The organism is Candidatus Binatia bacterium (assembly GCA_023150935.1).
Lineage (GTDB): Bacteria > Desulfobacterota > Binatia > HRBIN30 > HRBIN30 > JAKLJW01.
Genome location: JAKLJW010000018.1, coordinates 56,298 through 97,637, shown reverse-complemented (window position 1 = coordinate 97,637; position 41,340 = coordinate 56,298). Strand labels below are relative to the sequence as shown.

The 41,340-nt window shown below is 66.8% G+C and carries 29 protein-coding genes (1 of these 29 cut by a window edge); 9 read left to right on the top strand and 20 right to left on the bottom strand.

All coding sequences use genetic code 11. From position 1 onward, the window contains the following. The 13 genes from L6Q96_12460 to L6Q96_12400 form a co-directional block, all read right to left on the bottom strand. A partial coding sequence (locus L6Q96_12460) for a PAS domain S-box protein (GenBank protein ID MCK6555372.1) occupies positions 1-777 on the bottom strand: 777 nt, incomplete at its 3' end. A 216-nt stretch (positions 778-993) separates the two neighbouring features. After that, positions 994-2,889: a hypothetical protein gene (locus L6Q96_12455; protein MCK6555371.1), complete on the bottom strand. Its 1,896-nt coding sequence runs from the start codon at positions 2,887-2,889 to the stop codon at positions 994-996. A gap of 220 nt (positions 2,890-3,109) precedes the next feature. Then, on the bottom strand, positions 3,110-4,201 hold the full coding sequence (gene hpnH, locus L6Q96_12450) for an adenosyl-hopene transferase HpnH (protein ID MCK6555370.1): 1,092 nt from the start codon (positions 4,199-4,201) through the stop codon (positions 3,110-3,112). A gap of 29 nt (positions 4,202-4,230) precedes the next feature. Continuing rightward, positions 4,231-4,977 carry a hypothetical protein gene (locus L6Q96_12445; protein ID MCK6555369.1) on the bottom strand — a complete coding sequence of 249 codons (747 nt, stop codon included), beginning with the start codon at positions 4,975-4,977 and terminating at the stop codon, positions 4,231-4,233. Then, positions 4,974-6,326, bottom strand: coding sequence for a hydroxysqualene dehydroxylase HpnE (gene hpnE, locus L6Q96_12440; GenBank protein MCK6555368.1), 1,353 nt, complete (start codon positions 6,324-6,326; stop codon positions 4,974-4,976). The genes L6Q96_12445 and hpnE overlap by 4 nt, the downstream gene beginning before the upstream one ends. Before the next feature lie 6 nt (positions 6,327-6,332). Next, a complete protein-coding gene (hpnC, locus tag L6Q96_12435; protein MCK6555367.1) occupies positions 6,333-8,117 on the bottom strand; it encodes a squalene synthase HpnC in 1,785 nt (594 codons plus the stop codon). Beyond that, positions 8,114-10,099, bottom strand: coding sequence for a squalene--hopene cyclase (shc, locus tag L6Q96_12430; GenBank protein ID MCK6555366.1), 1,986 nt, complete (start codon positions 10,097-10,099; stop codon positions 8,114-8,116). Before shc ends, hpnC begins: the two co-directional genes overlap by 4 nt. After that, on the bottom strand, positions 10,059-11,111 hold the full coding sequence (gene mvk, locus L6Q96_12425; GenBank protein ID MCK6555365.1) for a mevalonate kinase: 1,053 nt from the start codon (positions 11,109-11,111) through the stop codon (positions 10,059-10,061). Before mvk ends, shc begins: the two co-directional genes overlap by 41 nt. Positions 11,112-11,116: 5 nt before the next feature. Beyond that, a complete protein-coding gene (locus tag L6Q96_12420; protein MCK6555364.1) occupies positions 11,117-12,424 on the bottom strand; it encodes a hydroxymethylglutaryl-CoA reductase, degradative in 1,308 nt (435 codons plus the stop codon). Between the two features lie 5 nt (positions 12,425-12,429). After that, complete coding sequence (gene fni, locus L6Q96_12415; protein ID MCK6555363.1) at positions 12,430-13,545, bottom strand: type 2 isopentenyl-diphosphate Delta-isomerase; 1,116 nt, start codon at positions 13,543-13,545, stop codon at positions 12,430-12,432. Positions 13,546-13,564: 19 nt separating this feature from the next. Continuing rightward, positions 13,565-14,590: a hypothetical protein gene (locus L6Q96_12410; protein MCK6555362.1), complete on the bottom strand. Its 1,026-nt coding sequence runs from the start codon at positions 14,588-14,590 to the stop codon at positions 13,565-13,567. Beyond that, positions 14,587-15,573, bottom strand: coding sequence for a diphosphomevalonate decarboxylase (mvaD, locus tag L6Q96_12405; GenBank protein MCK6555361.1), 987 nt, complete (start codon positions 15,571-15,573; stop codon positions 14,587-14,589). Before mvaD ends, L6Q96_12410 begins: the two co-directional genes overlap by 4 nt. 197 nt (positions 15,574-15,770) lie before the next feature. Beyond that, a complete protein-coding gene (locus L6Q96_12400) occupies positions 15,771-17,030 on the bottom strand; it encodes a DUF362 domain-containing protein (protein MCK6555360.1) in 1,260 nt (419 codons plus the stop codon). Positions 17,031-17,154: 124 nt separating this feature from the next. On the opposite strand from L6Q96_12400, the gene L6Q96_12395 reads away from it, so the two are divergent. From L6Q96_12395 to L6Q96_12385, 3 genes are all read left to right on the top strand, one after another. Continuing rightward, positions 17,155-18,330 carry an acyl-CoA dehydrogenase gene (locus L6Q96_12395; GenBank protein MCK6555359.1) on the top strand — a complete coding sequence of 392 codons (1,176 nt, stop codon included), beginning with the start codon at positions 17,155-17,157 and terminating at the stop codon, positions 18,328-18,330. A 174-nt stretch (positions 18,331-18,504) separates the two neighbouring features. Then, positions 18,505-20,886 (top strand): hypothetical protein, encoded by a 2,382-nt coding sequence (locus L6Q96_12390; protein MCK6555358.1) that lies wholly within the window; start codon positions 18,505-18,507, stop codon positions 20,884-20,886. A gap of 187 nt (positions 20,887-21,073) precedes the next feature. Continuing rightward, positions 21,074-25,258 carry an SBBP repeat-containing protein gene (locus tag L6Q96_12385; protein ID MCK6555357.1) on the top strand — a complete coding sequence of 1,395 codons (4,185 nt, stop codon included), beginning with the start codon at positions 21,074-21,076 and terminating at the stop codon, positions 25,256-25,258. Between the two features lie 195 nt (positions 25,259-25,453). Here the strand turns inward: L6Q96_12385 and L6Q96_12380 are convergent, their stop codons facing one another. After that, the gene (locus L6Q96_12380; protein MCK6555356.1) at positions 25,454-26,533 is read right to left on the bottom strand and encodes a cytochrome-c peroxidase; all 1,080 of its coding nucleotides are present in this window, start codon (positions 26,531-26,533) and stop codon (positions 25,454-25,456) included. A gap of 223 nt (positions 26,534-26,756) precedes the next feature. Here L6Q96_12380 and crcB point away from each other — a divergent pair, with 223 nt between their 5' ends. Both crcB and L6Q96_12370 read left to right on the top strand, forming a co-directional pair. Continuing rightward, a complete protein-coding gene (gene crcB, locus L6Q96_12375; GenBank protein MCK6555355.1) occupies positions 26,757-27,131 on the top strand; it encodes a fluoride efflux transporter CrcB in 375 nt (124 codons plus the stop codon). Between the two features lie 10 nt (positions 27,132-27,141). Beyond that, a complete protein-coding gene (locus tag L6Q96_12370) occupies positions 27,142-27,492 on the top strand; it encodes a DUF190 domain-containing protein (protein ID MCK6555354.1) in 351 nt (116 codons plus the stop codon). Here the strand turns inward: L6Q96_12370 and L6Q96_12365 are convergent. From L6Q96_12365 to L6Q96_12355, 3 genes are read right to left on the bottom strand one after another with little or no spacing between them, the layout of a single operon-like run. After that, a complete protein-coding gene (locus L6Q96_12365) occupies positions 27,467-28,921 on the bottom strand; it encodes a Mur ligase domain-containing protein (protein MCK6555353.1) in 1,455 nt (484 codons plus the stop codon). The genes L6Q96_12370 and L6Q96_12365 overlap by 26 nt on opposite strands. Then, the gene (locus L6Q96_12360; protein MCK6555352.1) at positions 28,918-30,141 is read right to left on the bottom strand and encodes a beta-lactamase family protein; all 1,224 of its coding nucleotides are present in this window, start codon (positions 30,139-30,141) and stop codon (positions 28,918-28,920) included. The genes L6Q96_12365 and L6Q96_12360 overlap by 4 nt, the downstream gene beginning before the upstream one ends. Further along, complete coding sequence (locus L6Q96_12355; GenBank protein ID MCK6555351.1) at positions 30,134-31,045, bottom strand: LD-carboxypeptidase; 912 nt, start codon at positions 31,043-31,045, stop codon at positions 30,134-30,136. Before L6Q96_12355 ends, L6Q96_12360 begins: the two co-directional genes overlap by 8 nt. A gap of 176 nt (positions 31,046-31,221) precedes the next feature. Between L6Q96_12355 and L6Q96_12350 the strand changes: the two genes are divergently transcribed. Together L6Q96_12350 and L6Q96_12345 are read left to right on the top strand one after the other, a co-directional pair. Continuing rightward, positions 31,222-31,593: a hypothetical protein gene (locus L6Q96_12350; protein MCK6555350.1), complete on the top strand. Its 372-nt coding sequence runs from the start codon at positions 31,222-31,224 to the stop codon at positions 31,591-31,593. A 390-nt stretch (positions 31,594-31,983) separates the two neighbouring features. Beyond that, the gene (locus L6Q96_12345) at positions 31,984-33,900 is read left to right on the top strand and encodes an acyl-CoA dehydrogenase family protein (GenBank protein ID MCK6555349.1); all 1,917 of its coding nucleotides are present in this window, start codon (positions 31,984-31,986) and stop codon (positions 33,898-33,900) included. Between the two features lie 103 nt (positions 33,901-34,003). Here L6Q96_12345 and ilvB read toward each other — a convergent pair whose 3' ends face one another. Together ilvB and L6Q96_12335 are read right to left on the bottom strand one after the other, a co-directional pair. Further along, positions 34,004-35,776: a biosynthetic-type acetolactate synthase large subunit gene (gene ilvB / locus L6Q96_12340; GenBank protein ID MCK6555348.1), complete on the bottom strand. Its 1,773-nt coding sequence runs from the start codon at positions 35,774-35,776 to the stop codon at positions 34,004-34,006. A gap of 262 nt (positions 35,777-36,038) precedes the next feature. Then, positions 36,039-37,058, bottom strand: coding sequence for a ferritin-like domain-containing protein (locus tag L6Q96_12335; GenBank protein MCK6555347.1), 1,020 nt, complete (start codon positions 37,056-37,058; stop codon positions 36,039-36,041). Positions 37,059-37,241: 183 nt separating this feature from the next. Here L6Q96_12335 and L6Q96_12330 point away from each other — a divergent pair, with 183 nt between their 5' ends. Beyond that, the gene (locus L6Q96_12330) at positions 37,242-37,898 is read left to right on the top strand and encodes a TetR/AcrR family transcriptional regulator (protein ID MCK6555346.1); all 657 of its coding nucleotides are present in this window, start codon (positions 37,242-37,244) and stop codon (positions 37,896-37,898) included. Between the two features lie 47 nt (positions 37,899-37,945). Here L6Q96_12330 and L6Q96_12325 read toward each other — a convergent pair whose 3' ends face one another. Beyond that, a complete protein-coding gene (locus tag L6Q96_12325; GenBank protein ID MCK6555345.1) occupies positions 37,946-40,081 on the bottom strand; it encodes a M4 family metallopeptidase in 2,136 nt (711 codons plus the stop codon). A 254-nt stretch (positions 40,082-40,335) separates the two neighbouring features. On the opposite strand from L6Q96_12325, the gene L6Q96_12320 reads away from it, so the two are divergent. Beyond that, positions 40,336-41,340, top strand: partial view of a PLP-dependent aspartate aminotransferase family protein gene (locus L6Q96_12320; GenBank protein MCK6555344.1) — the 5' portion only. It continues 159 nt past the right edge of the window; the window shows 1,005 of its 1,164 coding nt (coding positions 1-1,005); the start codon lies at positions 40,336-40,338; its stop codon lies beyond the right edge, outside the window.

Here is a 41,340-nt window from a genome sequence, read left to right as displayed (position 1 = left end):
TTGACGGAGCTCGCGCTCGGCGGCGACCCGTTCGCTGACGTCCCGCTGAAGGCCGCAGAAATTGGCGATGCGGCCGTTGCCGTCGAAGATAGGGGCGATCGTTAGCTCGCAGTCGTAGAGCGAGCCATCGCGGCGCCGGTTAACCGTCAGTCCACTCCAGGGTTTACCGGCCAGAATTCGGCGCCACATCCCGGCATAGAACTCGGGACCGCGAACGTCGGACTTGAGAATACGGGGCGTTTGCCCGCGGCACTCGTCAAGGGTGTATCCGTTGATGCGGGCGAATGCCGGGTTGACGTAGACGATCGAGCCGGCGGGGTCGGTGATGACCACGGCGTCGTAGGATTGCTCGACCGCCGCGATGACCCGGGCACGCTCGGCCTCGATGCGTCGGAGCTCTCTCGCCGCCGCGTACTCGCGCAACGCCCGATCGACGGCCGCCGGCAGCCGCGCGAGGTTGCCCTTGAGGACATAGTCTGTCGCCCCGGACTTCATGCACTCGACGGCCACGTCCTCGCTCAGGCGACCGGTAACGAAGATGAAAGGTACGTCGATCCCTGACGCCTGCCAGGAGCGCAGAGCTTCCATGCCGTCCATTCGCGGCATGGAGTAATCGCAGAGGATTACATCCCAGGCATTGCCGCTCAGCGCGGCCCGGAACGTCTCCGGCGAGTCGACCACCGTTTCCGAGATCTCGAAGTCATGCCGCAGGCTGGCACGCTCCAGCTCGACGTCGTCCGGATCGTCGTCGACGAATAGGACTAGCAGTTCACGCACGTCGTAAGCCCTACCAATCGAGGCTTACTATTGGAGCGGGAACTGCACAAGCGATTCCGGCGCCCCGCGCGCGGGGTTACTTGGCCCTGACAGCAGGGCACGGAGCGCGGCACACGGTTTCGCAATCGGCGAGGCCGGCGCATCGCCCCCACGCCGCGCCCCCCGCTGCGTGCTCCGCGAGTCCGTCGTTACCGTCACCAGGCCCGAGCGTTACCGTCACCAGGCCCGAGTACGCGATCTCCAGCGACTTCCCCGCCGCGCGCGGGCGCGGAGCAACAACCCGAGGGCGACCGGGACGAGCAGCCACGACGATGCACGGGTGCCGTCGTCGGACTGCACACCGGGCGCAAGAGCGCAGCCGCTTTCCTTGGGCGGCGGCGTGATCACCGATGTGGCCGTGGGCGTGGGCGTGGCGGTGATCGGGAATCGGGTTGGGGTGGGAGTTGCGGCCACAATCGTCGGTGTGGCCGTTGCTTCTGCCGAGGGGGTCGCCGTCGCCGTTGCGACCTGCGTGGGGGTTTCGCTGGGCGTCTGACTGCGCGTGGGTGTCGACGTCGGCGGACTCGTCGCGCTTGGCGTCACGGTGTTCGTGCTCGTCGGCTCCGCGGTTGACGTGGGCGTTGACGTCGAGGTGGGAGCCAGCGTCGGCGTTTCGGTGGACACTGTCGTCGGGGTCGACGTCGGCTCGGCCGTCGGGGTGTCGGTGGGGGCCGTAGTGGTCGGCGTCGGCTCCGGCGTTGCGCTGTCGGTCGGCGTCGCCGTGACTTCGGCCGTGGCCGTTTCGGTGGGCGTGCCCTCCGCCGTCGGCGTTTCCGTAGGCGTACTGTCGGAAGTCGGCGTTTCGGTTGGTGCGACGCTCGACGTCGCGGTTTCCGTTGGCGTAACGTCCGGAGTGGTAGTCTCGGTCGGCGTAACGTCAGCAGTGGCGGTTTCGGTCGGCGTAACGTCAGCAGTGGCGGTTTCGGTTGGGGTAACGTCAGCAGTGGCGGTCCCGGTCGGCGTAGCTTCCGGCGTGGTCGTTCCCGTCGGAGTATCTGTCGGTGGGGCCGTGATCGAGCCCGTTGGGGTAACGGTCGGGGTTTCCTCCGGCGTGGTCGTTCCCGTCGGGGTGACCGTGGTCTCCGGTGTCGGCGACGGGGTCGAGGCTCCGGTTGGGGTCTCGGTCACCGAGCCGGTGGGCGTCGCGGTCGGAGTGTCCGCGGCAGGTGTGGTCGGGGTGGCGGTTGGGATATCGCCGGTCGGGGTCGGAGTGGGTACGGGGGTATCGGTTGCGGTCGGGGTGGGAGGTTCGGTCGGTACCGGCGTTGTCGTTTCGGTCGGGGTGGCGGAGGGCGGCCCGGCGGTATCGGTTGCCGTCGGGGTGGGCTCTTCACTCGGCGTCGGCGTAACGCTCGGGGTCTCGGAAGGTCCGGGAGAACCGGTCGCGGTCGGGGTCGGGGTTGGAACGCCGACCACAGCGACGAGATCGATCTTCTGCGGACCGTCATCGACGTCCAGCACCACCCCGCCACCGACGTCGGCACCGACGACGGTAGAGAACGAACCGAAGCGGGACGCGAAGTTCATCACCTGAAAGGTCTCGCCCAATGCTGGTATGAAGCCGCCGATGCGATTGATACTGAGTGTGCCCGCGAGGTTGGCACCTCCGGTTACGTTCAGCGTGCTAGCCAGCAACGGGGCTGGACCGCTGATCGAGGTCACCAGTGTGCCCGTGAGCTGCTGTATGAAGATCCCCTGGATCGTCAACTGGGGCATGATTTGCGGTATCACCGTGCCGCTGTTGAAGACGAAGGCTACAACGGTGCCGTATCCGTCCAACTTGCCGCCGCTGGCGACGGACACGGTCGAGGCGGTAAGCGAACCACCGTTCATGCTCAGTGTTCCGGCGCCGGATACCTCGACCGTGCCGACCTGAGTCGTGCCGGAGAGGGCGGCGGTACCCGAGGGAATCTTGACCTGGTCGGCGACGGTGGGAATGCCCGGCGGCGACCAGTTGCTGCCGTCGAGCCAATCGGCCACGTTAACCCCGACGAAGGTCTTGACCTCTGCCTGAGCGGGGAGCGCGGTGCACAAGAGCGCAAGTGCCAGCGCCATGGTCAGTCGGGAGCGCATCGTCGGTATCATCAACTCACCAGCCCTTTTACGGTTCAGTTCCGGTAATTGTTCCTGCGGCCGTCCGTCCGGGAGCCATGTCTGGTGACAACGGGTTCGTCACCCGTGGAGGCTGCCATCCCCTTGGCGAAACGCCTTGTTGGCCGTGGCTTTACCCGCCCCGGCCGCGGGCGTCAAGCGAAGAAACGGCGGGCGCGGACCTGCCCGATCGGCAAGGCACTCACGCACTGCGCCGAACCGGGGCACGCTCGGGGCGTAGCGGCGCCGAATCGCTGTCTCCGCCGGCCGCACCATCGCCAGCCGGAGAGGGCTTGCCCGGAGCGAACTGCCACTTCGCCATGGTCCACACGTCGCGCAGGTCGCTGCCGAGGGTACGCACGACCGAGGCTTCGAACCCGGAGTGCATCAGACAGTTATGGCAGCGCGGGTCGCGGCGGCTTTCCCAGTAGTCCCAGTTGACGCCGTCCCAGAATGCCTTCCAGTCCGCGTAGTAGACCCCCTCGACGAGGTAGCACGGACCCTTCCAGCCCTTCGGAGTGCGCGTGGGGTTGCCCCAGGGGGTGCAAGGGTACTCGCGCTGCCCGGCGGCGAACTGCAGAAAGAGAGGTGTCGAATACAGGCGGAAGCGTTTGGAGAGCGACAGCACGCGTTTGAACTTCTCGTGAATCTCGCGCTTGAACAGGAAGTGGTCCTCCTCGATTTTTTCGTAGTGATAGCCGGGAGACAGCAGCATGCCGTCGACGCCGAGACCGGTCAGGAAAGCGCACATTTCCTCGATCTCGTTCATGTCGGTCTCGCGATAGACCGTCGTGTTGGTGCACACGTTGTAGCCGAGTCGTTTGCCTTCCCGAAGCATTGCCACCGCCTTGTCGAAGGTCCCCTTGCGGTCGGTGACGAAGTCGTGCGTTTCGCGCATGCCGTCGAGGTGGATGTTGATCGAGAGCCGCTTGTGCGGGCGTCCCTTCTTGTAGAAGCGATCGAGGAGCAGGCCGTTGGTGCAGAGGTAGATGTGCCGTTTGCGGGCGACGATGCCTTCGATCAGCTCCGGGAGTTCCGGGTAAATCGTCGGCTCGCCGCCGCAGATCGAGACCACCGGCGCACCGCACTCGTCGACCGCGGCGAGGCACTCTTCCAGCGGCAGGCGATCCTTCAGGTCGCCGCTGTAGCGTTCGGGCGAGCAGCCGAGACAGGCGAGGTTGCAGGTGTGCAGTGGCTCGAGCATGAGCACATAAGGGTAGCGGCGGTTACCGCTCCACCAGTTGCGCAGTTGCCACTTCATCATGTCGGTGGTGATGTGCAGGGGAAATCGCATGGCGTTCCTCCCAGAGGCGATCGCGGCGCTCACTGTTCCCAGAAAAAGGCCGCGAAGAAGCGGTCGAGACTCCGCTCGGCGGCGTGCAGCATGCGGCGCAGAGCCAGGAGCTGCCTGACGGTAGCGGGGTGACGGACGACGTGGCGCGCCAAACCGAGCGGCCGGAGCCGGCCGCTGGCCGGGTCGAGGAAGTTGCCGGCCTCGTCCAGTTCGGTATCGGCCGTATCGAGGATGGCGCGCACCGACGCAAACGGCACCTCGGCGCGGCCGGCGTACGCGCCGATTGCCGCGCCTTCCATTTCCACTGCGACCGCCCCGGTGCGCCGGCCCGCGTCGCGCTTGGCATGCGCCGAATGCAGTACGCGCGGGCTGCTGAGTATCGGGCCGCAGCAGGTGCGGACGTCCAGGCGCGCGGCGACGCGCCGGGCGCGGGCCGTCGCCGCATCGTCGGTGGCGATGCGCCCGTCATCGCCGGCACTGACCACGGCGGTGGCGACGGCGAGATCCCCCGGGCCGAGATCCGGAGCGAGCGCGCCGGCGCAACCGGTGGACAGATAGAGCGAGAAGGCCCCGGCCGCGCGGATGGCATCCGCGGCGGCGCCGGCACGTTCCGCGCCAATACCGGTCTGCACGACGACGGCCTCGCCCGGCCCGGCCCGGCCGGTCCAGGTCGGGAAGGGTCCGAGTCGGTCGCGATGCACCTGTCGCAAGTGGCGCAGCACTGGCCGGCATTCCCAGCGCAGGGCCGCGAAGATGGCAACCCGCCCGGCCGTCATGGCTTCCTCAGTCGGGCCGCCACGGCCGCCGCGGCGCCGTAGCCGCTGGCCACCGCCCCTTCGATGACGGGCGGTAACCCGGTGCGTGTCCAGTCGCCGGCGAGAAAAAACCGGTCGAGCGGTGTCGGGGTTTCGGGCCGCAGTCTTTCCACGGCCGGAGTGGCGGAGATCGTCGCGTGCTTTTCCTTCACCACCACGGTGCGTACGACCTGGGCAGCCCTTGCTGCCGGCAGGACGCGGCGGGTGTCGTCGACGACGATCCGCGCGATTTCGTCGGGGTCGCGGTCCACCAGATCGTGGCCGGCACTGATGACGGCGCTGAGGTACTGGCCCCCGTGATTGCCCTCGCCGGTCAGCGCCGTGCGATTGAACAACCACTGGGTGGTGGTGCCGACCAGGCCGACGAAGTCGGCGTCGAGCACGGGGCGGTCGAACCAGAGATGTGTGGAGACGATCGGCGAACTGCCGAATCGATCGAGGCCGCGGTACATCGGGTGATCGCGTAGGACGGCAGGGAGCAGCCCGGCGAGCACGCGCGGCGGCACCGCGCTCACCACGGCATCGGCGTCCAGTCGGCGCCCGTCGCGCACCAGCACGGCGAGCTTCCCGTCGGATGCGGGCGCGAGGCTGTCGACGGCGGCGTTCAGGACGATCGTGCCGCCGCGCGTTTCGATGAAGAGGCGGGCGTCTTCGGTGTACAGATCGCTCAGCCCCACGCGCGCGAGTACGAACTGCGAATCGCGCCGGCTGCCGAAGAAGGCGCGGGCGAGAACCTCGGCCAGCGGTGCGGCGACGGCCCGATCGGGAGCTTCGTTGAGGGTTGCGATCGCGAGCGGGTACCAGAAGCTGGCACGAGCATTCGGCGACTGGCCCAGTGCGGTGAGCAGATCGGCAACGGTCCACGTCGTCAGGCGCGGGTCGCGGGCCTGACGCATCCGCATCAGGCGTGCTCCGCCCAGCGCGGCGCGCAGCCGTTCCCGACGCGTGAGCAGCCGGTAGCCGAAAATGGCGCTCAGCATGTGCAAGGGGCCCGGTAGCGTGCTGCACGCAATGGCTCCGGCCCCGAGGTCCGCGTGTCGCATTTCGACGCGCAGGTTGTCCTGGCGCACCAGCTTGTTGCTCGCGCCAATCCGATCGAGGAAGGCAAACGTATGCGTGTAGCACCCCATCATCGCGTGCTGGCCGTTGTCGACGACGGCACCGGTCTGCCGATCGGTGAAAGAAAAGGCCCGGCCACCGAGCCGCCCGCGGCCTTCGACCACCGTCACCGCGTAACCGCGTTCGGCGAGATCGACCGCGGCGGTCAAGCCGGCGAAGCCTCCGCCGATGACAACGACGTGCTGCGCCATGGGCTCTCAGGACCCCAGCACGGGCAGGTGCGAGCGGCCCCAGGCGGCCATCGCCAGTGTGAGCTTCTCGTAGCGCGGCAGCGTCACCTTGGGTCCGAACACGTCGTAGTGACGCGCTTCGATGCGGTGCAGCAGACGTTCGTAAATGAACCGCATCGCCTCGGCGGGCGCGAGGCTGCCGCGGTCGGCGGCGGCAAGCGCACCGCGGGCACGCAAGTAGTAGGCGCGCGCCCGACCGCACTCGAACGCCATCAGCGCAGCGACGCGCGACGAGTAGCGTCCGGCCAGCAGGTCGTCCTCGGTACAGCCGAAGCGCGCGAGATCCTCGAGCGGCAGATAGATGCGGCCGCGGCCGGCGTCCTCGTGGACGTCGCGCAGGATATTCGTCATCTGAAACGCAATGCCGAGATCGAGCGCGTAGTCGCGCGCGCTGGAATTGCGGTAACCGAAAATCTCGATGCAGAGCAGGCCGACGGTGGAGGCGACCAGGTAACAGTACCCGTGCAACGCGTCGAAAGTTTCGTAACGGGTGCGCGACAGGTCCATCTCGACGCCGCGGATCACGTCGGCGAAGTGCTGCTTCTCCAGGGGGAAGCGCTGCCGGGCGTCGGCAAGCGCCGTCCCTATCGGATGGGTGGGGCGCCCGTCGTAGACCGCGTCGAGCTCGGCACGCCAGCGCCCGAGCAACCTGACCGGATCGCCGCGGCCGCAGTCGTCGGCGATGTCGTCGACGAACCGGCAGAAGGCATAAACCGCGTAAAGCGCGTTGCGCCGCGCGGGGCCCAGTAGCTGAAAAGCGTAATAGAAATTGCTCGAACTGCGCCGGGTGATATCGCGGCAGACGGCGTACGCGTCGTCCAGCGACGTTGCGTCACCCTCGTCGCGGTCGCCGCCGGTGCACGGTCCGGCGGCGGCCGACTCCGCGGGGCGGGGCGGTTGCAGCAGTGCACGCACGACCAACCCGGCCTTTTTCCGCCTCGACACCTCGGGACGGCGAGTCGCGACGTCGTAGTCCACGGCCTCGATCGCGCGCAGGATTTCCAGACCGCCCCACGCGAAGAGCTGCACCTCGCGGCCCAAACGGCGCTCGACCATGCCGGCCAGAACCAGCCCTTCCTGCAGCATGGTGCGCGCCCGTTCGACCTCGAAGGCCATGAGCGCGTGTGTCGAAGAGGTGCGCCGGCCGCGCAGGATGTCTTCGGGGGTGGCGCCAAAGCGTTCCAGATCTTCGAGCGGGACGTAGAGGCGGCCCCTGGCGGCATCGATGGCGACGTCCTGCCAGAAGTTGGCGAGCTGGAGCCCGCTGCAGATGCGGTCCGCGAGTGCCTGCCGTTGGGCATCGCGATAGCCGAAGAGGTACAGGATCAGATGTCCGACCGGATCGGCGGAGCGCCGGCAGTAGTCGAGCAGGCTGTCGAAGGTCGGGAAGCGGCGGAAGGCGGCATCCTGGCGGAAGGCATCGAGAAGCTTGCGAAACGGATCGCTCGGAATCGCGAACCGCTCGACCGTGTCGCGCAACGCGACGAACACCGGTTCGGTGGCGCGCCCCTGGTAGCAGGCCTCGAGCTGGTGCTCCCAGGCGCTCAGACGCGCGAGCCGATCGGCGACGGGCAAATGCCCCTCGTCGGCCATATCGTCGGCGGCACGAGCGAAGGCGTAAATCGCCGCGATGTGGTCGCGCAGCCGGCGCGGCAACAGCCACGAGCCGACGGTAAAGTTCTCGTAGTGCGTCGTCGCGATACGCCAGCAGTGGCGGTACGCGGCCGCAACGGAAGGAGGTCGCGCCGTCATCGCCGCCTGCCCTCCCCCGCCCGGTCGGGTCCGGCACCGTTGCCGCCGTGGCTCGTCAGTTGCCGGCGGAAATTGCCGAGCGCCATCAACGGGAAGTAGTTCCGGTACATGTAGTACCGGAGATAGAAGTGGCGCGGAAAGCCGGTGCCGGTAAATAGGGGCTCGTCCCACTCGCCGTCGGCACGCTGCGTGGCGATCAAGTGCTCGATGCCGCGTAGCACCTCGGGACCGAGTTCGTCTTCCCCGGCGAGCAGCCCGAGGACCGCCCACGCCGTCTGCGACGCCGTCGACGATCCCTTGCCGGCCAGGCTCTCGTCGGCATAAGACGCCAGCGTTTCGCCCCAGCCGCCGTCGGGGTTCTGATGCGCCTTGAGCCAGGCGACGGCGCGGCGCACGTGCGGGGCTCGCAGATCGTCGCCGATGGCGCGCAGCCCGCTCAGCACCGACCACGTGCCGTAAATGAAGTTGCACCCCCAACGGCCCCACCACGCTCCGTGCGGGCGCTGGGTGCGCAAGATGTAGTCGTGGGCGCGTCGAGCGCGATTGAAGCGCAAGTCGTATCCGTAGACACCCATCAGCTCGAGAATTCGCCCGGTGAGATCTTCGGTCGGCGGGTCGATCATTGCCTCGAGATCGGCGAAAGGAATCTGGTTGAGGAACTCGGAGTCGTTGTCGGTATCGAAAGCGCCCCAGCCGCCATTGCGGCTCTGCATTCCCAGAGTCCAGTTCATGCCGTAGGCGATGGCGCGGTCTTTCGCCGCGGGATCGAGGCCGGCGATACGCTTGAGGGCCATCAGAATGACGGCCGAATCGTCGACGTCCGGGTACCAGTCGTTGGCAAACTCGAAGGCCCAGCCACCGGGCTCGAGGTTCGGGTTGTAGACCGACCAATCGCCGGGCTTGAAGATCTGATTGCGAATCAGCCATTCGGCGGCGCGCGTCAGGCCGGGGTGATCGTCCGGCAGGCCGGCGTCGAGCAGCGCCTTTGCCATGAGCGCCGTGTCCCACGTCGGCGACACGCAGGGCTGGAAGAAGAGCGCATCGCCGTCGGCCATGACGAAGTTGTCGACGGCCCGAATGCCTTTGACCACGGCAGGATGGTCGGCCGGATAGCCCAGGGCGCGCAGCGCCATGACGCAGTTGATCATCGGCGGCTGAATGCCGCCCCAACCGCCGTTGACGTCCTGCCGGTCGAGGATCCAGCGCTCGGCGCGCTCGAGGGCGCGCCGACGCCACGGGCGCCACGGTACGGCGCGGAGCGCCTTGAGGGTCTTGTCGACGGCAAGAAAGAAGTTGCGCCAGGTGATCGGCTCGGGGCTGCGCCGGTAGCCAAGATCGGCCGCCGTCGGCGGCGCCAGCCAGAGCTCGTCGATGGCCTGGGCGGCGTCGATGGGCACGTGCGGGCGTTTCGCCATCAGCACGGTCAGCGGCACCACCGTCTCGCGGGCCCAGCTCGACAGCGCGTAGATGTTGATCGGGAACCACGGCGGCAACAGTACGAGCTCCACCGGCATGGCCGGCAGACCCTCCCACGGGAACTGGCCGAAGTAGGCGAGGAAGGTGCGGGTGAACACTCCCGCCTTGACGAGTCCGCCGTGGGCGCGAATGAACTCGCGAGCGCGCCGCAGAGGTTCGTCGGCGGCGGAAAAGCCGCACAGTTTCAGCGCGAAGTATGCCTCGATCGTATTGCTCACGTGTCCGGGAGCGCCTTCGTACAGGCCCCACGAACCGTCGTCGCGCTGCGTGGCGAGGATGTGATCGCAGATGCGCTGCTCGACGCGAGGTTGCGAACGACCGATGAAACGATTGAAGAACACGAACTCGGCATCCATCGAGACGTTGGCCTCGAGCGGTGCGTGCCAGTAACCGTCGGCGTGCTGCTGGTCGAGAAACGTCGCCTGGCTGAGCCGGATCGCGGCGTCGAGGCGGGCCAGCAGCGGCTCAGGCGCGTGCGGCGTGAGAGTCGTAGCGGTCGCGGTCATGGAATCCTCTCTGTGGGATGGCCAGGTCGGTCGCGAAGGCGTGCCAGCCGGCGGCCACGAAGGCTTCGACCAGGGTTTCGCGGTTCGTTGGGCAGAGACAGATCACCGCGCCGCCACCGCCGCCGCCTGTGAGTTTGGCGCCGAGCGCGCCGTGCCGTCGCGCACAGTCCACCATACGATCGAGCTCCGGGGTCGATACGCCAAGCTGCACGAGCCATTCGTGATTGGCGCCCATCAGCGCGCCGAGCTGCGGATAGTCCGCCGTCTGCAGAGCGGCTTCGGCGGTGCAAACCAGATCGGCAATCGCGTCGAAGATGCGTTCGTGGCGCGCCGGCTCGGCCGCACGTCTTTCCCGCAGCATGGTAACGGTACGGCGCGTTTCGCGCGGCAGGGTGCCCAGCGCGATAACGAGCGGCACGGCCGCCGGCGTGCGCAACGGCCGGACCGGCACACCGTGCTGAAAGACCACCGCTCCCCCGTAGGTGGCCACGGTGTTGTCGATGCCCGAGGGAAACCCGTGAAAGATCTTTTCCAGTTCGAATGCGCGGGCGCACACCTCCGGCAGCGGCAACGGCTCTTCCACCCATTCGGCCAAAGCACGAATCAGCGCCACGCTCAAAGCGGCCGAGCTGCCAAGACCGACACCGAGAGGCAGATCGGCGCTTATCGTGGCGGCGAAACTGTCGTGGGCAACGGCGAAGAGCCCGGCGGCGCGGGCAAGCGCCTCGGCGAGACGCGGATCGTCGATCGGGGGAAGCTCAACCCCGGAGAGGGCGGGAGCCGGGGTCGAGGGGGGCACGACCGCCGGTTGGATCTCCGTTGACCCCTCTCCGGGGCCCAGCGCGGTGATCAGGCCCAAGCGGGCCTGTCCCGTGCCCTTATCTAAGGCGATTGACACGTGTCGGTCAATAGCGGTCGCCAGAGCGGGTCGACCGTAAACGACCGCGTGTTCGCCAAGCAGGATGACCTTGCCCGGGGCCGTGCCGCGGGCAACGGGGCGCAAGCCGGTCATTATCGTCACGCGGCGGCGCGCATCGACTCGAGGATCTCGCGTGCCTTGCTGAGCTTGATCTCGCCCGAGGCGATCATCTGTTCGACGACCTGCTCGATGAGCTCTTCCGACGCCCCGGCGGCGACGGCGAGACCGCGCGCGTGCAACGCCATGTGCCCGCGTTGAATACCGTTGGTGACCAGGGCGCGCATCGCCGCGAAGTTCTGCGCCAGACCTACGGCGGCCATGACCGCCGAGAGGTCGCGGGCCGAGGTCACCCCGAGCAGGCGCAAGGAGAAGCCGGCGCGAGGGTTGAGCTCGAGATTGCCGCCGACGATGCCCACCGCAAGCGGCAGCTCGATGGAGCCGACCAGCGTGTCGTTCTCGACAACCCACTGTGACAGGGCGCGGTACTGCCCGTCGCGCGCCGCATAAGCGTGGGCGCCGGATTCGATGCCACGCCAGTCCTGGCCGGTCGCCATGGCGACGGCGTCAATACCGTTCATGATGCCCTTGTTGTGCGTGGCGGCCCGGTACGGATCGGCGTGGGCGAAAGCCCATGCCTCCATCATTCTGCGCGCCACGTCGGCGCCGCCGAAGCCCTCCATGTCGAGGCAGCGGTAGGGCAGGCGGCAGCGGGCTCGCGCGAGTCGCTGGTCGGCGAGGTTGGACAGAATCCGCAGGCGCGCGCGGCCACCGCCGATTTCCTCGATGGTTGGCGACAGAGCTTCGGCCATACTGTTGACCGCGTTGGCTCCCATGGCGTCGCCGACGTCGACGACGAGATGCACGACGAGCATCGGCCCTGTCGGCGTGTCCGGCAGGGCGCGAACTTCGATGCGGCGGGCGCCGCCGCCGCGCTTCAGCATGTTCGGATGCACCGCATTCGCGGCGGCGAGCAACTGCGGCGCGGCGGCCTGTATGCGCCGGGTGGCGCCGTCCGGGTCGCGGACTTCGACGAGCTGGATCTGGGCGATCATCAGCGGCGCATCGGCCTCCGCGAAAAAGCCGCCGGCGTCACGAATGGTCCGCGCCGCAAAGCTGGCTGCGGCGACCACCGAGGGCTCCTCGATCGCCATCGGCACGAGCCGTTCGCGGCCGTTAACGAGGAAGTTGAGCCCGACACCCAGCGGCAGTCCGATGACGCCGACGGCATTCTCGATCATGTGGTCGGCAGCCTCGAACGACAGCGGCGTCGGCTCACGGAGCGCTTCGAGATCGGTGCGGTCGATGCCGCCGCGATCGGCAAGCCGATCCAGACGCTGCGGCCAGTTGAGCCGATAAAAACCTTCGATCCGCGAACCGCGCCCGTTGCTTTCGTTGTGCTTCGTCATCGTCGTCACGCCTTCTCCTCCGACCGGCGGCTCCCGGCCGCCCGCGGTCCCTTCCCCCTGTGAGTTGCATCGGTGCCGGCGGCATGGTCGCCTGCCGTCATCCACTCGCGGATGCGCGCGCCGAGCACCAGCGGCTGGCGGCGCAGATCGTCCAGGGTGCGCGAGCCGGTCAACAACATCGCCGCCCGCAACCCGTTTATCAGTTCGTCGACGAGGGCGACGGCGGCCTCCATGCCGCCGCCGCGATAGGCGCGGAAGATCGGCAGGGCGGCACCGCACAGGCTTGCCCCGAGGGCGATCGCCTTCGCGATGTCGAGACCGTTGCGGAGCCCACCGCTGGCGATCAGCGTCAGGCCGCTGCCGCGCAGCATCGCCAGGGACGCCGCCGTCGGGATCCCCCACGACGAGAACAACTCGCCGAGCGCCCGGCTTTCGTCGTTACCGCGCAACGCCTCCACTCGCACCCACGAGGTTCCGCCAGCGCCGGAAACGTCCACGGTGCGCACGCCGGCTGCGTACAGGGCCTCGCCCACCGCCCGCGAGATACCGCAGCCGGTCTCTTTGGCGATGATGGGGAAAGGCAGCTCCGCGGACAGACGCCGCAGCGTTGTGTACCCGTTGTGGAAACTGCGATCGCCCTCCGGCTGGATCAACTCCTGGGCCGGGTTGAGGTGCAAACACAGGGCGTCGGCGCCGACGCGTTCGACGAGTTCGCGCACCGCCGTCGTCGATTGCTCGCTCGCCTGATTCAAGCCGATGTTGGCAAGCAGCACGGTGGTCGGCGCGTGCGCACGTACCTCGAAGGTCCAGGCGGTATCCGGATCGCGCTGCATGACCCGCTGACTGCCGAGCCCGAAAGCGATGCCGCACCGTTCGGCGATGGCGGCGAGGTCGCGGTTGATCCGGTACGCTTCGTCCGTCCCGCCGGTCATGCCGGTGATCAGGAAAGGGGCGCGCAGGCGCTTACCGAGGAACTCGACCTGCAAGTCGATGTCGGCCAGCGCCAGCTCGGGTACGGAGTTGTGCATCAGGTCGACGTCTTCGAAAAGAGTCGTCTTGCCGCGGTACTCGACCTGCTCGTTCTCGCAGATGTCGAGGTGCGACTGCTTGCGCTCGCGCATCGCGCGGTCGGGATTTCTCTTAGCAACGCGCAATGGTCACTCCTTCCCGCGACAGCGCCACGTCGAGCACCGCAAACCCGGCTGCCTCCCACGCTCGGCAGACGGCGGCGGCCATGTGCGCGTCGGTGGCGACCGCGATTGCGCAGTCTCCGCCGCCGGCACCGGAAGCCTTGGCCGCAGCACCACACCCGCGCGCGGCGCGCACGAGCGACCGCAGTGCCGGAGTGACCACAGGCAGGTGCAACTCCGCGCCCAGGCGATCGAGCGCGTCGCCGCCGGCGTTCAGCGCATCCAGAGCGACGCGGCCGCCGCGCAGGGCCGCAACGAAGTCGGCAACGGCGGCACGAGTGCGTTCGAAGAAACCGGCACGCGCCGCGGCATCCGGCGGCGACGCCGTCCGGTAGCGCTCCACGAGACCGGTGGTCGACGCCGGCGCGCCGCTCCACCCCGCGAGCAGCTCGGTCCCGGTCGGCCACGGCAGCGGCGTGACGATCGGCAGCCCCTCGCCGCGGGGCTCGAACAGAGTCGTACCGCCGAACACACTGGCGACGACGTCGCCGCCGCTGCCCGTTCCCCCCTGGGCGCGCCGGTGCGCCGCCAACGCGGTTTCGAGAAGAGCGATGCGCCCGCCGGTAGTGTCCGGCGAGCTGTCCGACAGGGCCTGCAGGGCAGCCACGGTCGCGACCACGGTGGCGGCACTGCTCCCAAGCCCGGTCTTGCCGGCGACCGGATCGTCGAGCGTGGAAGTGACCTCAATAAGCACGTCGCGGCGCGCCAGCCCCGGCCAACGCTCGACGACCGAGCGCCAGGCCGCCAGAACAAAGCGCAACGGACCCTCCTCGGCGGGCGGCTTGCCGGCCGCGAAACGCACGCTGCCATGAGCGCCAGCCTCGATTCGAACGTCGGCTCCCGCCGTACCGGCCTGCACACGCGCGGTAACGAACCGATTCACTGCCGCCACTACGGCCGGACAACCGTCCAGCACGGCGTACTCGCCGAGGACGAACAACTTTCCGGGTGCATGGGCAGCGATTACGTCGGTCATGCCGCCTCCACTAACGCCACGCCCGGCCCGGGCCCGGAGAGCAGGACGTCGACCACCCCACCAACGGCACGCAGCGCGGCGGCGACATCGTCGCGCTGCGCTCGCGGGCAAACGACTTTCACCTGCGGTCCGGCGTCGATCGTGAAGTACGCGTCCAAACCTTCTTCGCGCAGGGCGTGTACCCTGTGGATAACCGCCAGCGTGGCGGGATTCCAGTACACCAACGGGGGTCGTGCGGTAAGGGCGACCGCGTGCATGGCAAGACAATTCCGCTCCGCCGCTGCCCCGGCGAGAGCGAGGTCGCGGTCGAGGACCCCACTGCGAATGGCATCGAGGTCGGCCCGGTGGGCCGCGAGCCATGACTCGTAGAACGGCGACAGTTCCGCGGCCCGCGCCATGCCCTCCCTGGAACCAACCGACTTGGGCCCGCGGGCGGTAATGGCTACCGCCACGGCGATGTCCCAGTGCTCGGCGGGCGCCACCGGCACCGCGTACGAATCGCTGCCGTCGGGCGCCGAACCTCTGAGCCACTCGACAAAACCGCCGTAGATCGACCGGCAAGCAGAGCCCGAACCACGCCGGGCGAGCACGGAGAGTTCACGGTCGGTCAGAGCGACGCCCGCAGCCGCGATGGCAGCCCGCGCCAAGGCCGCATAGGTCGACGCCGAGGAGGCGAGTCCTGCGGCCACCGGGAAGTTGGAACGAAGATCGACCGTGGCGCGAGTTCCGCTGCGGGCCAGCGCACGGATCAAATCGATGAAACGTCCGATCCGGTGTGCCTCGCCCGCCGGCGCGGGCTCGCCCGAGAAGGTGATGAGATCGGTGGACAGAGCGGGGAGGAAAGCAACCCGGGCCGTAGTTTCCAGCCCGTCGAGGGTGAGCGAAAGGCTGCCGGTGGCGGGCAGGTTGAGCGCGGCGTCGCGCTTGCCCCAGTACTTGGCCAGAGCAACGTTCGCATTGGCCCGGGCGATAGCGACTTTCATGCTGCTAACCGTCCGGTCAGTGGCTGCTCGATCATCCAAGACGCCAAGGTCGCTGACCCTTCCACCAATTGTGGTGCCGGAAAAAGGACCCGGTGGCCCCAGGATGCCACAACCCCACCCCACGACCCCACCCAGCATTAACCGTCCGGTCTAAACCGGTCGGTCAGGGCTGGAGTTACCGGAACGCAGGGGGCGAGTCAAGGTGAGGTTTGTGCGGCCCGCCGCGTGATTCCCGCCAGTGCCACCGGCGGGACCGAGCCGTTGATATTCTCGACGGCCAGCCGGTCGGGGCGACCCCCGAAAATCTGGCAGCCACGGTGCAAGACCCGGCAGGACCAGGGCGAGTCGAGCCGAGGCGGACTGTACCCCTCTGAGTCGCCGAGTTGACTCGCCCCCCAAATCAGGCCCACGAACGCCCGGTTGATGGGGCTCGACAGCGTGGGATAGGGGTCGAGCGCGCGCGCCGACCAGGGGGTTGCCTGTTCACTGACCTCGAGCAGGTACGCCAGGCTGAAGACGTCGTGGTCGATGAGGTTCTCGGACGCGAAGACCAGACCCACATCTGGTGTCGCGACGTGCCCGGAGTCGGGCCCGAGTGAAGTCTGGAGCTGCGTGCCGACGGAAAGCGTCAACCGCAAGCGCTCGCGGATCTCTCTGCAGCCGTTAATCTCGGCGCACTTCTCGAGAAACGACGCGGCGTCCCGGTGCAACTCGAGCCGGCTATCCTCGCGCAGCCAGCCGACGGCGCCTTTGAGCCCGAGGGTCGACCCGGCGATCAGGTGCTTACTCACCCGCGGCAGATAGACAATGTGATCCACCTCGCGCACGAGGCTGGGCACCCATATCTCGCGCCGGTAATGACTGTCGGCCGGCGGCTCGGCGGCGAAATACGCGTCGTAACCCGCCTCTTCGAACCCGGCGACCGCCGCCTGCGCGTGCAATGCCGCCCCTTCCAGTCCGGCGTTGCGCATGCACTCGCGCGTGGAGCCGCGCTGCTTGCTCGCCGTGTGGTGTACCGCCTCGACTCCGGACTGGTCGCCCACGTACACAACCGCACCGCGCTCGCGGAGCAGCGACGCCATCACACTCACCGCCGCCGGATGCGTCGTCGCCGGATATGGATTCGCGGAGTTGCACACCACCTTGAGCAGTACCCGATCGCCCGGCGACAACCACGAGAAGTCGGTAGCGGCGAGCGCCGCCTCGCGGATCGCCGTCCCCAGCACACCGATGGGAGCGTCCTTCTGCACCCCGACCGCGGCAACGCGCACCGCGGGCCGCATCGGAAGCGGCGGTAAGGGCTGCGTTGCGGCTCCGACGGACCGCGGGGCGGACAGTGCCGGTGCAATCGAGGTCGCAGCAAGTGCGGCCCCCGCGGTCAGGAACTCCCGACGACTGATTCCGGGCGTCGCCCCCGGTCCGGCCGGCCTTACCAACCTGTCGCGGTCGTATCCCATGCGCGCGCTCCTCGAATGAACCTCTACCGTACGCGCCCCACCCCCCAACTCTCAACCCCCCCAGGCCCTCAGGCCCCCAATCCCTCAACATCCCTTCCCCCCTCCATTGTGCTACACGCGCGGCATGGACCTCTCGTACTCGCCGGCCGAAGAAGCCTTTCGCACCGAGTTGCGCACCTGGTTGCAGCAGAACCCTCCAGGCCCGGAACCCGTGGCGCTCGGCGAATGGGTTGCCTACGGCAAGGCGTGGCAGCGCAAGCTGTACGAGGCGGGTTGGTGCGGGATTCACTGGCCGGCGGAGTACGGCGGACGCGGTGCCTCGCTGATCGAGCAGTGCATCTTCCAGGAGGAGATGGCCCTCGCCCGCGCCCCCATGCTCATCAACCTTGCCGGCCTCACCATGGGCGGCCCGGTGCTGATCGCCCACGGCACAGACGAACAGAAGCGGCGCTACCTGAAGAACATCCTCACCGCCGAAGAGATCTGGTGTCAGGGATTCTCGGAGCCCAATGCCGGCTCCGACCTGGCCGCCCTGAAAACCAGGGCAATCCTCGACGGCGATTCGTTCGTCGTCAGCGGGCAGAAGGTGTGGACCAGTTTTGCGCGCTACGCCGACTGGTGCATGTTGCTGGTGCGCACCGATCCGGACGCGCCGAAACACAAGGGCATTACCTTCCTGCTCGTCGACATGCACAGCCCGGGGGTCACCGTGCGGCCGCTGAAACAGATCAACGGCGCCGAGGACTTCAACGAGGTGTTCTTCGAGGAAGTACGCGTGCCGCGAACCAACGTGCTCGGTGAGATCGACGGCGGTTGGGACATCACGATCACCACGCTCATGCACGAACGGACGACGTTGACCTTTAGCCGGCAGTTGCAGTCGCGGGTCGCGCTGTCCGACCTGTTGCGGTTTGCGCGCACGTGGCAGCGCAACGGCCGGCCGGCGACCGCCGATCCGATCGTGCGCCAGCAACTGGCGCAGGCGATCATCGAGAGCGAAGTGATGAAGTACACGGCTTACCGCAGCCTGACAAAGACATTGCGCGGCGGTGTGCCCGGACCGGAGGGATCGATCGAGAAACTGTTCTGGAGCGAAATGTACCAGCGCATGCTGGAGAGCGCGGTCAGCATCGCGGGACCGTTCGGGCAATTGCTCGAAGGGTCGCCGCACGCACCGATGGACGGCATCTGGCCGTACCTAATGTTGTACTCGCGCGGCCGTACGATCGCCGCCGGTACGTCGGAGATCCAGCGCAACATCATCGCCGAGCGGGTCCTGGGCTTGCCCCGGGGAAAGTAGGTTCGGCCGTGCCGTGTGTCGTGGGTGTTTCGGGGACGGTTATGTTTGCAGGTCAGGGCTGGAAACCTGTTCCGAGTTCCAGTCGGTTGCCGGTGCCGGCAATGCTGCTGACACGGTCACTGGCCTGATCTCGGTCTGACGCGGTCCGGAAGCGGGCCCCGGGAGGTTGCGGGCATGCCAGAACGTTCCGCGGCAAAGTTCGGTTCGCGCAGCCGGATGTGGCGGCGGCTGGTCGCGGCGACGAGCAGTCTTGCCGCAGCGGGGTTGCTCTCCCTGTGTTCCTGCGGCGGAAACGGTTCGCAGGGACAGTCCGCCTGCAGCGGCGCCTGGTACTGCCTCCGGCTGGAAGATCGTGGCAACGTCATTGTCGTGCCCACCTCCCTGGAGCCACTGACACTCGACCTCGGGGCGCCGGCGTATATCGAGGTCGTGGTGGCCGGCTACCACCGCAATATCGAAGCCTCTGCGCAGGTTCCGATCCACACTTACGTGAACGACCAGACCTCCGCCGACCCGCACGAGACCGGGTCCGTACCGGCCGGCTCGCTTGCGTCGGCGTCGACACTGATCCCCCTCCGCACGCTGCGGATGTACGATCACCGCGTCGACCTGACGTTCCACCCCATCGGCGGCAACGGCCTCGATAGCGTGGTCGTCCCCGTCGAAATCCGGGTGAATGTACCGCCGCGAGCGGTCCTCATCGGAACGGACCGGTCGTGGCTTGGTGTGACGCCCTTCGAGGATCGATACGGTCCAGACTGCAGCACTTGCGACGATCCCGCTTCGCACTGTTCGGCGCGTGGCGAGCCGGTTACCACGCAGCGCTGCTGCATGGGTGTCGTGAACAACCTCGACCTCTGCCGGCCATGGGGAGCGGCCTACAACGACGCCGGAAACGCCGCCGCCGTTCGGGCTGCCCTGGGCGCCCAGGCGTGGGCGTCGCAGGTGGTTCGCGACGGCCCGACCGACCAGAACCACGTGTTCCTCGACGAAGACCGCTATGCATGGGACGTCGTTCCCGGCCAGACGCACGGCTGGATCGCCGACTGGACGTACAATCATCTGAAGCCGAACTGGGGCGGACATTGGAGTATCGGGACGGGTCTGCTTCCCGGCGCGACCTGGATGAGCTTCTGCGGCGCGCCGTGCCGCAACACGAACGGATCGACCGGCCTCTTCGATCACACGAACGGTTTTCTCATGGAACAATTCGGCAACTTCACATCCGCACTGGGCCACAGGTACCGCGGGAAGGTGCACTACTACGAGCTGGCGAACGAACCGGCGGCGGAGTTCTGGCTGTGCGGCTGCACGAACGAGGAAGGCGTCTGGGATAAATCCGTCTGCACCGATAACGAGGCCATGGGCGGCCAGAACCTTCCCGTCTGCTGGTGGTCGTGGGATGCCGAGCAGGGACGTTACACCGGCGGTCCCTACGCCCGCGAGTTCGCCACCTGCCCGGACGGACGCTGCTACGGAAACTTGCTGCTCGACACCGCGGCCATCGCCGCGAACCGGCTCGCCGTTGCCGACCCGGAGGCGATCCTGATCACCGGCGAGACCGACACGCCCAGCCCCGGAACGCAGTACCTCTCCGCGGTGACGCGGTACTTCATCGAGCAGGGCTATTTCGCGGATCACCCCAACACTGTCCTTGGAGTTCACTCCTATCCGCAGGTGCCGGTCAATCTCTGGCTGGGCGATATCGACTGCGCTTACGCCGGCGCGTTCAACTATTACCTGGATGAGGGCTGCGAGACCGCGCCTCCTCTGTCCGGTACGTTCGCGCCGCACCCCGGCGACCCGCCGCGTCCCGTCCGCGAGTTATGGATCGCGCAGGATTGCGCCGCGGACCTCTCGGAGTTGCTGGCCGAGATCGCGGCCATGCAAGCTGCGGGCGAGCGCGTGTCGCTGGACGAGCTACGCCTGTTCGACACGGAGATTCACAGCGGGTGGCACGAGGAGTGGAACGGCCGGCGAAGCGCCCTGACCGACCCGGCACGCGAAGCGATCGCCGGGCTCCGCCTCGCGGCAATCATGGCCCACCAGGGCTTCGTCGGCATCGAGTTCACTAACGGCCCCGCGGATCCGACGGTGTTCAACCTCCTGGTGAAGAGCCTCTCCGGTGCCGTGCCGGTCTGGCGGCCGGACTCCCCGCGCATCGTCGACGACCCGTCAGCGTACAACGGCGTCGTTGCGAAGCTCTTCAATCGGGGCCGCGAAGACGTGATCGCGATCTGGAACAACGGCGAAACGACAGGCGAAGTCCGTTTCGAAGGTATCGCCACGAACGCCTCTTTCAAAGACATCGGCCTCCTTGTTCTGGCGCTCCAACCGGGCGTGGGCGGCGATGCCGCTGGGCTCGTCGGCAACGAGACCCGTCTGGTCACGCCCCCCGGCAGTCTCGCAATAGAGCCTCTGACGGAGTTCGTCTTCCTGTCCGTGGTCAGCGATCGCCCCGGCTTCGGGTGGCTCGGGACGCTCGGGTTCGAGGATGACGCAAGCGTGGGCGCGGTTCGCGGCCGGTCTTCACTCCGCCGCCGCGGCGGAGTGTGACCTCCGGGCTTATCTGCCTTACGATTTCCGCGTTTGCGCGCAGCACGCCTGACTTGCTTGACATCCTACCTTCAGTGGACGTAGCTGGGGTCATCGCCAAACGGTGACGGGTTGGGGCGGGGTGCCCCCGAAGTGTTTACTGGGGGGCGCGACCGCTGGACGGCCCATCGCGAAGGGGAGGGACACGATGAGACGCGGCACGGCGGCTCTACTGGTAACGGCGGGTTTGTTCGCAACCCGACCCGCGAACGCGGCGACGGAACCGACAGCGGCAACTCTGAAGCAGTTCACCTCCCGCAGCCACGTGCTGGGCTTCGACAGCGAAGGCTACTACGTGTCCAATGGCACCTACGCCCTGCGGGTACGGTTCGAGAACGCCAGGGCGGTTCAGCCGAGTGCGGACGAGTCAGCGGGAGCCGAGGGGGACGACACCAGAGCCGCGCCCCTGAGCCGGGTGTCGTACGCTGAGCTGTGGCCCGGTATCGCTGTCGCCTACGACGCGCCCGGCAGTGGCATCGTGCGCAGCACGTGGACCTTGGAGCCGGGAGCGGACCCGGCCTCGATCCGTCTGCACTACAACCGGGGGGTGAGCATTGCCGAGGATGGCAGCCTGGGCGTGGTCTTCGAAACCGGCTCGGCGCACGAAAGCCGGCCGGTGGCATGGCAGGTGGTGAACGGACGGAGGCAGGCGGTGGACGTCGCCTTTACGAGGCTCGACGATCGAAGCGTCGGGTTTCGGGTCGGCGAGTACCGCAGTGACCTCGCACTGACCATCGACCCGACGCTGACGTGGAACACTTTCCTTGGCACCGGCGGCAGCGACTACGATTACGGTTACGCGATCGCCGTGGACGGCAGCGGTAACGTCTATGTGGCGGGCAACAGCGACGGCACCTGGGGAAGCCCGGTGCGCGCCTACACCGGATCGTCCGATGCATTTGCAGCCAGGTTGACCCCGGCCGGCGCGCTTGATTGGAACACCTTCCTCGGCGGCAGCAGCACCGATTATGGATATGCCATCGCGGTAGACGGCAGTGGCAATGTGTACGTGGCAGGGCAAAGCAACGCCACCTGGGGGAGTCCCGTACGCGCCTATAGCGGGAGTGACGCGTTTGCGGCGAAGCTCGACTCGGCCGGTACGCTCGCCTGGAACACCTTCCTCGGCAGCAGCAGCACCGATTCTGGACATGCCATCGCGGTTGACGGCAGCGGCAACGTGTACGTGGCCGGGTACGGCAACGCCACCTGGGGGAGCCCGGTACGCGCCTACGCCGGATCATCCGATGCATTTGCAGCCAGGTTGACCCCGGCCGGCGCGCTTGACTGGAACACCTTCCTGGGGGGCGGCAGCGCCGATATTGGATTTGCCATCGCGGTTGACGGCAGCGGCAACGTGTACATGGCGGGATCCAGCGGCACTACCTGGGGCAGCCCGGTGCGTGCCCACAGCGGGTCAACTGACGCTTTTGCCGCGAAGCTCGACTCGGCCGGGACGCTCACCTGGAACACCTTCTTGGGCGGCGGCGGCTCCGATCCGGGCTACGCTATCGCGGTGGACGGCAGCGGCAACGTCTATGTCGCGGGGCAAAGCGGCACTACCTGGGGCAGCCCGGTACGCGCCTTCAGCGGATCCGGTGACGCTTTTGCCGCGAAGCTCGACTCGGCCGGCACGCTCGTCTGGAACACCTTCCTCGGCGGCGGCAGCGACGGTGACATCGGCCGCGCCATCGTCGCAGACACCAGCGGCAACGTATACGTCGGCGGCTACAGTGGCGCCACCTGGGGCAGCCCGGTACGCGCCTTCAGCGGATCCTTTGACGCGTTTGCGGCGAAGCTCGACTCCAGCGGCACGCTCGGCTGGAACACGTTCCTCGGCGGCGGCGGCTCTGATGCAGGCAGGGGTATCGCGGTCGACGCCAGTGGCAACGTCTACGTCGCGGGGGAGAGTAACGCCAACTGGGGCAGCCCGGTGCAACTTCTTGGCGGGTCATCCGACGCGTTCGCGGCGAAGCTCGACTCGGCGGGCGCGCTCGGCTGGAACACCTTCCTCGGCGGCGGCGGCGATGAAGACGGGCGAGCCATCGCGGTAGACAGCGGCGGTAACGTCTATGTGGTGGGAGACGGCGGCAGTACCTGGGGCAGCCCGGTGCGCGCTCACAGCGGCTCCACTGACGCGTTTGTTGTGAAGCTGACGTCGGCCGGTGCGCTCACCTGGAACACCTTCCTCGGTGGCAGCACCAGCGATTATGGCTTTGCCACCGCCGTGGACGGCAGCGGCAACGTCTACGTGGGAGGATACAGCAACAGCACCTGGGGCAGCCCGGTGCGCGCCTACAGCGGAAGCATCGATGCGTTCGCGGTGCAGTTGACCGCGGCGGGTGCGCTCGCCTGGAACACCTTCCTCGGCGGCAGCGGCACCGATTACGGCTACGCCGTCACGGTGGACGGGAGCGGCAACGTCTACGTCGCGGGGCAGAGCAACGCCACCTGGGGCAGCCCGGTGCGCGCTCACAGTGGGAACGAAGACGCGTTCGCCGCCAAGCTCGACTCCAGCGGCACGCTCGGCTGGAACACCTTCCTCGGCAGCAGCAGCTACGATTATGGCTACGCCGTCGCGGTGGACGGGAGCGGCAACGTCTACGTCGCGGGGCACAGCAACGTCACCTGGGGCACCCCGGTGCGCGCCCACAGCGGCAGCAATGACGCGTTTGCGGTGCAGTTGACCGCCGCGGGTGCGCTCGCCTGGAACACCTTCCTCGGCGGCAGCGGCACCGATTACGGCTACGCCGTCGCGGTGGACGGGAGCGGCAACGTCTACGTCGCGGGGCAGAGCGACGCCACCTGGGGCAGCCCGGTGCGCGCATACAGTGGGAACGAAGACGCTTTCGTGGCAATGGTCGCGTACGATCCGCCCACCCCGACTCCGACCAGCACGCCCACGCGCACCCCGACCGTGACCCCGACGAATACGCCTACTTCCAGTCCTACCTCGACGGTCACCCCAACCGCTACCCCGACCAGCACGCCCACACAGACCCCGACAATCACGCCAACGGCGACCCCCACGCGCACACCGACGAACACGCCAACCTCCAGTCCCACCTCGACGGTCACCCCAACCGCCACCCCGACCAGCACGCCCACACAGACCCCGACGAACACGCCGACGGGGACACCGACGAACACGCCGACGGGGACACCCACACATACGCCAACCAGCACCCCGACGGACACGGCAACGACGACCCCGACTGACACGCCGTCAACGACACCCACCCGCACCGACACTCCGACGAGCACCTCGACGGCCTCCCCAACGGATACCCCGACGGCGACTCCTACCCTGGTGCCGACCGAGACGCCGACCGACACTCCCACCGCTTCGCCAACGGGCACCCCGACCGCATCGCCGACCGACACTCCGTCGGCGACGCCGACCGACACTCCGTCGGCGACGCCGACCGCGACGTCCTCGGCCACCCCCAGCCCAACTGCCACACTGCCATCGCGCGACTCGGTGATCCTCCCCCTGAAGCCACTGACGGTTAAGATCGGCTCCGGCGACGCCGGGGCGACCAAAGCAATCCGGGTGAAGGTTCAGAACGCCGACATACTGCCCGCCGCCGAGCTCCCCGGCCACGTGATCCAACTCATTGCCGGGAATGGCAATTGCCCTGCCGGCACGGTGGCCGGCCTGCCCGACTTCGATAAGGACACCCCCGGCGCCCAGGACTCCATCCTCGTTCCCGGCGGCAAGTCGGCGAAGGCGGTGGTGACATTGAACGTCAGCGCCGCCAGTTTCAGCGGCTTCAATGACGTCGCTCCAACTCGCTGCACGCTCAGCTTTTCGGTCACCTCACCGGGCGGCAGCGATCCGGCGCCTGGAAACAACACGGCGCCCATGGAGCTGAACGTCTTCGACGCCAACGACAGCGATCAGAGCAGCGTGCACGAGACCTTCGTCAGGAGCCTCAAGCCGCTCAAGATAACCATCGGCGACGGCAAGCCGAGCGCTGTCAAGGCGACCAGGCCCGCCCCCGGCAACGCCGACATCGTTCCGCTGCCCGAGGCTCCCGGCGATACGATCACGGTGACCGCGGTAGACGGCGACTGCCCGGTGGGCACGGCCGGGGTCGCGGACTACGACAGGGACACGCCGGGGCAGCAGAATACGGTGACAGTCGAAGGCGGCAAGACCGCCAGCGGCACGCTGCCGGTGACGGCGACGGCCGCGGGATTCGCCACCGCGAACAAGAAATCGCCGGCGCGCTGCGTCGCGACGGTGACCGCCACCGGACCCGGCGGCGACACGGCCGCGAGCAATAACAGCACCAGGCTGGTGATCGACGTGTACGACAAGAACGACTTCTGACGAACGGCTCCCGATCTGCTCCTACTGCCCGGCCAAGCCTTCCCGGGCGCTTCCGTTTCCGCCGTGCCGAGCTACGAGGTATTGGATCGCTTGCATGGCGCGAAGAAATCGGATGGTCAGGCCATGCGTTGCGGGCGGCAGTACCCTTCGTTACGTCTCGCCGCCGGATCCCGCCATCGTCTCGGGATTCTCTTCTCACTGCGGCAGACCTGCCGGCGGCCTGAGGTTCTGCACGTCGCCGCTCAGCGCGAGCATGAAATCGACGAGGTCGCGCTTCTCCTGTGGCGTGAGACTCAGCGGAACTATCAACGGCGACAGATTCGCGTTCTTGACTCCGCCGCGGTCGTACAGTTCGACGACTTCCATCAGTGTCGCTTCGGAGCCGTCGTGCATGTACGGCGCCGTCTCGACGATGTTGCGTAGCGTCGGGGTCTTGAAGGCGCCCTTGTCGGTGTCGTTCCTGGTGCGATCGTTTCGTCCCAGATCGGGCTTCGGCTTGTCCATGCCGACACCGAGGTTGTGGTAACGCTCGTCGGTGAAGTTGAAGCCGCTGTGGCAGGTGACGCACCGGCCCTTGCCGAGAAACGCGGTCATGCCCCGCACGGCAGCCGCGCTCATGGCGCTCTGGTCGCCGGCGACGTAGCGGTCGTACGGGCTGTTTCCGGATACCACCGTGCGCTCGTAAGACGCGATCGCCTGCGCGATGCGCGGCATCGTCACCTCGGACGTGCCGAACGCCTTCTGGAAGTACGGGCCATAGCCTTTGATGGCCTGCACCTTCTTCACCACCTCGGCATGCGACGGCATCGCCATCTCGACGGGGTTCGTCAGCGGTCCGTGCGCCTGTTCTTCGAGGTCCGCGGCCCGGCCGTCCCAGAACTGCTCCTTCGAGAAGAGCCGATTGATCACCGTCGGGCTGTTGCGCCCTCCCGGCAGACTACCGACGCCCAGCGACACCGCTTTCGGATCCGCGAATCCGTGATACGGGCTGTGGCACGAGGCACACGAGACGGTGTTGTCCTTGGAGAGACGCGGATCGTTATACAACAGCTTGCCGAGCTCGATCTTCGCGGCGGTCATCGGATTACCGGCCGGAATGAGCGCCGCCTGCGCCGAGAGGCCGAGCGGCAACTCCATCGTGAAGTCGCCGGATTGCACGACTTCCTTCTTGCCCCGCACCGCTGCCGATTCCTCCGCCCGCATGCCACGGGGAACCAGCGTGAAGAGCGCAAATGCCATCGTTACCGCCGTACGGTTCCGCAATGCCCGACGCATGCTTGCACTCCTCTCGTCGGCCGGCGTCAGCGCTTGGCCGTCGGACGAGCTTACGCCCGCAAACGGGGCCTGACAATGCGGCCCCGGCGCCCGTTGCGTCGGGTCTCCGGTCTCCGTTTTCCGGGCGGACTTCTCGGCGTCGGTCAGGCGACGCAACGTGTGGCCGAGCGGCGTCGCGTCTCTGCGGCCTTCTAATGTTGCTCGTTTGGGACTAGATGGAGCCATGCCGCGCATCGTGCTCGTTGCCCTCGGGGGGTTGCTCGGATCGGTAGCGCGCTACTGGCTGTCCGGGGCGGTGCAGCAGTGGGCTGACCGCGACTTTCCGTTCGGTACCCTCGCCGTCAACCTCGCCGGCAGCTTCGTTCTCGGTGCGGTAATGGTGCTGTCGCTCGATCGAGGTGTGATCGAAGCCGACACGCGAACCTTCCTGACGGTGGGGTTTTGCGGGGGCTTCACGACCATGTCCACCTTCAGCTACGAGACCCTGGCTCTGATCCGCGACGGCGACGTCCTGGCGGCCGGGGTCAACGCCGTCCTGAGCGTCGTGGCGTGCGTGATTGCGGTCTGGCTCGGCATGGCCGTCGGCCGTGTCATCTGAGGGAGGCGCCATGAAGATAACCGGAGAAGGCAAGTTGCTGCGCATCTTCGTCGGCGAAGCGGACCGCCACGAGGGTCGCCCGCTCTACGAAGCGATCGTGCGCAAAGCCCGCGAACTCGGTCTTGCGGGAGCCACCGTCTGGCGCGGCATCGAGAGTTTCGGCGCCCGCAGCCGCATCCACACCGCCAATATTCTGCGCCTGTCCGAGGATCTCCCGATCGTCATCGAGATCGTGGACAACGAAGAGAGGGTCCGCGCGGCGTTACCGGAAATCGACGCGATGATCGAAGCCGGCGGCGGGGGAGGTTTGATGACCATCGAGAAGGTCGAAATCGTCAAGTACGCGGTCGGCCGCGGCTGAGTGCCTGAACCAATTTCTCCCGCAGTCCGCCGAAGGCGCCGTTCGACATCAACACGACGACGTCGCCCGGTTGTGCGGCATCGACGATCGCGGCGCAAATGTCGGTAGCCTCGCCGACGGCGCTTGCCGTGACGTTGCGAGCGCACAGGTCGGCAACGAGCTGCTCGGGCGAGAACAGGTCGGCTGCCGCCACCGCGTCGGTCTGCTTCTGAAATACGCCGCCGATGACGACCGAGTCGGCGCGGGTAAACGCTTCCGCGTACTCGCGCTGGAACACCTTGCGCCGGCTGGTATTCGAGCGCGGCTCGAACACCGCCCACAACCGCCGCCGCGGATAGCGCAGGCGCATAGCCGCCAGCGCCCCGGCGACGGCGGTTGGGTGGTGAGCGAAATCGTCAATAACGGTAACGCCGCCGAATTCGCCGACCAACTCCTGGCGCCGCGCAACTCCACGGAAGCTTCCCAGGCCGGGAAGAATCTCGGCCGCGGTAAGGCCGAGCGCGTCGGCCAGCACGAAGACCCCGAGGGCATTGCGCGCGTTGATCGGGCCGGGCAGTCGGATGCTCGCGTCACAGACGACCTGACCGTCGCGGACGACGTCGAATCGGGTCGCCGTTCCGTCGTCGGTCAGATTGCCGACGCGCCACGCCGCCCCCTCTTCCAGCCCGAACGTCGTGCAGCCCGGGTGAAGCGCGGCAATAGCGTGCGCGGCGGGAAAATCGGCGGCGACTGCCAGCGGTGCTTCGCGAGGCAAGATCGACACGAGCTGCCGGAAGGCGTCCTTCACGTGATCGAGGTCGCGATAGATGTCGGCGTGGTCGAACTCGACCGCGGTGAGCAGCAGCGCGCGCGGCCGGTAGTGCAGGAACTTCGGCCCCTTGTCGAAGAACGCCGTATCGTACTCGTCGCCCTCGACGACGAAGTGCGGGCCGCCGCCGAGCTTGTAGTTGCCGCCGAAGTCGAGCGCGTCGCCACCGACCATGACGCTCGGGTCGCGGCCGGCCTGCTCGAGCACCCACGCCAGCCAGGCTGTCGATGTCGTCTTGCCGTGCGTGCCGGCTACCACAATCGACGTGCGTTCGCCGATAAACAGCTCCGCGAGCGCCTGTGGCAGCGACGCGTAAGCGAGGTCGCTCGCCAGCAGTGCCTCGACCTCGGGGTTGGCGCGCGACACCTTGTTACCGACGATTACCAGATCGGGTCGGTCGGCGAGGTTTTCGGCGCGATACCCTTGCCGCACGGCGATACCGAGCCGGTCGAGCACCGTGCTGACGGGAGGGTAGACGTTCTCGTCGGAGCCGGTGACGATGTAGCCGCGCCGTTGCAGCATGCCGGCGAGGGCAGACATGGCCACGCCCGCAACGGCGATGAGGTGCACGCGGTTACACTCGCCGCTGCGCACCGCGGCGGGGATTTCGTTGCGGCTCACGAACCGCTCCCAACGCCGGCCGGGCGAAGCGACCCCCGCGCTTCCGTCTTGCCCTGCAACGCCGCAACGATCAGATCGTGAATGCGCGGACGAAACGCGCGGATGGCATCGTTGTCTCGCCGCGGGTGCACGCGGTTCGAAAGCAAGATGACGTGGCGCCGCTGCTCGAGATCGAGCCACACCGACGTGCCGGTGAAACCAAGGTGGCCGACCGAATGGGGCGAGAACTGGCGCCCCGCGCTCGAATCGACCGGCGACGGCGAGTCCCAACCGAGACACCAGGTCGAATCCGGAACCGTGCGGTCGCGACTCCAGAACTCGCGCATGATCGCCTGCGGAATACTACCGCCGCTGGTGGAGTAGCACTCGACCAGATGGCACAGGAGACGGTCAAGGTCGCCGGCCGAGCTGAACAGACCCGCGTGGCCGGAAATGCCGCCCATGGCCCAGGCGTTGTCGTCGTGCACCTCGCCGCAGAGCACCTTGTTTCGCCATGGACAACGCTCGGTCGGTGCGATCATCTCGGTGGCGGGTTCGAGACGTCTGATGCGCAGCGCCGCGAGGTCGACGAACGCCGTCGACCGCAAACCAAGCGGCTGGAATATGCGCCGCTTGCAGAAACGGTCCAACGGTTCGCCGGACAGATCCTCGACCAGAGCTCCGAGCAGGATGAAGCCGAGGTCGCTGTACACGGCTCGGGTGCCGGGTTCGTAGTCGAGCTTGCTGCGCTCTATGGCGTGGTAGACGTAGGTCTTGGCGCCGGGGCTCGCGAGCAGGTTGACCCGGCCGCCGCTGCTTTCGAGTGCCCGCAGCTCTTCGTAAAACGGGCGCCAGGCCGGAAGGCCCGAGCAGTGGCTCAACAGGTGGCGTACGGTGACGTGCGTCTTGCCGTAAACGCCGAAGTTGTGAAAGACGCGGCTGACCCGATCGTCGAGGCGCAACCGGCCGGCGCGGACAAGCAGCATGATCGCCGCAGTCGTCGCAAACGGCTTGGTGAGCGACGATACGTCGAAGATCGTATCCTCGCGCATCGGTGTTACCGTCGGTTCGAGGCTGCGATGGCCGAAGGCCCGCCGATAAACGCCGCACCGGGCGTCTCGCACCAACAGGACGGCACCGGGAAAGACGCCTTGCGCGACGGCACGGTCCATCGCGTGTTCGACTTCGGCAAGATCCGGCGAGCCGGACCGCGGTTCGGCGGCGACGCCCAACTCAGTCATGGCTGGACAGCGGCGCTTCGAGGAGGATGAGGCGATCGCCGGCAAGGCGGGCGCGGACGCCGAACGGCAAGGTGAGCGTTCCCCGACCGTGTCCGCTCGGCAATCCGAAGGCGACCGGATAGGGGGCGTCGGCAAAGGCGTCGTAGATCACGTCGCGTACGGTGACCGACTCGCCGGGGTTGGCCTCGCACCCGACCATTTCGCCGAAGACAACTCCGGCCACCTGGTCGAACATGCCCGCCTGGCGCAACTGCGTGAGCAGCCGGTCGATCCGATACGGCTTCTCGTTGACGTCTTCGAGAAACAGCAGTCCGCCGCGGGTGACCGGGGCATAGGGTGTGCCGAGCGACGCAGCGAGAATCGACAGGCAACCGCCGACGAGGACGCCTTCGGCTTCTCCGGGTTGAACGACCTCTGTGGCAGCGGCGTGCCATCCGACACGCTCGCCGCTCAGCAGCCGCAGCAGCAACTCGGCAGCCTCGGGACGCCGGGTAAAACCCGCGACCATCGGGCCGTGGAAAGTCACCATGCCGGCGCGTTGGACGAGGCTGTTTAACAGGAACGTCGTGTCGCTGTGGCCGACAAAGATCTTCGGGTACTCGCGCAGCAGGTCGAAGTCGAGCCGGGGCAGCAGCCGCCCCGAGCCGTAGCCGCCGCGGGCAGCAAAGATCGCCGTAACGTCCGGATCGCGGAACATCTCGTGTAAGTCGGCCACCCGCAGGTCGTCGGGGCCGGCCAGATAGCCATGGCGTTTGTGAGCGGCCGCGCCGACGCGAACGATCAGGCCGGCGCTCTCCAGCATGGCAACTCCGGCGGCGAGCGCTTCGTCGTCGACGGCGCCCGCCGGGGCGACCACGGCAACGACGTCGCCCGGGTTGAGAGGAGCGGGCTTGCGAGGGATCATCGGGGCGCTGCCAGCGCGGTTACGGATTCCAAAGTCGATCGGGACGGCGCCCGCATCTCCACACCTCCACCGAACTCGGTATATCGCACAAGCCGCCGGGGGGCGGAAGGGTTCGACCGCGACAACCGACTACCGGGCGGGCAAGCGGCATGGTAGGGGACAGGTGGGAGGTTCCCATGACGGTCAACGCGAAGTGTGTGCGCCGCCTGCTGTCGGTAGGCGCGCTAGCGGGCGCCGTTGTCCTCGGCGTCGAGGGCGCCGAGGCTCAGTACTGCTCGTCTTACCTCGGCCTGTACCAGCAGGGGGCGACGGACGCTCAGGTCGCGCGTCTGACCGGCCTGTCGGTTTACGAGGCGCGCTTCTGCCGGCGTGTTCTGAGCGAGCCGATCTACATCGGACCGGCCGGGGCTCCGCCGGTCAATGCCGCCGGACGGCCACCGGGACCCAACGCTGCGGGCCCGCCGCCCGGCCCCGGTATGCTCGGCCCGCCCCCCGGTGGTGCGGCCGGACCGCCGCCGGTGGGCAGGGATGTAAGGCGGATTCCTTGAGGGGGACTGGGGGGCGTGCGGGCCTGGGGGCCCCTTTTTGGCTTGGGCCGCATCGATCGGTTTGTTGCGGCCGTTCGGGTCCTCGAGGATTCACCGCCCGCGGGTCTCCCCGCCATTGACCCGAGAAGCCCAGTATCGTAAGGGCGGTCGACGGTGCGGCGGTTGTAGGAAGTGTGCCGGGCGCGGTTCCCGTTCGTGAGAACGGTTGCCGGCTCGATCGGGGTTGCGCAGTTGGTAAGAGGGGCGAGTGACCCCAATCCGGCGGGTTGGCGGGTGGTGGCTTAACGATTGCTTTTATTTGGGTTTCGCGGTGGTGTGGACGGAGGTTTATATCCGCCGGGCCGCGCGCCCGCGGAGCCGGGCCAGATACCAACAGGGAAGGGGAATATCATGAGCGCCACACAGGCACATCACACGAGCGAGGAAGAGTCCCGCAAGGTTGCCGAGGAATCTCGTGAAACCGAGTGGACCGGTCGGGCTTTCATTCGGGAGCTGTTTCTCGGCAACTTCGACGTCGACGTTATCCATCCCTTCCCGGAAGAGAAGGTGGAGCGGAAGGAGTTCAAGGAGTTTTACGACAAACTCGAGCACTTCCTCAAAACCGAGGTGGACCCGGTCGCGATCGACCAGACCGGCGAGTACCCCGAGTCGGTGATCGAAGGGCTGCGCAAGCTCCGGGCCTTCGGGATGAAGATCTCGACCGAGTACGGCGGCCTTGGCTTCAGCGTCACCGAGTACACCAAGGTCATGAAGATGGTGGGCTGTTACGACGGCAACATTTGCGCCCTGCTGTCGGCACATCAGTCGATCGGCATTCCGAGCCCGCTGAAGATGTTCGGCACGCCGGAGCAGAAAAAGAAGTATCTGACCCGCTGCGCCGACGGGGCGATTTCGGCGTTTGCCCTCACCGAACCTCACGTCGGGTCCGATCCCGCCAGCCTCGCGACGACCTGCGAGCGCGATGGCGACGTCTACGTGATCAACGGCGAGAAACTGTGGTGCACGAACAGCACCCTTGCCGAGTTGCTCGTGGTCATGGCGCGTGACCCGAAGACCAAGAAGATCAGCGCCTTCATCGTCGAGACCGATCACCCCGGGGTAAAGGTCGAGCACCGCTGCCGTTTCATGGGCCTCAAGGCACTGGCTAACGGCGTGGTCAGCTTCAAGGACGTTCGGGTACCGAAGGAAGACCTGATCGGTGCCGAGGGGCAGGGTCTGAAGATCGCGCTGATCACGCTGAACACGGGGCGGTTGACGTTGCCGGCTGCCTGCTCGGGTATCGCGGCGCAGTCCTTGGAAATCGTGCGCGGCTGGTGCAACGAGCGTGTGCAGTGGGGAGTTCCCATCGGCAAGCACGAGGCTCTGGCACTCGACCTTGCGGAGATGGCGGCCACCGCCTTTGCGATGGAGTCGATCAACAAGCTTGCCGGCGCCATGGCCGATCGCAAGGGTTACGACATCCGGCTCGAAGCGGCGGCGGCGAAGGAGTGGAACACGGTGCGGGCCTGGGAGATCGCGGACCGCACCCTGCAGATTCGCGGGGGACGGGGGTACGAGAGCGAGCGGTCCCTCAAGGAACGCGGCGAGACGCCGCTACCCGTCGAGCGGGTGATGCGCGACTGCCGCATCAACCTCATCTTCGAGGGCTCCAGCGAAGTCATGCACTTGTTCATGGCCCGCGAGGCGGTCGATAAGCACTTGCAGGTCGCCGGTGCGGTGATCGATCCGAAGGCAACCACGGCAACGAAGCTGTCGGCGATGCCGAAGATCGCGGCGTTCTATGCCAGGTGGTATCCGCAGTTGTGGCTCCGCGGCCTGGCGACGCCGACGAAGTTCGGCGACTGGGGGCGGCTCGCCAAGCACATGCGATTCATCGAGCGCAGCGCGCGCAAGCTGGCGCGCGAGAGCTTCCACGGCATGGCGCTCTATCAGGCCAAGATGGAGCGCAAGCAGGGCTTCCTGTTTCGCTGCGTCGACGTGGTCATGGAACTGTTTGCCATGGCGGCGTCGTGTTCCAATGCCCGCCACATGCTCGATACCAACCATCCGGACGCCGCCAGGGCAATCGAGCTGGCCGATCTGTTCTGCTGCCTGTCCGAGCGCAAGGTGAAAGCGTCGTTCAAGGCACTGTGGTCAAACGACGACGCGAAGATGAACAAAGTGGCGGCCGGTCTCCTCAAGGGCGAGTACACATGGCTCGAAGGCGGACGCATCACCTTCAATCTGCCCACGGAGAAGTACCGGGCCGTGAAGTTCAGCGAACGCGCGGGCGCGGCCGACGCCCCTCCGGCTGCCGCGGCTTCGTGAGTCGTCGGGGAGTCGAGGGGTCGAAGGAGTGTAATTCCTTCGGCTCCCCGACTCCCCGGCTTCTCGACCTTTCGACTCGCCGACTCCCCCCAGCTTACCGCCATCAGAAATACGCTTCCGGTTCCTCCGCCGTTTCCGGACCCTGCGTGCGGGCCGCGATGTGCCTGCCGGTGATCATGTCCTTGTATCCCATTCCCGGACCGACCATGGGATAGACGTGCGCTGATTGGTCCGTCATGACCTCGATGAAGGCCGGGCCCTTGTGGTTCACGAACGCCTCTAGGGCATCGCGCACGTCTTCGATCCGGGTCACCCGGCGCGAGAAGGTGAAGCCGTCTGCCTCGCAGGCTTTGACGAAATCCTTCTTGTGCAGAGTCTTGTCCGACCCGGCATAGCGGTTGGCGTAAAAGAGATCCTGCCACTGCCGGACCATGCCGTCGCCGAGGTTGTTGAGGAGGAGCACCTTCACTGGGATGTCGTACGTCGTGAGGGTTTCCAGTTCGCCCAGGTTCATGCGGATGCTGCCGTCGCCGTCGACGTCGATGACGAGCTTGTCGGGGTTGGCAAGCTGGGCGCCGATGGCTGCCGGGAGTCCGAACCCCATCGTCCCCATGCTGCCCGAGGTTAACCAGGTGCGCGGGTGAACGAAGTCGAGGTACTGGGCGGCGAACATCTGGTGCTGACCGACACCCGTGCTGACGATGGCTTCGCCCCGGGTGATCTCGTTCAAGGTGGAGAGCACGTACTCGGCCTGGATAAGGCGCGACTCGCGGTCCCAGTTGAGCGGGTGGTTCTGCTTCAGGGCGCGAACGTGTTTGAGCCAGCGGCTGAAGTCCTTTTCGAAGCCGGCGCCGGCTTCGATCAGTTGCTCCAGTCCGCGGCGGGCGTCGGCAACGTGGGCCCAATCGACGCGTTTGACCTTACCGATTTCCGATGCGTCGATGTCGAGGTGGGCGATCCTTGCGTTCGGCGCGAATTCCTTGACCTTGCCGGCGACGCGGTCGTCGAAGCGGGCGCCGACGGCGAACAGGAAGTCGCAGTCCTCGACGGCATAGTTCGCGTACGCCGTACCGTGCATGCCGAGCATGTGCAGGCACAGCTCGTTTGTGGTGTCGATGCCGCCGATACCGAGCAGGGTGGTTACCACGGGGATCCGAAAGCGCTCCGCAAAAGCGCGCAGGAGTGGCGCGCTGTCGCCGTTAATGACTCCGCCGCCGGCGTAGATCAGCGGGCGCTCGGACCGTGCCAGCAGGGCATAAAAGGCCTCCGCGTCGGCCGGCGACAGCGTTGCGTTCTTCAATTCGTGCAGACGCTCTTCGTAGCCGCGCATACGCAGCAAGCCGGAGCCCTTGAACACGTGCCGGAGTAGCTGGACGTCACGCGGCAGGTCGACCACGACCGGACCGGGGCGTCCGCTGCGCGCGATGTCGAAGGCGCTGCGCATCACCGCTTCGACCTTGGTTTCGTCGGTGACGAGGAAGACATGTTTGGCGCAGGCGGCCATGATGTTGAACACGGGCGCTTCCTGGAAAGCGTCGCTGCCCATGGCGGCGCGCGGCACCTGGCCGGTGATCAGGACCATCGGCACGGAATCGGCCTGGCAGTCGCGAATCGGGGTGAGCGTGTTGGTGGCGCCGGGCCCGGAGGTCACCACCGCGACGCCGACGCGGCCACTGGACCGCGCAAAGCCGGCGGCCATGAATCCGGCGCCCTGTTCGGTGGCAGGGACAATCAGCCTGATCTCCGCTCCGGGGTGACCATCGTTATAACGAAAGATGGCATCGTAAGTCGGCAGGATGGCCCCGCCACTGTACCCGAACACCGTATCGACACCTTCGTCGGCGAGCACCTGAACGAGGATGTCGGCGTTGCTCATGGTGGTGCCGGCCAGTGGGTGCGGCGCGGCGGTCCTGGCGCCGCCCGCCTCCCCTTCGGGGGCGGCAGCAAGACCGATCGATGCCGGCCGGGACGATTTCGCGGTAGCCATACGGAACTCCTTGGAAACTGCAATTGGTGTCCGAATGTAGCTTACATCCACGACGGACGCCAAATGGGTTTCCGCACCGCCAGCCGCCCGCGTTCGGACGGCCGTGGAAAGGAGATGCCGCGGCTTCGGGGGCAAGGCGCGGCGGCGCGCCCTACCCCAGGCCCAACTCCCGGTCGGCCGCTTCCGGATCGTGGGTCTCGAAATGAATGATCTCGAGCTCTTCGAACGCCGAGCGCACGCGGGGGGTCAGCAGCCCGAGCTTCTTGATGTTCGGAACAATGCGCGAAAACAGCGCCTGCCGAAACATCTTCATCACCGGCGACGCGAGCACTAGCTGGCGCACCTCGTCGACGTTGAACCCCATGTAGCGGGAAACCTCTAACGCGAGCAGGCGGTCGCGCATAAGCGTACAGCCCTCGATGACGAACTCCTCGCGCACCCGCCGTTCGTTCTCGGGCATGTCGGTGTAGAAGTCCCGCAGCGACAGTACTCCGAAAGCCACGTGGCGCGATTCGTCCTTCATGACGTAGTGCAACAGGTCCTTGACCAGCGGCTCGCGGGCCATCTGATACATGCTGGAAAAAGCGGCCATCGCCAGCCCCTCGACCAGGATCTGCATGCCGAGGTACTTCATGTCCCAACGCTGGTCGCAGATTATGGAGTCGAGCAGCTTCTTCAGGTTGACGTTGATCGGCCACTCCCATTCCAGCTTGGACTGCACGTAGCGCGCGAACACCTCGACATGGCGCGCCTCGTCCATGGTCTGCGTGGAGGCATAGTACTTGGCGTCGATCCACGGCACCGCCCCGACCAACTGAGAGGCGACGATCAGTGCGCCCTGCTCGCCGTGCAGGAACTGCGACAACTGCCAGGACAGCGTCGCGTGCCGCATGTGCTTGCGCTGCTTGATGCTGAGCTGCTTGTACGGACCGTAGTCGTCGAGCGGGTTGAAGGCCTGCGGGATGATCTCGCTTTCGGGGTCGACGTGCGTGTTCCACGCGAGCTGCGTGGTGCCGTTCCACTGCTCCCGCTTGGCCTTCTCGTAGAGGTCACGCAGGCCGTCTTTCACGGTCCCGTATTTCCACGTGTAGTTCGTATCGAAGGAGGTGAGAATGGTTTCCAACTCGGCATCCGTTCGCGGTGCCGATGGGATCACGGGGGCGCTGGCCATGGGTCCGTCTCCTTTTCTAGCCGGGGACAACCCCGGAACATGCCAACTGCTAGCCGACCCGACCGTACCGGCACGATCAAACTGAGTCAAGGCATATCCGAATATGACGTTAGGTTCAGTTTTCACTGATATGGATCACCCGCTTTCTGTGCCCCGTCGTCTCGGGGTGCTAGGATGCGCCGGGTGCGAGCCACGACCAAGCGCAACGTGCGCCGCGGCCTGCGGACCCCGCAGCAGGAGCGGAGCCGGCGGACCCGACAACAAATTCTCGCCAGTGCCGTGCGCTGTTTCGAGGCCCAGGGGTATGACCGCACCACGACGGTGGCGATTGCCCGCCAGGCAGGGGTCGCCGTCGGAACCCTCTACGGATATTTCCCGGACAAACGCGCCATCCTGCTCGAGGTCCTGCAGTCCACAACCGCCGAAATCGTCGACCACACCATTCAGCGGCTCGACCCCGCGTTGTGGCGCGACGCCGACCCGCTCGCCAGTGTGCGATCGCTGATCGACGCGCTGTTCCATACGCGGACCTTCAATCCGGGCATGCAGCGCATTCTGTGGGAGCGCTACTTCAAGGACCCGGAATTCCGCAAGGCCGTGGAACGTAGCGAGCAGCGCGTGCGCTCGGCACTGACGGCACTGTTTGCGGCGTTGCGCGCCAAGGGACGGCTGCGCATCGACGACATCGAGACGGCGGCATTCGTTACCTACACCGCCGTCGAGTGGACCGCGTCGCGTCTCGTGCTCGGGTCAGCCGGCGCGGACCTCGACGCCGCGGTGGCAGCGGTGTCCGACATGGTCTCCCGGTTCGTGTTTCGTGACGCACAGCCCACCCGCTGAGCACGACCTACCACCCGTACCGTTTCGCCCGCATCAACTCCCTCCGCTCACGGAATCGAGTCGCTGAACCTCGATCCCGAGTTGGTGCGCGCTGGCGCTGGGTAAGTGGCGCTGAAGCACCGGCCGGCGTAACTGCGGCCCAGTTGCACTGTAATCGCCGAACTGTAGCCGAGGGGCAGCGGCCCCGGCATGTCCAGCCCGCTACCCTTGCCATTAATCTGCACCTTTGCGGTTCCAGTCCCGGGGACCAGCTTGACGCTGGCGATGCTGTCGCCGTTGCCGTTGCGCAGGCGGTACTTGTACGTCCCGTTCGAACTAACCGACCAGCACGGGTCACCGTCGCAACTGCCGCCGGGATCGACGGTTGCCGTTGTCGCCAAAGTGCCGTCACGGTACACGCAGAGGGCATACTGAGGATCGCCGGCCACCGGGTCGCCGAAGTCGGCTTGCGCGGCGGTACCCTTCAGCCACTTCCACGTGAACGTGTCCTTCGTCGAGTCGCCGGGGTCTTGTTTGAACCGCAGCGTAGACTTGCCGGGCGCCTCGCAGTACTGCGATGGAGTCGCGGCGCACCCCGGCCCCAGGCACGGCCATGGTTCGGCCATCTCGACGGCGTCGAGCGCGTAGCCAACCTCGACGCAGTCTGCGGAGCTGATGCCGGCCACGCCGATCAAGTCGCTGCACGCCTGACGGATCGCGGCGTCGTTGTCGGCGAGGGTCGAGGTCGGTGCGAGGTATTGGGTCAGCGCACGGTACATGACCTTGCCGGCCTTGATGAGGCCGATGCCGATGACGGTGAAGCCGTTGTACGTGCCTCCGTCCACCATGAGCGCGTAAGCATGGTTGTTGATGCCGCTGTTGGAGTGCACACCACCGGCGTCGATCGACCCATCGTTACAAATCAGCCAGCGGATATCGCCGACGCGGCCCGGATCGGAGCGAAGCGGAGGGTCCATCATGTTGCGGAAGCCGCGGAGTGGCGGGAAAACGTCCTCGCCGATCGCCCAGCGAACGTCCGAGGCGTCGTTGCCCCCGGGCGACAACAGATCGACCGTCTCGCCGAACACGTCGGAGTACGACTCGTTCAACGCGCCCGACTGCATGTAATAGAATAGCCCGGCCTCGTACTGCGTTACGCCGTGGGTCCACTCGTGAGCCACGATGTCCTCGACCGCGAATGTCTCGCCGTAGATCGTTTGCGCGCCATTCCAATAGGCGTTGAGACAGGGGCACCCGCAGCCCGGGGCGCAGTAGCGCACACTGCCGATCATCGATGCCCCGAAGCCGTCGAAGCTGTCGCGGCCATGCTCGCTGAGGAAGTAAGCGTACGTGGCGCCAGTGTAGTCGTAGAGATTGTCCACGAGGGCGTTGCCCGTCGCCGGGTCGCCTTCAACACGTACCAGCGTTCCGGGGAGAACACCGGAGTTTCCCGCATCGTAAATCAATCGACTCAGTGCATCGGGCCGCTGGTTGAAGTGCAGCAGGATCTCCGCAGTTTGCGCGTCAACCCAGATATACTCCAGACGCGATGGGGTGCTCGCTTCGACAAACCAGGCGAGTCGAGAGCGGCCCATGCCGCCCTCGAGCAAGCCGCGGTTGAAGATCTCCAGCCGCGGTGTGGCAAGCTGTCCGGCGGCTTCTCCGAGAGATTCGGCCAGCAGGCGTTCGGCAACCAACAAGGCGTCGGCGGCGCTGACCACCGGCGTGGTATCGACCGTCGCCGCGTCGGGCACCGTCTTCGCCGTGACCGCAGTCACCGCGGCATTGCGCAGGTGCACGCCGATGCGCGTCCCGGTTACCGGCACGCCCCGGACCATCTGCTGCAGCCGGACGTGCTCGAGGCCGACCTCGTCGCTGCCACTGATGCGATCGACGGCGACTTCGTCGTCCGGCCCGAGACCGAGCGCAGCCCCGTACGTTCCGAGAAAGGCGCGCGCCCGCTCGGGGGCGGGCGCGGAAGCCGCCGTCGCGACCGGGATGCCCCCGCCTGCAGGAGCTGAAACAAGTGCCGCGGTGCCGGTTGCGGGAGCGAGTCGCACGCGCAGTGGCGCGCCGGCGGCGCGGACCAGCGCATCGACTGCCTGTCGCACGGCTGCCGGAGCGTCTTTGTCACCCATGGATGTCGCCGGAACGGCCGCCACGACGACAACCAACGCCACAACCCGCATGATGGTGTGCCGCATGTTTCCCCCGATCACGGTCCGATGCGTTAACGCCTGTTACGGTTCCGGAGGTGGCCCCCTCCCAACACCGCACAGAAGTAACCGATCCGTACCACCATCGTGGCAAAATCGTCAATGATTCTTTGCGCGCCCCGGGTCGATCTCTGGACTCTTCAAAGATAAGAAGAGGGCCGCCGGAGGACGCGAGGCGAGTCGTCAGCGGGAGGACATCCGCAGCCGACGTCCCTGGCGTTCTCGGAGAGAAGGGACACGGCATGGCCATGCAGACAACCGGGCAGCGCCCCATGCGGCGGTCGACACTGTGCATCCACGCCGGCACGTATCACGACGAGCGCACCGGTGGAGCGTGCAGTCCCATCTTTACGTCGACGGCGTATGCCTTCCCCAACCCCGACAACGAGAACTACTACCCGCGCTATTTCAACACGCCGAACCAGCGCGTTGTCGAGCACAAGATCGCCGCCCTGGAGGAGGGGGAAGCGGCGCTTGTGTTCGGTTCCGGCATGGCAGCCATCGCCACCCTGCTGGTCTCCCGTCTCGTGCCCGGCGATCATGTGATCTTCCAGACCGAACTGTACGGCGGCACATTCCTTCTTACCCAGGAGCTGAAACGGATCGGCGTCGCCATATCCTTTGCGAGCACGGTCGACGAATTCGCGGCGGGAATACGGCCCGAAACCCGGGTGATTTACGTCGAGTCCCCGTCCAACCCCCTGCTGCGCGTCGTGAACCTGGACGCCATCGCGCAGCTCGGGCGTGCCCACGGGGTGCTCACGGTCGCCGACAACACTTTTGCCACCCCGATAAACCAGAACCCGCTGGCCAGCGGCATCGACGTCGTCATCCACAGCGCGACGAAGTACCTCAACGGGCATAGCGACTTGAATGCCGGCTTCGTCGTCGCCTCGCGAGCCGTCATCGCGCGCGTCACCGAATATGCCGTCAACCACGGTGGCATGCTCGACGCGCACGCGTGTTTCCTGTTGGAGCGCGGGCTCAAGACGCTCGCGTTACGCGTCAAACAGCACAACGACAACGCCGCCGCCCTGGCGGAGTTCCTGCGCCAACACCCGGCGGTCGAGGCGGTTCACTATCCGGGACTGCCCGATCATCCGGACCACGCCGTTGCGGCGCGCCAGATGCGGGGTTTCGGCGGCATGCTCGCTTTCGAGCTGCGCGCGGCCGCACGCGTCGACGAGGTGCTGGCCGGCTTCCGCCTGGTCATGCCGGCGTTGAGCCTCGGCGGCGTGGAGAGCCTC

What these genes read in the sequence shown, in the direction of transcription:
- L6Q96_12400 (MCK6555360.1), bottom strand. Translation starts at nt 17,030, where the DNA reads ATGGGATACGACCGCGACAGGTTGGTAAGGCCGGCCGGACCGGGGGCG.
- L6Q96_12355 (MCK6555351.1), bottom strand. Translation starts at nt 31,045, where the DNA reads ATGATCCCTCGCAAGCCCGCTCCTCTCAACCCGGGCGACGTCGTTGCC.
- L6Q96_12420 (MCK6555364.1), bottom strand. Translation starts at nt 12,424, where the DNA reads ATGACGAAGCACAACGAAAGCAACGGGCGCGGTTCGCGGATCGAAGGT.
- hpnE (MCK6555368.1), bottom strand. Translation starts at nt 6,326, where the DNA reads ATGGCGCAGCACGTCGTTGTCATCGGCGGAGGCTTCGCCGGCTTGACC.
- L6Q96_12410 (MCK6555362.1), bottom strand. Translation starts at nt 14,590, where the DNA reads ATGACCGACGTAATCGCTGCCCATGCACCCGGAAAGTTGTTCGTCCTC.
- crcB (MCK6555355.1), top strand. Translation starts at nt 26,757, where the DNA reads ATGCCGCGCATCGTGCTCGTTGCCCTCGGGGGGTTGCTCGGATCGGTA.
- L6Q96_12380 (MCK6555356.1), bottom strand. Translation starts at nt 26,533, where the DNA reads ATGCGTCGGGCATTGCGGAACCGTACGGCGGTAACGATGGCATTTGCG.
- L6Q96_12390 (MCK6555358.1), top strand. Translation starts at nt 18,505, where the DNA reads ATGCCAGAACGTTCCGCGGCAAAGTTCGGTTCGCGCAGCCGGATGTGG.
- L6Q96_12395 (MCK6555359.1), top strand. Translation starts at nt 17,155, where the DNA reads ATGGACCTCTCGTACTCGCCGGCCGAAGAAGCCTTTCGCACCGAGTTG.
- hpnH (MCK6555370.1), bottom strand. Translation starts at nt 4,201, where the DNA reads ATGCGATTTCCCCTGCACATCACCACCGACATGATGAAGTGGCAACTG.
- shc (MCK6555366.1), bottom strand. Translation starts at nt 10,099, where the DNA reads ATGACCGCGACCGCTACGACTCTCACGCCGCACGCGCCTGAGCCGCTG.
- mvaD (MCK6555361.1), bottom strand. Translation starts at nt 15,573, where the DNA reads ATGAAAGTCGCTATCGCCCGGGCCAATGCGAACGTTGCTCTGGCCAAG.
- L6Q96_12335 (MCK6555347.1), bottom strand. Translation starts at nt 37,058, where the DNA reads ATGGCCAGCGCCCCCGTGATCCCATCGGCACCGCGAACGGATGCCGAG.
- fni (MCK6555363.1), bottom strand. Translation starts at nt 13,545, where the DNA reads ATGCGCGAGCGCAAGCAGTCGCACCTCGACATCTGCGAGAACGAGCAG.
- L6Q96_12445 (MCK6555369.1), bottom strand. Translation starts at nt 4,977, where the DNA reads ATGACGGCCGGGCGGGTTGCCATCTTCGCGGCCCTGCGCTGGGAATGC.
- L6Q96_12455 (MCK6555371.1), bottom strand. Translation starts at nt 2,889, where the DNA reads ATGCGCTCCCGACTGACCATGGCGCTGGCACTTGCGCTCTTGTGCACC.
- L6Q96_12350 (MCK6555350.1), top strand. Translation starts at nt 31,222, where the DNA reads ATGACGGTCAACGCGAAGTGTGTGCGCCGCCTGCTGTCGGTAGGCGCG.
- mvk (MCK6555365.1), bottom strand. Translation starts at nt 11,111, where the DNA reads ATGACCGGCTTGCGCCCCGTTGCCCGCGGCACGGCCCCGGGCAAGGTC.
- L6Q96_12370 (MCK6555354.1), top strand. Translation starts at nt 27,142, where the DNA reads ATGAAGATAACCGGAGAAGGCAAGTTGCTGCGCATCTTCGTCGGCGAA.
- L6Q96_12345 (MCK6555349.1), top strand. Translation starts at nt 31,984, where the DNA reads ATGAGCGCCACACAGGCACATCACACGAGCGAGGAAGAGTCCCGCAAG.
- L6Q96_12385 (MCK6555357.1), top strand. Translation starts at nt 21,074, where the DNA reads ATGAGACGCGGCACGGCGGCTCTACTGGTAACGGCGGGTTTGTTCGCA.
- L6Q96_12325 (MCK6555345.1), bottom strand. Translation starts at nt 40,081, where the DNA reads ATGCGGCACACCATCATGCGGGTTGTGGCGTTGGTTGTCGTCGTGGCG.
- L6Q96_12360 (MCK6555352.1), bottom strand. Translation starts at nt 30,141, where the DNA reads ATGACTGAGTTGGGCGTCGCCGCCGAACCGCGGTCCGGCTCGCCGGAT.
- ilvB (MCK6555348.1), bottom strand. Translation starts at nt 35,776, where the DNA reads ATGAGCAACGCCGACATCCTCGTTCAGGTGCTCGCCGACGAAGGTGTC.
- hpnC (MCK6555367.1), bottom strand. Translation starts at nt 8,117, where the DNA reads ATGACGGCGCGACCTCCTTCCGTTGCGGCCGCGTACCGCCACTGCTGG.